The organism is Micrococcus sp. PSi08 (assembly GCF_054960655.1).
This window is the reverse complement of record NZ_JBHNYP010000002.1, coordinates 1-54,861: the sequence shown is the minus strand read 5'-3', so window position 1 is coordinate 54,861 and position 54,861 is coordinate 1. Positions and strand designations below refer to the sequence as shown.

Genomic DNA, 54,861 nt, shown 5'->3' with positions numbered 1-54,861 from the left:
CCGTCGACGGGCTCGTGGCGGACCGCGACACCCTGGCCACGCTGCCCGAGCGCACCCTCGTGCTGGACAGCCTGCGCGACCACGGCCTGGCGGAGCTGCTCGAGGACCTGCGCGACCGCGAGGTGCCCACCGAGGCCCTGACCGCCGAGCTCGAGTTGGCGTGGTGGCAGTCCGCGCTCGAGGCGATGATCTCCGGGGACGACTTCCTGGCCATGATGAGCGGCACGGACCTGGCGGAGGTCGAGCGCGGGTTCCGCGACCTGGACCGCGCCCATCTCGAGCGCGGCGGCGCCCGGCTCTCCGCCGCGCTGGCCGCGCGTTGGCGGGAGGCGCTGCGCACCTATCGCGCGGACGCGGCCGTGCTGCGCACCCTGCTCAAGCAGGGCAGCCCCACGGTCGAGTCCCTGGCCACGATCACCCCCGAGCTCCTGCAGCCGCTCGTGCCGGTGGTCACCACCTCGCCCATGGCCCTGTCCGAGTTCCCCCCGGAGTGGCGCGCCGACGTCGTCGTGCTGCTGGAGGCCGACGCGACCGCCCTGGCCACCGCGATGGGCGCGCTCACCCGCGCCCCCCAGGTGGTGGCCCTCGGCGACCCGGTCATCGGGCGCCCGCAGTCGTTCCAGGTGTCCGTGGACCCGACGGCGACCGCCGGGCCCCTGCGCCCGCTGCGCTCGGCCCACGACGCGCTGGACGAGGTGCTGCCCACCCTGCCGCTGCGCACCGTGCACCGCCCCCTCGAGCGGCGCCTCGTGCGCCTGCTCTCCGCGCTCGCCTATGACGGCGCCCTGGACGCGCTGCCCACCGCGGGCGAGGCCACCGGCCGGGATCGTGCCGTCACGGCCGAGTACCTGCCCGAGGGCACCGGCATCCCGATGACCGGCGGCGACGTGGTCGAGTCCACGAACGCCGAGGTCGCCCGCACCGTGGAGCGCGTGTTCGAGCACATCCGCGACCGGCCCGAGCAGTCCCTGGCCGTGGTCACGGTGTCCGAGCAGCACGCCCGCAGGGTGGCCGCCGCCGTGCAGGCCACGGCCGCGCAGGCGCCGTGGGCCCACGAGTTCCTCGCCCGCGGCCGCGGCGAGGACGCCGCCGACGCCGAGCCGTTCGTGATCGTGCCGGTCGTGCGCGCCGCCTCCGTGGTGCGTGACGCCGTGATCCTCACCCCCGGCTACGGCCGCACCCCGCACGGCCGCGTGGTGCACCACTTCGGCGCCTTCTCCGACCCGGACGGCGAGCGCATGGTCACGGTCGCGCTCACCCGGGCACGCCGCCGCCTGCACCTCATCTCCGCGCTGCGCGCCGCGGACCTGGACGAGGACCGGCTCGACGGCGGCGCCCTCTGGTTCCTGCGGCTGCTCGAGGCCTACCTCGGCGAGGACGCCGCGGATCCGGTGGGCATGGTGGGCGACCCGCTGCTGGCCGATCTGCGCGACCGTCTCGAGGAGCACGGCGCCCGCGTCCTGCCCCGCTACGCCGGCGTCATGGACCTGGCCGTGCTCGATCCGCGCGCGGACCGGGACGAGGCGCCCCGTCCGCTGGCCCTGGCCGGCGACGGCGGCGAGGTGTACCGCGCCCTCACGGTGCGGCAGCGCTCGCGGACCCTGCCCGAGGGGCTCGAGGCCCGCGGCTGGGAGCCCCGGACCCTGTGGGCGATCGACGTGTTCGCGGACCCGGAGTCCGTGGCCCGGGAGCTGGCCGACCGGCTGGGCGTGGAGCCGGCGGACGAGACGGACGAGACCGACGACGATGTCCGCTGACGGCGCGCCGCGCCGCCGCGGCCCGCGCCGGGCGGACGCCCCGGGCACCGGCCCGGCAGCCGCCGACGGCCGCGAGCCGCGCCTGCCGGGGATGCCCCGGCTGACCGGGCAGGCCGGGACGTCGCCGGCGACCGCGCCGACCGGACATGAGGCCGGGGTCGAGATCGGCGCGGCCGAGGCCGAGCACGACCGCTGGCTGCGCGAGCAGCGCCCGCCCCACTGGGGCTGAGCCGGCCCGATCCGGCCGGGTCAGTCCGCGGGGGCGGAGGACGAGGACGACGTCGAGGACGTCGAGGACCCGGCGGCCGAGTCCGAGGTCGATCCGCCGGCCGAGCCGGTGCCCCCGGTGCCGGAGCGCGAGTCGGTCCGGTAGAACCCGGAGCCCTTGAAGCTCACGCCGACCGAGCCGTACTGCTTGCGCAGGACGCCGCCGCACGCGGGGCACTCGGTGAGGGCGTCGTCGGTGAAGGCCTGGACGACGTCGAAGGCGTGGCCGCAGTCCTTGCAGCGGTAGGCGTAGGTGGGCATGCTCAGCTCCAGCTCGCTCGGGGCGCGCCGGGGCGCGCGGTTCTGGGGGGATCCGACCCCCGATGCTACTCCGCGCCGCGGGCCGGGCTCAGACCCAGCGCAGCCCGGCCGCGGTGACGACGCCGTCCACGGGCCGGTCCGTGGGCTCGGCAGGGATGGCGCCCGCCGGCAGCAGCTCGTCCTCGAACACGAGGGCCACGGTCGGCACGCTCCGCGGCAGCTCGGCGAGGAAGCGGTCGTAGTAGCCCCCGCCCTGGCCCAGGCGCATCCCGTCCTCGGCCACCGCGAGCGCCGGCATGACCACCGCGGTCGCCGCCGCCAGCGCGTCGGTCCCGAGCCGTTCGCCCACGGGCTCGTCCACGGGGGCGTTCGCCGCGCGCGCCGTCGCGACGCCCGGGTGCCAGGAGGCCCAGCTCAGGCGTCGTTCCGGCTCGATCACGGGGACGAGCACCCGCGCCCCCGCGACCAGCAGGCGGGCGCGCAGCCCACCGGTGTCCGGCTCGGTGGCCATCGGCAGCACGGTGGCCACCACCGGGGCGGTCCCGTCCGCGGTCGCCGCGGCCACGCGCGGACCCAGCCACGCCCACAGGTGCTCGACGGCGGCCGCGGACTCGGCGGCGCGGCGCGCGGGGGAGCGGTCGCGGCGGGCGGTGCGCAGGCGCGCACGCAGGGCGGCCTTGGCGTCCACGACGTCGTCGACGCCGGCGACGGGGCCCGTGGCGGCGGGCTCGGGCACGGGAGGGGGAGTGCGCATGTCCCCATGATGCCCGCCGCACCGGTGCCGCGCCCGGCCGCGCATAGGATCGACGCCATGTCCTGGCAGCGTTCCCCCTGGCCCGTGACCCTGCGGCACAGCACCCTCGCCCTGCGGCCGCTGCGGCGGCGGGACCGGGAGGCGTGGGAGGAGCAGCGGGCGCACAACCGGGAGTGGCTGACGCCGTGGGACGCCACGAGCCCCGTGCCGGGCGCGGGCCCGGCGTCGTTCGGGCAGATGGTCCGCTGGCACGGCCGCCAGGGCCGGGACGGCAGCGCCTACACGTGGGGCATGGCCCTCGACGACGACCGCCCGGACCGGGACCGCCTGGTGGGGCTGCTGTCCCTGGGCGGGATCCAGTACGGCTCGGTGCTCTCCGGCTCGATCGGCTACTGGATCGACCGTCGCGAGGCGGGTCGGGGGCTGACGCCGACGGCCGTGGCCATGGCGACGGACTGGGCGTTCCGCAGCGCCGGTCTGCACCGGGTCGAGGTCAACATCCGCCCGGAGAACGCGGCCAGCCTGCGGGTCGTGGCGAAGCTCGGCCTGCGCGACGAGGGCCTGCGGCGCGCGTACCTGCACGTGGACGGCGCCTGGCGGGACCACCGGACGTTCGCGGTGACCGCCGAGGAGGTCCCCGACGGCCTGCTGGCCCGGTGGCTGGCCTCGCGGCCGCGCCCCTGAGGGGCCGACGGGACACGCCGCGTGCGGACACGCCGCGATGGCCGGACCGGTCCGCCCCCGGCGCTAGGCTGACCGCATGGACGAGACCACCGCGCCGACGAGGGCCGTGCAGGCCGCGCTCGACGCGCTGGCCGACGCCCGGGTGAGCGCGTCGCTGGTCATCGTGGCCCTCGTGGCCTTCTTGGCCTGGCGGCTCGTGCTGCGCCGCCATCGTCTCGCGTCCGCCCCCGCCCGCCCGTCGATGCCGAGGTCCTTCATGCACCGCCTGCAGAGCTCGCCCGCCGTCCGTGCCCTGACCGCCCGGTTCTCGGGCCGCCTGAGCGCCGCCGCCGACGCGGCGCGCGCCGCCCGCGGCCGGACCGGCCTGCACATCCGGTGGGGGCGCACGGCGCTGTTCCTCGCCGCCCTCGTGGCCCTGCTCGTGTTCCTCGTGGCCGGTCTCGCCGCGGCGTTCGGCGCGGGCACGCTCGCCCTGGCCGGCTGGTCGCTCCTGTTCGCCGTGGCCGGGCTGGCCGGCCTGCGGGCCCTCGCGGTCCGCGACCGCACCCGTCGTGCCCGGCCCGCCGCCGTCGTCGTCCCGGAGCGCCCCGCCGCCCCGGCGGCCGAGGAGCGGCAGGCCCCGCCCGCGGACCCCGAGCGGGACCGCCGCGTGCTGGAGACCGTGCTGGCCTTCGAGACCGAGGCGCCGCGCCCGGCCGCCGCGCCCGCCGCACCCCGGGTCGAGCCCGTGGTGGTGACCGCCTCCGCCGCCGCCCCCGCAGCGGACCGCGCCGTGACCATCCCCGCGGTGCCGCGCCCCACCTACCTGGACGCCCCGGAGATGGCCCGCCCCCTGCCGGCGCCGCTCGAGACCCCCGCCCCCACCGGCGCGGACACCCGGCCCCAGGACGCCGCGCGCACGGCGGACGATCAGATCAGCGCCGCCGCCGAGCAGGACATCGCCGCCCTGGACCTGGACAACGTCCTGGCGCGGCGCCGGGCCTGCTGAGCCCCGCCGGGCGGCCGCGCCCGTGAGCATCGACCGAGCCGCCGCGCGCCAGGCCGTCCGCGCGTCGGGCGAGCGCTGGCTGCGCACCCGAGCCGACGCCCTGCACCTGCAGCGGGGGGGTCGGCTCGCGCGCGTCCTGGACCTGGACGTGATGACCGGACGCGCGGGCGACGCCCGCGTCCGCTCCCGCACCCTCGTCCTCGCCCGCGACCCCCGGCACCCCGCCGCCCCCGCCACGGCGTGCCCACCCGTCCCGGACGAGCGCGGGATCCTGGAGGACGGTACCCTGTGGTGGTGGGCCCCCGCCGACCCCGTCCTGCCGGGCCTCACGCTGACCGCCGACCCGGACGCGCTCGCGGCCCTGCTCGGCACGGCGCCGGGCCGGGCCCGCCTCACGTGGCGCGGCTACCGGCCGCGGGACCGGGCGGTCCTGGCCGTCGAGGCGACCGGCGACGACGGCGTCCTGGCCCGCACGTTCCTGAAGGTGCTCCCGCCCGCGCGCGCCGCACGGGTCGCCCGGCGGCAGGCCGCCGCGGGGGCGGCCGGGGTGCCGGTGCCCGCCGTCCGCGCGGCGCCGGAGCGCGGGGTGCTCCTGCTCGCGAGCGTGCCGGGCCTGCCCTGGCGGGCGCTGCTGGCCGGGCCCGAGGCCGCCGCGCTCGACCCCGCGCGGGTCGCCGCGCTGCTGGACCGGCTGCCGCCGGTGCCCGAGGAGCCTCCCGGCCCGGCGGGCCCCACGGCCGGGGCGGCCGGGGGCGCCGACGCGGACGACGGCGGACCCGCCGTCCTGCTCGAGCACGCCACGTGGGCCGCCGTCGTGCTGGACCCCGAGGCCCAGGACGAGGCCGCCGCCCGGGCGGACCGGATCCGCGCGGCGCTCGCGGCCGGGGACCCCGGCCCGCGCGTGCCCGTGCACGGCGACCTGCACCCGGGGAACCTGCACGTGGACGCCGCGGGGGAGCGGATCACCGGCGTGCTGGACGCCGACGACCTGGGCATGGGGCACCGCGTGGACGACTGGGCCGTCCTGATCGCCCATCTCGAGGCGGGCGCCGTGGACCTCGGTGCCGGCGGCGCCGCGCTGCGCGCCGTGGCCGCACGGTTCCGGCGCCACGCCCGCAGCGAGGTCGACGAGGTGGCGCTGGCGGCCCGCGTCGCGACCGTGCTCGCCGCCCTCGCGGCGCAGCCGACCGCGCCCCGCGCCGTGCGGTCCGCCCGCCGGGCCGCCGCCGACGCCGCCCTGGCCCGCGTCGGCCTCTGACCCGCGACGGCGGCCACCCCCTCGAGCGGCGGTCAGTCCGCGCCGAGCCCCTCCCGGAGCGCGTCGAGCTCGTCCCGGACGCGCGCGGCGCCGTCGTGGTCCCCGAGGGCGGACAGGCACTGGTGCAGGCCCGTGAGCGCCCCGAGGCGCACGAGCGTGGACTCGGTGGACTCGCACACCAGGCGGAAGAGCGTCGCGGCCTGCTCGGGGCTGCCGTCCTCGGCCACCACGTAGGCGGCGAAGAGCTCGGCCTGCGCGGCGCCCTCGCGGTCCCCGGCGGCGGTGAACAGGTCGGCGGCCTGCAGCGCGGTGGCGATCGCCTCCGGCCCCCGCTCGAGCGACCACAGGGCACGGGCGCGGGTGTCCGTGTAGTCGGCCACCTGCCAGTCGGCGCCGGCGTCCCGCACGAGGGCGAGCGCCTCCTCGAGGAGGTCGAGGCCCTCCGCCTGGCCGGACTCGCACAGCAGGTACCCGTGCGCGTGCAGCGCGGCCGGCAGCACCGCCGGGTCCTCGTCCACCGCCTGGCGCGCGGCCGCGACCGCCCGCTCGAACAGGTCGAGGGCGGAGGGCCGGGTGCGTTCGTCGCGCTCGCGGTTCACGAGGGCGCCGGCGGCCAGGAGCGTGCGCGCGGCGTCCTCCCACTGGCCGTGGGCCTCGAACAGGCCGGCCGCCTCCCGCCACAGGGGCAGCGCGTTCTCGGCGCGGTCCTGGTCGTGGTGGGCGTGACCGAGGTCCACGAGGGCACGGGCCTGCTCGACGTCCCGGCCGTGGGTGGCCTCGCGGCGCACCAGCCGGGCGAGCAGGGGCTCGGCCTCGTCGGCGCGGCCGGCGAGCACGAGCTGGTGCGCCCACCAGTAGCTCAGGCTCGAGGCCTCCGGCGCCTCGGCCTTCTCCGCGTGCACGGAGGCCAGCTCCCACGCGGCCACGGCGACCTCCTCGTACCCGTCGAGGTCGCCGGCCACGCGCCCGGCCAGGGCCGCCGCGGAGGCGGCGCCGCGCCGCAGCCCGACCGAGGCCATCCGCTCCGCCGCCTCGAGCGCCAGGTCGAGGGCCGCCGTCGGACGGTCCAGCTCGTGGGCGGCGATCGCCCGCACCGTGGTGGCGGAGGCGAGGACGGCCCGGGCGGCGGGCAGCGCGGTGACGACGGCGGCCGCCGCGTCCGCCTCGGCGTGCTCGCCCCGCCACAGGTGCAGGCGGGCGAGCAGCAGATGCGCGCTGGACCACGAGCCGGTGGGCAGCAGGGCACCGGCCGCGCGCAGCCCGCCCAGGACGGCGATGACGCGGCGGGCCAGCTCGAGCGCGGCGTCCAGGTCCCCGGTGTGCACGCGGTGCACGGCCAGGGCCAGGGCGGCCTCGGGCAGGACGGTGTCCCCGGGGTCCTCGCCGGGAGCGCCCGGCTCGTCCTCCACGACGCCGGCCAGCACCGCCGCCTCGACCGTGTCCGGATCACGCACGAGGGCGGCACCGAGCTGGGATTCGAGCCCGGCCTGCCGGGGCCGGCCGAGGTGGCGCAGCAGCGCCGCCCGGGCCTCCACCCAGCGGGTCAGGGCGGCCTCGTCCCCGACCTGGCCCGCGGCGACCGCGAGCGCCCGCAGCAGGGCGAGGCGGACGTCGTCCTGGCCGGGCACGAGCGCGGCGAGGCCGGAGTCGGCGAGGCGGGCGGACTCCCGGGGCTCGTCGCGCAGCGCGGCCTCGAGGGAGAGCTCCCACCAGCCGCGGGCGTCCAGGGCGGTCGGGGCGTCGGGCGCCGCGGTGACGCGGGCCTGCCGGAGCAGGGCGTGCACCCGGTCCAGGGCGGCGTCGACGGCTGGCTCCACGGGGCCGCCGGAGGGGTCGTCCCGGCGGGGCGGGTCCTGCGGGGTGTCCACGGGCGCTGCTCCTTCCGGGGGTGGGACGGGTGGTCCTCCAGCCTAGGGCGCGGGTCGGTGGACCGTGCCGCTGTTCGCGGTGGGCGGTGCTCGTAGACTGGCCGGGCCCCGGCGTCGCCCGCCGCGGGCCGTCCCACCGCCGCCAGGAGCCCGCAGCCATGAGCACCACCCCCGCCGCCCCGGACGCCGCCGGAGCGCACCCCGCCGGCCCGTTCCAGACCCGCGCCGGCGCCTACGCCCTGATCGTGGACGGCGGCCGCGTCCTGCTCAGCTCGTGGCAGGGGCCCGAGTTCCTGCAGTGGACGCTGCCCGGCGGCGGCATCGAACTCGGCGAGAGCCCGGAGGAGGCGTGCCTGCGCGAGGTCTGGGAGGAGACCGGCCACACCGCCGAGCTCACGGGCCTGCTGGGCGTCACGACCGGGACGATCCCGGTGGAGAAGCGCCTGCGGGGCGAGCCGCTGCCCCTGCTCACCGTGCAGGTCCTCTACACCGCCCGCATCACGGGCGGCGTCCTGCGCCCTGAGGTCGGCGGATCCTCGACGGACGCACGCTGGTTCGACCTCGCGGAGCTCAGCGAGCTGCGCACCGCCTCCTGGGTCACCGAGGCGCTCGCCCGTGCCGGGGTGGACACGTGAGCCGCCCCGCCCACCGCCGCCCGACGGCCCTCGCCGCCTCCGCCCTCGTGCTGTCGCTGGCCCTGGGGGCGTGCGCGCGGCAGGCGGACGCCCCGCCGACGCCCTCCGCGTCAGGCACCCCGATCACGGTCGTGCACGGCGGCGAGGGCCTGGAGGGCGCCGTCGCGGCGGTCCTGGCCCGTCACCTGCGCCTGCACGGCCACGCCGTGGCGGACGAGGACGGCGTCGCCGTGGAGCAGTCGGCGTGGTCCGCCGCCGGCGGGGACACGGTCGCCGTCGTGGACACCCTGGCCCTGGCCACCGCCGCCGACCCCGCAGCGGCGCTGCCGTCCCCGCCGTCGCCGGCGTCGACGCCGACCGGGATGGAGGCCGGCCCGTCCACGGACGCCGTGCCCACTGCCTCGGCCACCGCCTCGACCGCCGCCCCGAGCCCCACCGCGCTGCCCGTCGGCGACCCCGCGGCCGACGCCCCGGCGGCCGGGCGCGTCCTGGAGACGCTGCTCGCCGGGCAGACGTCCGCGGCGGGGACACCGCAGGACGAGGCCCCGGCGGTGCTGTCCTCGTCGGCGGGCGTGCTGCGCCTGGCCGCGGTCGTCACCCAGACCACCGCGGCCCGGCTCGAGCTCGAGTCGATCACGGACCTCAACGGCCGGTGCGAGTCGCTCACCGCCGTCGCGCCCCCGCCCCTGACCGCCGCGGCGGATCCGGACGCGGCCACGGCCCTGCGCGCCCGCCTGGACCGGCTCGCCGGCTGTCGACCCGAGACCTGGCTGGCCGACACCGAGGACCCGAGCGCCGCCGTCGTCGCGGATGAGGCCCAGGTCGCGCTGCTGACCCGCACGGATCCGGAGATCGACGCGAACTCGCTCGTCCCGCTCGAGGACGACGGCCGCGTGCTCCCCGAGGGGCGGCTGACCGCCGTCGGCTCCGCCGCGACGCTGGACGACGACGCCGAACGGCGCATCGCCGAGGTGATGTCCGCCCTCGACGGCGACGGCCTGCGGGAGCTCGAACGGCTCACCACGGGCGACGACCCGCTTCCGGCCGCCGAGGCCGCGCAGTACTGGCTGGTGGACCATGGCCTGGAGGACGCGCCCGAGGACTGGTTCGTGCCCCGCGGCTCCTGGTTCTGAGCTCGCACGGGGGAGGGGTGCCGGCCCGCGTCGCACGAGCGCGACTGTGATGCACACCGCCCGGGGGTGCCATGATGGGGGCATGCCGACCCCGCATCCCCGCCAGATCCGCCAGTCCGCCAAGCTGCTGAACGTCCGCTACGACGTGCGCGGCCCCATCCTGGAGGAGGCGCAGCGGATGGAGGCCGCGGGCCACCGGATCATGAAGCTGAACATCGGCAACCCGGCCCCGTTCGGCTTCGAGGCGCCGGACGCCGTCCTGGCGGCGATGCACCAGCACCTGCCGCACGCGCAGGGCTACTCGGACTCCAAGGGCATCTACTCGGCGCGCATCGCCGTCTCGCAGTACTACGAGTCCCGGGGCATCCGGGACATCGGCGTGGACGACGTGTTCATCGGCAACGGCGTGTCCGAGATGATCACCATGGTCTTGCAGGCCCTGGTCGACGACGGCGACGAGATCCTCGTCCCCTCGCCCGACTACCCGCTGTGGACCGGCGCCACCACCCTGGCCGGGGGCCGAGCGGTGCACTACCGCTGCGTCGAGGAGGAGGGCTGGGAGCCCGACCTCGAGCACATCGAGTCCCTCGTCACGGAGCGCACCAAGGGCATCGTCCTGATCAACCCGAACAACCCCACTGGCGCGGTCTACTCCCGCGCCGTGCTGCAGGGCATCGTGGACGTCGCCCGCCGCCACAACCTCGTCCTCATGGCGGACGAGATCTACGAGAAGATCACCTACGACGGCGCCCGCCACATCAACGCCGCCGGCCTGTCCGACGACGTGCTCACCCTGACGTTCTCCGGCCTGTCCAAGGCATACCGGGTGGCGGGCTACCGCTCCGGCTGGGTGGCCGTGTCCGGGCCGAAGCACCGGGCCGCCGACTTCCTCGAGGGCCTGACCCTGCTGGCCAACATGCGGATGTGCGCCAACGTGCCCGCGCAGCACGCCATCCAGGTGGCACTGGGCGGCTACCAGTCCATCGACGACCTCGTCCTGCCCGGCGGTCGGCTGCTCGAGCAGCGCAACCTCGCCCAGGACCGCCTGAACGCCATCCCCGGCGTGTCCGTGCAGCCGGCCCACGGCGCCCTCTACCTGTTCCCGCGGCTGGACCCGGAGGTCTACGCGATCGACGACGACGAGGCGTTCGTCATCGAGCTGCTGCGGGCGAAGAAGATCCTCGTCTCGCACGGCGGGGCATTCAACTACCCGTACACCGACCACTTCCGGCTCGTCACGCTGCCCAGCGTGAAGGACCTGGACGTGGCCCTGGACCGCCTCGAGGACTTCCTCGAGGACTGGAGGGAGCGCCATGGCTGACACCCCGGCCGCCGAGGCGGGCGGACCCGCCCGCCCCACCGACGACGGCGTCTTCGGCGCCCCCGCCCGGGAGCTGTTCGCCGCCCGCCGCGGGGACGAGGTCCGGGGCCCGGCCGACGTCGACGCCGCCGCGACGCCCGGCTACGGCGGGGACAAGGCGAAGGGCAAGAAGGACCTGGCCGCGCGCGGCCGGGCGCTCGCCGACCTGCAGGAGCTGCTGTTCGCCCAGTCGGTGCGCGACGCGCCCGTGGGGGAGGTGCCGTCCCTGCTGGTGGTCCTGCAGGGCATGGACACCGCCGGCAAGGGCGGGATCATACGCCACGTGATCGGGGCGATGGATCCGCTGGGCGTCCACGTGCACGCGTTCAAGGCGCCGACCCCGGAGGAGCGCGCCCACGACTTCCTGTGGCGCATCCGACCGCACCTCCCGCGGCCCGGCCTGGTCTCCGTGTTCGACCGGTCGCACTACGAGGATGTGCTCGTGCACCGCGTGCGCGGGCTCTCCCCTCTGGCCGAGGTGGAGGAGCGCTACGGGGCCATCCGCGAGTTCGAGGCGGCCGTGCGCGCCGCGGGGACACGGATCGTCAAGGTGATGCTGCGGATCTCGCCGGAGGAGCAGGCCAAGCGCCTGCTGGCCCGCCTGGACGACCCCACGAAGCACTGGAAGTTCAGCGAGAGCGATCTCGATGACCGCGCGTACTGGGACCAGTACATGGACGCGTACCGGATCGCGATCGAGCGGACGGACACCGAGGACGCGCCGTGGTTCATCGTGCCGGCGGACCGCAAGTGGTTCGCGCGGCTGGCGGTGCAGCAGCTGATCATCGAGACCCTGCAGGGGATGGGGCTGGACTGGCCGAAGGCCGACTTCGACGTCGCGGCCGCCCGCCGTCGCCTGCTGGCGGGCTGAGCGCCGCCGTCGTCGCGATGGGCGGGCAGTGGTGGCCGGACCTTGCCGAGCACGGGGCCGCGGTGAGTCGATGTACGGACACCGGGCGCCGCAGAGGCGCTCCGGATCCGATCCGAAAGGTGGACCCATGACTGAGAACGCCAACCAGAATGCCCCGCTGACCGGCAAGACCGTCGCGTTCCTCGCGACCAACGGCGTCGAGCAGGTCGAGCTGACCTCCCCGTGGGAGGCCGTGATCGCCGCCGGCGCGACCCCCGTGCTCGTCTCGCCGGAGTCCGGCACCATCACCGCGATGCAGTCCGACTGGGATCACGGCGAGTCCTTCGACGTGAACACGACGGTGAAGGACGCCAAGGCCGAGGACTTCGACGGCCTCGTGATGCCGGGCGGCACCCTGAACGCGGACGCCATGCGCATCGACAAGGACGCCCAGGCGTTCGTGCGTGCCTTCTTCGAGCAGCACAAGCCGGTGGCGGCCATCTGCCACGCCCCGTGGACCCTGATCGAGGCCGGCGTCGTGGAGGGCCGCCGCCTGACCAGCTACCCGTCCCTGAAGACTGACCTGAAGAACGCGGGCGCCCAGTGGGTGGACGATGAGGTCGTCGTGGACAACGGGCTGACCACCTCGCGCTCCCCGGACGACCTCGACGCCTTCAACGCCAAGGTCGTGGAGGAGATGAGCGAGGGCAAGCACGAGGACCAGACCGCCTGACCGACGTCGGGCGCGAGTCGCGTGGGGGCGGGGGCCGATGGCCCCCGCCCCCGCCGTTTCCCGAACGAAAGCGGGGCGGAGGCCGCCGTTTCCCGAACGAAAGCGGGGCGGGGGCGTGGTCAGCCGGCGTCGGGGGCGGCCTCGCCGCGCACCTGGTCGAGGCGGGCGCGGGCGCCGTCGAGCCAGGCCTGGCAGCGGTCGGCCAGCGCCTCCCCGCGTTCCCACAGGGCCAGGGACTCCTCGAGGCCGGCGCCACCGGCCTCCAGCCTCCCCACGGTCTCCATCAGCTCGGCGCGCGCCTGCTCGTAGCTCATCCGGGCCACGTCCGAGACGTCCGCGGAGGTGAAGCCCTCCACGCCGCTGGGGCGGCCCGGGTCCTGCGTCTGCTCCATGCCCTGTTCACTCATGCCTGTCGTGTCCTCTCGTGGGATGGGGTCGGGGTGGGCCGATGCGTCGCGACGACGTCCGCGGTGATCCGTCCGACCGCCACGAGGATGTCGAGCCGGTCGTCCGGGGCGACCTGGTCCGCGTCGCGCACGACCTGTCCGGCGTGCTGGACCACGGCGTAGCCGCGGTCCAGGGTGCGCTGCGGGGACAGGGCGCGGACGCGGGCGCGCAGCTGCGTGAGTGCGTCCTCCTCGCGGACGAGCCGGTGGCCCAGGGCGGACCGGCCGCGCTCGCGCCACCGGTCCGTCTCCTCCTGCCGGGTGTCCACCATCACGTGCGGACGGGCCAGTACGGGCCGGGAGCGCAGGGCCGCGAGCCCCTCGGCCTCGGCGCGCACGCGGCGCTCGACGGCCGCGGCCAGCCGCAGGCGCGCGTCGGCGAGTCCCGCGGCCTCCTGGGCCGCGTCCGGGACGATCCGCTTGGCCGCGTCCGTGGGCGTGGAGGCGCGCAGGTCGGCGACGTCGTCGAGGACCGGGCGGTCCGCTTCGTGGCCGATCGCCGAGACGACGGGCGTGCGCGCCGCCGCCACGGCACGCACCAGCGCCTCGTCCGAGAAGGGGAGCACGACCTCCTCGAGCGCCCCGCCGCCGCGGGCGATGACGATGACGTCCACGGTCGGGTCGGCGTCGAGCTCGGCGAGCGCGGCGGCCACCTGCCGAGGGGCCTCGGCGCCCTGCACGGCGACCTCACGGATCTCGAACTCGGCCGCGGGCCAGCGCAGCAGCGTGTTGCGCAGCACGTCCTTCTTCGCGTCCGAGTCGCGGCCGGTGATGAGCCCGATCCGGTGGGGGAGCAGGGGCAGGGGTCGTTTGCGCGCGGGGGAGGTCAGCCCCTCCTCGGCGAGGGCCCGGCGCAGCAGCTCCACGCGGGCCAGCAGATCGCCGAGGCCGACCGGGCGCATCTCCTGTACGTTCATGGACAGGCGCCCGGCCTTGAGCCAGAAGTTCGGCTTCACGCGCGCCACCACGCGGGAGCCCTGCTGGACGGTCCCGTCCAGGGTCATGGCGACGTTCCGCCAGGCGGTGAGCGGCAGGGAGATTTCCTCCTCGAGGTCCCGCATGGTCATGTAGACGTTGCCGCGGTTGTTCTTGAACTCGATCAGCTGGCCCTCGATCCACGTGGCGGGGGCGCGCTCGATGTGGGCCTTGAGGTTCTCGGAGAGCCGCCGCAGGGGCCACGGCCGCTCGGCGGAGGTCTCGCCCGCGCGGGCGGGCGCCGAGCCGGGCACGTCCGACGCCGCCGGGGCGCCCTCGGTCACGGGCTGGTCCATCCGGGTCCCTCCTGTCCGCGCCCGGTCCGCCCGGGCACGGGCCCACCGTACCGCCCTCGCCGGACGCGCAAGACGGCGCCCGGGCGTCCCCCGGGGCCGCCGCCGGACCGGTCGGGTGCTCAGACCGGGGAACATCCGGCCGGGATCAGTACGCTCGACGGGGTCGGAACGGAACGGAAAGGACCTCATGCGCACCACCCTCAGCTTCCTCGTCGCGGCCCTGGCGGGCCTGCTGGCGGTGCTCGCGACGGCCGGTGCCCTCGTCGACGAGGCGACGCACCGCCCGGAGCTGCTGCGCGGGGTGACGGAGCAGGTCGCGGTGGACCCCGAGGTCCGCGCCGCCGTGCCGGGGGTGATCGACGACGTCGTGCACGACGCCATCCCCGAGCAGGTGCCCGGCCCGCTGGCCCAGGTGGCCGAGGACCTGCTGCGCCCGCTGGCCCAGCGCGTGGCGGACGACCCGCAGGTGGTGCAGGGCTGGTCCGACACCGCTGACGAGGCCCGGCGCGCCTGGCTCGCCCAGCTCGAGGACCCGCAGGGCGCGGACGAGCCCGGCTCGGGCGCGGACGTGACCATCCCGTTCGGTCCCGTCGCACAGTCCGGGATCACCGCCGCCCTGGGCGACATCGAACGTGACCTGCGCGAGGACCGGTTCGACCTGCCCGGGCAGGCGCTGCTGGAGACGATCGCGGGCGCGGACGTCGGCGACTGGGCCGCGGACACGCTGCTGGCACCCCTGTACGACCGCGCCGCGGACCTGCGGGACAGCACCGCGCTGCGCATGGACGCGCGCATCGACGCCCTGGCCGGCACGGATCGGGCCACCGTGCACCGCTGGGTGGACGCCTCCGCGCACTGGCGTTGGGCTGCCGCCGCCTCCGTGCTGGCGCTCGTGGGCGCCCTGCTGCTCGCCCCCCGAGGGCGGCGGGGCCTCGCCGTGGCCGTGGCGGGTGCGGTCGCCCTGGCCGGCGGACTGATCGGCGGCGCCCGCCTGGGTCCGGACGCGGTCCACCTCACGGCACCCGAGGGGGCCTCCCCCGGGGTGGCCGCGTTCGTCCAGCAGATGGAGGAGGCCGCCCGCCCGGCGTTCGCGGCCGCCGTCGCCCCCTACCCCCAGACCCTGACCACCCTGGGCTGGATCGTGCTGGCCGCGGGCCTGCTGCTGGCCCTGGCCGAGCTGTGGGTCGCTCGGCGTGGCCGGGTCCGTGCCGCCCGGGCGGACGGTCCCCCCGCGGTGGGCCGCTCCCACACCGCCGCCGACGTCACGTCGCGCTGAGCCCGCGGCGAAGCCCGGGCCCGGTCTGCGTCCCGGCCGATAGCATGGAGGGCATGTCCGCTCCCTCCGTCTCCGCCCGTCCGTCCGCCGTCGGCCTCGGGATGCCGCAGGTCCCGCGCGTTCGTCGTTCCCGTGAGGAGGTGGAGGCGGCCGCGCCCGTGTCCGGTGAGAAGCGCGTGCTGCTGGCCGCCCCCCGTGGCTACTGCGCCGGCGTGGACCGTGCCGTCGTCGCCGTCGAGAAGGCCCTCGAGCACCACGGCGCCCCCGTGTACGTGCGCAAGGAGATCGTCCACAACCGGCACGTCGTGGACACCCTGACCGAGCGCGGCGTGGTGTTCGTTGACGAGCTGGACGAGGTGCCCGAGGGCGCCCTGACCGTGTTCTCCGCGCACGGCGTGTCCCCGGCCGTCGTCGAGGAGGCCGCCCAGCGCAACCTGCGCACCATCGACGCCACGTGCCCGCTCGTGACCAAGGTGCACCGCGAGGCCGTGCGCTTCGCCAAGCAGGACAAGCGGATCCTGTTGATCGGCCACGACGGCCACGAGGAGGTCGAGGGCACGTTCGGCGAGGCGCCCGAGCACACCACGGTGATCAACGACGTCGCCGAGGCCCGCACCGTCCAGGTGGAGGACCCGGACAACCTGATCTGGCTCTCCCAGACCACGCTCTCCGTGGACGAGACCCTCGAGATCGTCTCCGTGCTGCGCGAGCGGTTCCCGAACCTGCAGGACCCGCCCTCGGACGACATCTGCTACGCCACCTCCAACCGGCAGGCGGCCATCAAGTCGATCTCGCCGGAGTGCGACCTGGTGATCATCGTGGGCTCGGCGAACTCCTCGAACTCGGTGCGCCTCAAGGAGGTGGCCGCGGAGTACGGGGCCTCCCGCGCCGAGCGCGTGGACTTCGCCAACCAGGTGGACGAGTCCTGGTTCGAGGGCGTGGCCACCGTGGGCCTGTCCTCGGGCGCGTCCGTGCCCGAGGTGCTGGTCCAGGAGGTGCTCGCGCTGCTGGCCGAGTACGGCTACGGGCAGGTGGACGAGGTGGTGACCGCCGAGGAAGACATCATCTTCTCCCTGCCCAAGGAGCTGCGCGCCGAGATGAAGCGCGTGGGCGACGACGGGCGCGCCCTCGGCGGACGCCGCCGCGCCGCCGAGGCCTGAGCGCGCCCCTCGTCTCCTCGCTGAGGCCCGCAGACTCGCCGTCACGACGCCGGCGAAGCGGCGAGTCTGCGGGCCTCGGCGTGCCCGGGCCTCAGCGTGCCGGGCCGGCGGGTGGTCAGGACTCAGAGTCCGAAGACCCAGACGAGCAGGGTCATCGACGCGATGGAGATGAGCACGGCGGCGATGATGTTCAGCCACACGCCGCCCTTCACCATCTGGCCGATGGTCACATAGCCGGAGCCGTACGCGATGGCGTTCGGCGGGGTGGCCACGGGCAGCATGAACGCGCAGGTCGCGGCGAGGGCGACGGGCGCGGCCAGCATGAGCGGGGCGACGCCGGTGCCCAGGGCCACGCCGGAGGCGACCGGCAGGAACGTGGCCGCGGTGGCCGTGTTCGAGGTCATCTCGGTCAGTAGCAGGATGCCGACGGAGGCGATCACCACGAGCACCCACACGGGGATGTCACCGAAGCCCTTGACCTGCTCACCGAGCCACGTGGACAGGCCCGACTTGGAGAACTGACCGGACAGGGCCAGGCCGCCGCCGAACAGCAGGAGCACGCCCCACGGCAGGTCCTTCGCGGCCTCCCAGTCGAGGAGGCGCACGCCGCGCCCGGCCCCGCCACCGGCCGGCAGGAGGAACAGGATGAGTCCGACGACGATGGCGATGGCCGCGTCCGAGAGCAGCGGGGACTCCAGGTCCAGGACGTATTCGGAGATCAGCGGCACGGTGATCCAGGCCAGCGCGGCGAGGACGAAGACGGCGAGGACCTTGGCCTCGGGGGCGCTCATGCGGCCGAGGCGGGCCAGCTCGGTGGCGATCAGGTCGCGGCCGCCGGGGACCTCGTCGATCTCCGGGCGGAACAGCACGCGGGTGAGCAGGAACCAGCACGCGAAGAGCAGCACGACGGCGATCGGCACGCCGACCAGCATCCACTGGCCGAAGCCGATCTGCACGCCGTGCTCGGCGGCCATGTGGCCCGCGAGCAGGGTGTTGGGCGGGGTGCCGATGATGGTGCCGAGCGAGCCGATGGACGCGGCGTACGCGATGCCGAGCATGAGCGCGGTGCCGAAGTTCGACTTCGTGAGGGAGCGGATCTCGGCCTGCGTGGGGGCCTCGCCGGCCGCGGATGCGGGCGCGGCGGGGCGGTCGACCTGGTCCGCTCCCTCGTCCGCAGTCAGGGCGCCGTCCGTGCCGTAGCGCTGGACGAGCACGAGGATGGACACGCCGATGGGGAGCATCATCACGGCGGTGGCGGTGTTGGACACCCACATGGAGATGAACCCGGTGGCGATCATGAAGCCCAGGATGAGATTCACGGTCCTGGCGCCCATGAACTTCAGGACGCCGAGCGCGATGCGCCGGTGCAGGTTCCAGCGCTGCATGGCCAGGGCGAGCATGAAGCCGCCCATGAACAGGAAGATGATGTTGTTGCCGTAGCTCGCGCCGACGGCGTCGAAGGTGATGCCGCCGTCGGACTCCTCGGCGGGCACGCCGAGCGGGAAGACGACGAGCGGCAGCAGGGCGGTGGCGGGGATGGGCAGGGCCTCGGTCATCCACCACACGGCCATGAGCACCGCGGTGGCGGCGACGAGGCGGGGCCAGACGCCGAGGTCGCCCGGCATCAGCAGGAACAGGGCGACGGCGAGCAGGGGGCCGACCACGAGGCCGATGATGCGCTTGACGTTCTCGCCGCCGGGCAGCGGCTCGTCACGCATGCCCGGGGAGAGCTCGTGTTCGAACTCCTGGGCGGCCGCTCGGGGGTCGAAGCGGGAGACGTGCTCGTTGACGTTGCTCGGCGGGGGGAGTGGGCGGGACTCCATGGGGCCTCCTCTTCAGGTCAGGCCCTTGGCGCGGCCTGGCAATTCTCTGTGAGTTTCACGGTAGCAAGTGGCCCGGGACACGGAAAGACGACGTCGGGGCCGCGACGGCCCACCCGCCCGGCCCCCGTGCGGCCCCGCTCACGCCTCCCGCGCCGACTCCGCCCGACGACGGCGCAGCTCGTCCTCCTCCACGCCCGCGACCAGTTCCGGGGCGGCCAGGGGCCGGGGCGCGGACTCGAGCGTGCGGATGTCCGGCGTGGGGGCCAGGCCCGGGTCGGCGTCGCGGAGGCGCCGGGCGGCGGGGAGCACGCGCGACTCGACGCTGCCGACGAGCTGGTTGTAGCGGTCCACGGCGGTCTTGAGGGAGCCGCCCATGCGGTCCAGGTGAGTGCCGAGCGTGCCGAGACGCTCGTAGAGGTCCTTCGCGCTGGCCACCACGGTGTGGGCGTTCTCGGCCAGGGTGTCCTGCCGCCACGCGTAGGCCACGGACTTCAGGGCGGTCAGGAGGGAGACGGGGGCGACGAGCGCGACGTTCCGGGAGAACGCGTGGTCCAGCAGCCCGGGGTCCGCGTCCAGCGCCGCGGCCAGGAGCGACTCGGCGGGCAGGAAGCACAGGACCAGCTCGGGGGAGTGCTCGAGGCCGTCCCAGTAGGACTTCGCGGAGAGCTGGTCCACGTGGCGGCGCACGGCCGCGGCGTGCTGGGCGGCCAGCGCCTGGCGCCGCTCGTACGCCTCCTCGCCGGGCTCGTCCGCGAGGGCCTCGGCGGCCAGCGCGTCCCCGATGGGGGCCTTGGCGTCCACGGCCATGGCCTTGCCGCCGGGCAGGGACACCACGAGGTCCGGGCGGAGGCGCTCGCCGTCCCTGCCGGACAGCGTGGCCTGCTCCGTGAAGTCCACGTGGTGGAGCATGCCCGCCGCCTCGACGACCCGCCGCAGCTGCGCCTCGCCCCAGTGGCCCCGCGCGGAAGTGGACTTGAGCGTGGCCATGAGCGACGTGGTCTGGTTCAGCAGGTCCCGGTCGGTGGCTGCGGCGGCGCGGAGCTGCTCCCCGAGCCGGCCGAACTGGGACGCCCGATCCCGTTCCAGCACGCTCACCTGCTCCTGGAGCGCCGCCAGCCGCTGGCCCAGCGGCGCGAGCGTGGACATCACCTGGGACTCCGCGCGTTGGCGTTCGGCGTCCTCGGCGCGCGCGGCCGTGAGCGCACGCTGCTCCGCCCGGGCGGCCGCGAGCGCCTCTCGCGCCCCCTGGTGCTCGGTGCGCAGCGCGGCCAGCTCGGCCTGGGCCCGGCGGGCCTCCTCACCGCCGTCGGCCGCCCGGCGCCACATGAGCCACGCGCCCAGCAGGGCGCCCAGCACGAGTCCGAGGGTGAGGGCGAGCAGCAGGCTGAGGATCTCCATGACCCCACCCTCGCAGGCTGCACGGACACGGTAGGCCGCGGCGCGCCGTCGTCGTGGCGGGCGGCTCAGCCGAAGAGCGGGTTGGGGCCGTTGGCCACGACCTGCGGGTCGCCGTCGACGCGGGCGGCGATGCCCGCCGCGGCCACGCCGGGCAGGTACGGGAAGACCATGCGGGTCGAGGCCAGGGCGGCGGCGTCGAAGGCCTCCACCGCGACGGCCGGGCGGGGTCCGTCCGCCGTCTCGATCTCGCCGTCGAACACGGCCACCGCCCGCGTGGGGCGAGGGCTGATCTTCGCGACCGTGGCGGCCGCCTGCTCGGGCTGGAGGTCCGGGTGCTCCCACATGCCGCGCTGGCCGTCGGCCGTGACGGCGAGGATTGTGGGGGCGAACACGGGCTGCCGGCCGAGCGTGTTGAACACGTGCTCCACCGCGAGGCTGATCAGCGGCAGCAGCTCGCCGCCGGGAGGCGTGGGGGTCGGTCCGGTGGGCGTCGGGGTGCTCATGGGGCCGAGGCTACCGGCCCTGTCCGACGGCGCCCACCCGCGCCTAGCGTGAACCCATGCAGCTCACCATCGCCCCCGGGGACATCACGGCCACGCACGCGGACGCCGTCGTCAACGCCGCCAACTCCACCCTGCTCGGCGGCGGAGGCGTGGACGGCGCCATCCACCGGCGTGGCGGTCCCGAGATCCTGGCCGAGTGCCGCCGCCTGCGCGAGACCGACCTGCCGGAGGGGCTGCCCGCCGGCCAGGCCGTGGCGACGACGGCGGGGCGCCTGCCCGCGCGCTGGGTCATCCACACGGTGGGCCCGGTGTGGGCCAAGACGATCGACAAGTCCGACACCCTCGCCTCGTGCTACCGCGAGTCCCTGAAGGTGGCGGCCGGGCTCGGCGCCCGGACGGTCGCGTTCCCGGCGATCTCCGCGGGGATCTACGGCTGGCCCATGGAGGACGCGGCGCGGATCGCCGTCGAGACCTGCCACGCGATGGCGGACGAGGTGGGCGGCACCGTGGACGAGGTGCTGTTCGTGCCCTACGGCGACACGGCGGAGGCCGCGTTCCGTGCGGCGCTCGGGCACCTCGAGGCCCCCCAGACCACCGATGACGAAGGAGACACCGGACGATGACCATGCGTTTCTGGACCAGGACCGTCGCCGTGACTGCGGCGAGTCTGCTCGCGCTCACCGGCTGCGCGACGGGAGGGGAAGAGGCGGCGACGTCGTCCTCCCACGGCGGGCACGCGGGCCACGCGATGGACGGCGGCCCCGCCCCCGAGGGCATCGAGCCCGCCGCGGACCCGGCCCACCCCGTGGACACCGAGGTCACCCTCATGGCGGACCACATGCCCGGGATGGAGGGGGCCGCCGCCACCGTCGTGGGCGCGTACGAGACCACCGCCTACTCCGTGGACTACCGGCCGACGACGGGCGGGCCCGAGGTGACGGACCACAAGTGGGTCGTCCAGGAGGAGCTGGAGGACGCGGGCGCCGAACGCCTGCCCGACGGCGCGGCGGTCACCCTCGCGGCTGACCACATGCCGGGCATGCAGGGTGCGGAGGGCACGGTGCACTCCTCGACGGATGAGACCGTCTACATGGTGGACTACGAGTCCGACGGCATGCGGATGAGGAACCACAAGTGGGTGGTGGAGAGCGAGATCGCCTCGGCGGGCTGACCCCGGGCCGGGAGGGTCCTGACCGCCCGCCTGGAAGTTGATCGAACTTCACGTAGATTTCTGGAATAGGCTCGCCGGGCGTGCTGTTGTAGTGGTCAGACGCCGCGGTGTCAGCGGCGCCCACCCGAATACCGAGGAGAGTGAACCGACATGGCCCGTCCTATCGATCCGTTCCGTGAGATGGAGCGCCTGGTGAACGGTCTGACGCCCCGCGCGACCGGCACCGTGTCCATGCCCATGAACCTGTACCGCGAGGGCGACGTCTTCGTCGCCGAGGTCGAGCTGCCCGGCGTCGACCCGGCCTCCATCGACGTGGACGTGGAGGAGCGCACCCTCACCGTCCGCGCCGAGCGCAAGGAGGACCCGGCCCGCGAGGACCGACGCTGGCTCACCCGTGAGCGTTCCGCCGGCACCTTCGCCCGCCAGCTCACCCTGGGCGAGGGCCTCGCCCTCGACCGCATCCAGGCCGACTACAGCGACGGCGTCCTGACCCTCACCATCCCGGTGGCGGAGCAGGCCAAGCCCCGCAAGATCTCCGTCACCCACGGCGGTGCTGCCCCCGTGGCCGGGCAGACCGTGGAGGGCGAGACCGCCGAGACCACCGGCGAGTGACCGGCCTCTGACGGAGCCGCGCGCGGCCGGCGTGACCAGCGCGCGGTCCGTCCCCCGAACGCAGATGCGGCGGGCCCCCCCACCGGGGGCCCGCCGCATCTGCGTGGCGGTCACGCGCAGCCCCGTCACGCCCTTGACGCGCAGACGGGCGTCGAGCGGGCTCATGGCGTCGTCCTCGGCGCCCATGCGCACCGAGCCCACCGGGTGGTACACGGTGTTGTGGGTGCGGCGCACGTAGTCGGCGATCTCCTCGTCCGTCTGCGCCTGCTCGCCCGGGGCCAGCTCGCGCCCCGCCCACGCCGCCATGGCCGGCTGGGAGACGATCTCCCGGGCCAGCCGGATGCCGGCCACCGCGACGGCCATGTCGTGGCCCTCCGGGTCGGTGAAGTAGCGCGGGTCCACGGCCGGCTTGTCCCGGTAGTCGTTGGAGCGCAGGCGCAGGGTGCCGCGGGACTTGGCGAGGGGTGGACCCGGTGGCCCAGCGGTCTCGGCTGTCGCCCTCTGGTCGGCAGACACAGGTGTGCGTCCTCTCGTCGGGGTCTGGGCGGCCCGTCCACCCTACGGATCGGTCATCTGGGCGGGGATGCGTGCTGGGTGCTGCGGGTCTCTGGGTTCCGTGGGCGCGTGGGGGCGGGGGGCTGGGGCTGCCGGGCCCCGTGGCCGCCGGGCCTCTGGGTTCCGTGGGCAGGAGAGCGAAGGTTTCTGCCCCCGGAAGCGAAAACCCTGCCGGTTCTGCCCCCGGAACAGGGGAGAGCGCGCTTTCTGCCCACGGAGCGGGCGGGGCTGCCGGTTCTGCCCACGGAACGGGGCCGGTGCGGGACGCCTCCGCCGCGGTGGGCCCGCCGGTAGACTGCCGGACTGTGGCTTTGACTATCGGATTCGTGGGACTGCCCAACGTGGGCAAGTCGACCCTGTTCAACGCGCTGACGCGCCAGACCGTGCTCGCGGCGAACTACCCGTTCGCGACGATCGAGCCGAACGTGGGCGTGGTGAACCTGCCGGACGAGCGGCTGCCCCAGCTGGCCGAGATCTTCGGCTCCGAGCGCATCCTGCCGGCCACGGTGTCCTTCGTGGACATCGCCGGCATCGTGAAGGGCGCCTCCGAGGGGGAGGGCCTGGGCAACCAGTTCCTGGCGAACATCCGTGAGGCCCACGCGATCGCCCAGGTGGTGCGCGCGTTCGACGACGGCGACGTCGTCCACGTGGACGGCAAGGTGGACCCGGCCTCGGACATGGAGACCATCAACACCGAGCTGATCATCGCGGACATGCAGACCGTGGAGAAGGCGATCCCGCGCGTCGAGAAGGAGGTCAAGGGCAAGAAGAAGGAGCCCGCCGACCTCGAGGCGCTCAAGGCCGCGCTCGCGGTGCTGGAGCGGGGCGAGACCATCTTCGCCGCGAAGGACAAGGACAAGCTGGACATGGACCGGCTGCGCGAGCTGAGCCTGCTCACCGCCAAGCCGTTCATCTACGTGTTCAACTCCGACGAGGGCGTGCTGGGGGACGAGGCCAGGCAGCAGGAGCTGCGCGATCTGGTGGCCCCCGCCGACGCCGTGTTCCTGGACGCCAAGCTCGAGTCCGACCTCGTGGAGCTCTCCGATGAGGAGGCCGCCGAGATGCTGGAGATGGCCGGGCAGGACGAGTCCGGGCTGGACCAGCTGGCCCGCGTCGGCTTCTCCACCCTCGGCCTGCAGACGTACCTGACGGCGGGGCCGAAGGAGACGCGCGCCTGGACCATCCCGGTCGGCGCGACGGCGCCCGAGGCCGCCGGCGTGATCCACACAGACTTCCAGCGCGGCTTCATCAAGGCGGAGATCGTGAGTTTCGACGATCTGATCGCTGCCGGGTCCATGGCCGACGCCAAGGCCGCTGGCAAGGTGCGCATGGAGGGTAAGGACTACGTCATGAAGGACGGCGACGTGGTGGAGTTCAGGTTTAATGTGTAAATACCCCGTATTTCCAGGGGCTTAGGCGCATCTGCTCTCACCTAAGATCAAGACTCGCGTTCCGATCTAACGTTTTAGTGCGGTCAGGAGCGGCTGTAGCCCAGGCTGCGGTTGTTCTTGGGCACGTGGCGGCTCGGTCCCATCCATGAAACTCGACCGGATGGATGTCGCGACTGTGCTACACGATCGGTGCGCTTGGACGCCCTGACACTCCTCGAGGTGTGACTTGTATTCACGGGAAGCTGTACTGCCGGACCGACTTGCTGACTCAAAAATCGGCCTGTCTCAATATTCGGATCCCGACACCCGAGGAGCTCACGGCGTTGTGTCGGCGCTGAACTAACCGTCTCCCTTCACCCCGTGAGAGCAGTCGGAGGATCTCGTCCCGGCTTCCGTCTGCCATTCACTGGCGGTGCCGCCTGGCTTCTGTGTTCCACGATCCGAATGTGGATGGTAGCTCGCGCCAGCGCCAGGGAACTAGCGCCAGGATCCGCCGTTCGGCATAGTAGGACATCGCCGTGGCTATAGCATTAGCTCGTGATTAGGACCATCCTCGCGCAACTCTCAGCGGTTGCCTCGATCGTGCTGACAGTGCTGTTGGCTGGCTCTTTGCGAGAACTGCTCATGACACCCTGGAAGGTCATCCTGGTCGTGGTTGTCGTGGCGGTCGCCATCTCGCTAGCTCTGTGGGAAGTGATCACTGCCGTGCGGTCGCGGCCCATTGCGTACAAGGGAAAGAAACGCAACGAACGCATCCAGAAGTACATGGCGAATCTCACGAGGTTCGATGGGCAGTGCGTCGTTTCATCCAACGATCTGAGCTGGGTGTCAGGCGAAGCGTACGAGATGCTCATGAAGAAGGCGGCAGAGCGATCCCTGGTGCTGGTGATGCCGAGAGAAAACGAGATGAGCCGTGAGCTCGTGGCGGCCGGCGCGGAGGCGCGCTATTACGGTGACGAAACGTTCCGGCTTCGGAGTAGATTCACAGTCGTTAACTCGAACAGGGCTGACGCATGGGTGGCTGTCGGATATGGGCGCAAAGGCGCGCACATGATCCGGGAATTCCACTCCAGTGACGACCCGACGCTGAACATGGCAAAGGACTTGATTGACATGGCCCGCCGTCTTGCAGAGAAGGGGGCAAGGTGACTGAGCCCGTGAAGTTCTACGATCACAAGGACGAGGCTGACATCGTTCGCGAATGGGATTCAATCGCCCCGATCCGTGACCGTCAGGTCGCACTGCATCAGGACACGTCGTACGAGCGCGTCCTCGAACCGTGGATTCTCGGGCGGGTCGATCGTTCAACTGCGAAGCGCATAGTCGACGTCGGGTGTGGGACGGGGCGGCTCACATCGAAGCTGGCGATCAGGTCTAGTGAAACGCTGGGGATCGATCCGAGCGCCGTGAGCATTGGACTGGCTCGCGCTCACGATGATGTGACGCGATTCGAGGTCGCGACCGCTGAAGAATGGGTGCGCCGAAGCTCCGATGCACGGTTCGACTTGGCTGTGGCGAACATGGTCCTCATGGACGCGCTTGATCTGGATGGGATCGTCGGTGCCCTTGCGGCGCTCGCGCGCGGTGGAGTAGTGCTCTCGACTATTGCTCACCCGGCCTTCTGGCCAATTTACTGGGAGTATGCCGGCAGTGACGGGTTCAGTTACCTCGATGAGAAGGTGGTTGAAACCCCATTCAGGACGAGCTCGCAGTCCTACGGGCTGGTGGCAACTCACGTGCACCGGCCAATCGAGATGTACCTGCGTTCATTCCGTCAGCACGGGCTAACAGTGACCGCGTTCGAAGAGCTGCGGGGACCGGAAAGCATCGAGAAGTTCCCCTATCCGCGGTTCATTGGCATCGAAGCCTCGGTGCTGCCGTGACATGGCTCCCGTAATGGAGCGGGCACGAGGGGTTGTGATCGCGCCGTGGCACTCATTACGGTGAGCCTTGCCAACGGTTGCACGGCGACTAATAAACCGCCATGTCTCAAAACTCTGATGCCGGCAGCTGAGGAGCTCACGGCGTTGAGTCAGCGCTGGACATGCTGTCGCCGTCACTCTGTGAAAGCAGCCGGCTGACCTCGTTCCAGCTCCCGTCTGCCAGCCACTGAGCGTACCGCCGAGCTGCCGACTGGCCCGCGCGGGCTGCTCAGAGGAAGATGTCGCCAGCGTTTCGTGATGTTCTCCAGCCGTGGCGATGTGGTGGAGTGGAGGTTCGCGCTCTAACGTGTGCCAGCAGTCGAGATGTCAGCAGTCCGGGGCACTGACTTGCCAGGCAGTGCTCGTCGCTCGATGGTGGCTGTGGGCCGCGTCTGCTACACTGAGGCCAATCGACCCCCTCCCAAGCCTCTCGCAGAAGCTCAAATGGGAGGGGCCTCTTTCTTTCCGGGGTCCTGCATGAAGCCATCGCTGTCCTGGGACGAGCAGGTAACCCTCATGATTAGCCGGGGCCTGGCCGTCCCTGATGCCGCCGAGTGCGCACTTTTCCTCGCAGCGGCGAACTACTATCGCTTCTCCGGCTACGCCCGGTACTTCCAGAAGGCCCCTCACCTCGGCGACGACGGCTTCCGGCCAGGCTGCATGTTCGAGGAGATCCGTGCCGTCTACGACGCCGACGAGGCGCTGCGCATCGCGCTCGTCCGGCCGCTGGCCCGCGTCGAGCTCATGCTCCGATCGCACACCGCCCGGGTCATCGCCGACGAGCACGGTCCCTACGGCCGGTACCTCGAGCAGGACTTCTACACCGACGTCGGCGACCGGGAGCCGACCGTCGAGGCGTGCCTACGCGACATCGAGCGCAGCCGGGACCGCCACATCCTGCGCTACCGGGGCGCTTGCGGCGACCGCGCTGACTTCAGCGAACTGCCCGTGTGGTCGGCCGTCGAGGCCTGGTCGTTCGGCACCCTGTCGAAGGTGATCGAGCGAGGAGCCGGCGGCACGCTGGCCGACTCCGTTGCCACGAGCATCGGCGTCGCCAAGGCTGGCTTCGCCTACCGGGTGAAGGCCCTGGTCTACCTGCGCAACCGGTGCGCCCACCACAGCAGGCTGTGGCACCACTCCGTGATCGACGCCGGCCCGACCCCGAACAACGTGAGAAAGAAGGCCAAGAGGGAAGCCGGGCAGTTCGAGCCTAGGTCCGTGCTCGACGTCATCGCCTCTCTCGACGACATGGCTGCCCGCGGCGGTGTCGCCAACCCTCTGCTCCCGAAGCTCGCGGCTGAGCACGACCGGGCCTCGGAGTTCATGCAGGGCCTGGCCAGGCCCCAGAGTCCTCGCGACCACGCACGGGACACGCCGAGGTGATCTGCTGAAGCGCTCGTGCGTGAATCGTGTGCCATACTGAAGTTGCTGTCCTTGCCGAATCCGCGGCTCTGGACGCGGATTCAGGAGGTACACGATGGTTCCGCACTCGCCTGCCGAGGCACTTGGCAGTCACGCGTCCGGCGTCCGTGATTTGCTCGTCGAGGTCGTTCGCTCTGTGCACGGCAGGTTTGCCGAGGCACACCTGGTGTCGGAGTCGCGATACGCGATCGACTTCGGCAGCCAGTGGCGCGATCTGCTCGCCGATGCCAATGAGGCGCTCGTTGACAAGGGCTTCCAGTCGCACAAGCTTCGACCGGCGGGATACAAGCTCCCCGTCGTCAACGACAGCTTGATCTACGTCTGGCGCATCCCGGACTCGGCTGACCCCGGTGACTTCGCGTCGAGTCTGACGAAGAAGAACGGCTTCTCTGCTCAGCCGCCCGACCCGACCTTGTTCGATCCCGTCATCGGAGACGCGCCCGATGAGTCCGGCCAGCCCGGGCTCGAGCGCGTGGTGCGAGCCGCCGGCGAAGTGATGCCGGTGGTGCTCGTCATCGTCCACTCCTCTCCCCGGCAGCTGCAGTCGATCGAATGGGCCGTCGCCGAACTCGACGAGAAGACCGGCAAGGTCAAGCGCCACGGCCAGGAAGCCATGTGGGAGCCGGAGCTCGTCGAGGCAGACGCGGCATCGGCTGGCGAGTCGTTCGACAGCGGCACCCCGGTGCCGCCTGGTATCGAGCCGCGAGAGCAGGAAGGCGTAGACCCGGATGCGTAATGACACTCCCAGCCTGTTCGACGTCTCGGGCTCCGGGCAGACGCACGGACGCTTCGAGCCGGCGAGGCTGACCCAGGCTCGCGTCCGCCGCTCTGTGACCAAGACCGATCTGGCCGCTGAGGTGGGCGTGTCCGCCGCTGCAATCGGTCAGTACGAGGCCGGCGTCAACTCGCCGCGACCCGATGTCCTCGACCGCCTGGCGAAGGCGCTCGACGTCCGTCCTGGATTCTTCGGCGTCGGACGTCCCCTGGCGCGCATCGACACCATTAACGCGCACTTCCGGAGCCTGCGGGCGGCCAAGGTGAGCGACCGTCAGAAGGCGCTGGCCACGGCGACGCTGGTGTGGGAGCTGACGTTCGCGCTGGAACGGCACGTGAAGCTCCCGGAGGTCGACCTCCCGGCCGCCCCTGCCGGTACCACGCCTGCTGAAGCTGCTGCCATCTTGCGCCGGCATTGGGGTCTGCCCGATGGTCCGGTTAAGCACCTGGTCGCCACGGCCGAGTCCCGAGGCATCGTGGTCGCCGTGCGACCCCTCGCCGAGATCGACACCGTCGATGCCTTCTCCGTCGTCATCGTCGACCGGCCGATCATCATCACCACCCCGCGTCGGACTGAGAACGTGTTCAGGCATCGGTTTTCGATCGCGCACGAGATCGGGCACCTGCTGCTGCATGTCGACATCGGCGAGCACAGCGCTGCCATGGAGAAGGAGGCGGACGAGTTCGCTGCCGCGTTCCTCACTCCGGCTGCGTCCATGGACGCAGCCCTGCCGCAGCGGCTCGATCTCGCTGCCCTCGACCGCCTCGGCAGGACATGGGGGGTCTCAACGACCTCTTTGATACGTCGGATGGTCGAGCGCGGGCGCACCACCGAGTCCTCGGCACGGCGTGCCTACCAGCGGCTGTCGGCTGTCTACGACTCCAAGGCCGACCCGACCAGCGCCTATCCCGGCGAGGTGCCAACGCTGCTGAGAAAGGCCGCTGACCTCGCCGGTGACCACGGAGCGCCCGTGCCGGCGCTTGCCGAAGCGTTGAAGATCAGCCCCTACCTGGTGCGCGACCTGCTGGGCGATGCCGACGAGCGCCCAGTGCTCCGCCTCGTCGGCAGTGACTGACCCTCCGGTCCCGCCGGGTGGGGGCTGACCTGCCCAGGCACGGCTTTGTCTCTCATCACCAACCAACGAAGGACCTTCATCGATGGCCTATCCCACCCTTGCGCTCCACCTGCTCATCTCGGCACCGGGAGACGTGCCCGTCCAGGACATGGCGGCCATCCGCAAGACGATCAGCCAGTGGAACCTCAACCTCGGCCGCGTCGTCGGCCTCACCGTGCTACCCGTGTCCTGGACCGAGCACGCGGTCGCCGAGTTCGGGGACCGCCCTCAGGCCATCCTCAACGACCAGATCGTTGAGGAGGCGGACTTTGCTGTCGCTCTCTTCTACGACCGCCTGGGCACTCCGACCGGTGAGGCAGATTCGGGTACGGCTGAAGAGATCAAGGTCCTCGTTCAGGCTGGCAAGTCGGTGGCGGTACTGGTGAATGCGTCCGCCAGACCGCCTCTCGGTGGTTCAGCCCTTGAAGAGCGGAAGCGCCTGACCGCGTACCTGACTGACCTGCGTAAGACAGCCCTCGTCTTCGAGTATGCCAACGAGGGCGACCTCATTAGCCACCTCAACAACTTCTTGAGCAGGGCTACTGCGCAGTTCCAACAGTCCGTCGACGCCTCTAAGGATGAGGAACCGGCAGGGCCGGACCCCTCGGAAGGCGTGTGGCCGCGAGCCGAGGTTCGCGAGAGCGTGAAGACGGACAACAAGGGTCGGCTGAAGACCCAGCGGCACTGGTCGCTCGTGCTTCACAACACCTCGCGGGGACCGGCGTCCGACGTGGACTTCCAGTTCCTGGACCTGCCGGAGAATGCGATGTTCCACGTGTATCGTGAGGAAGGTCCGCTCGGTACCATCCCGCCAGGTCAGGAAGCACGGTTCCCTCTGCTGCTCGCCATGGGGTCGCCAGACGCAGTCGATTGCCTGGTCACGTGGACCGACGCCTCGGGAAACGCCAGGGAGACGAGGGCAACAGTCCGAACCTGACGTTCCTAACCGTGGTGACGTGGTGGAGTTCCGGTTCAACGAGTGATGCATTGTCTCACTCCAGGTTCACGCAGTAAACTTGGGGTATGCCCACCGAACTGTCTCTCGAGAAGATGCAGTGAAGCCGAAGAATCCGGGTCCACTCCTGTCAATGTCAATACTGGAATCGACGAGATTGGGCCTGGGCTGATGAGCGACACGTAAGCCGGCAAAATGCTTAGCGTTTCTTGACGAAAGCAGGGTGACGCTCGCCTCATCCAATGGATTGGATAATTCGACTAAGGCTGAAGTTTTTAAAGAGATATCTATGTTGCTCTCGTCTGCCCCGAGGGTGATCATCCATCGTGACCGAGACTTTTTAACTGATATTGAGGTTGACCAATGGGGCCAGCCGCATACTTCGCGTGGAATCGAGGTTTTCAGTCCCCCGCTCTGCGATACGGAGTCATATTTCGCCACGTCCGCGCATGTGTCAAAGGTAACGGGCGTGACCGCGGAGGAAGCCACTTCCCTGATTGACTCGACTATCGAGGAGCGTGTAGACGAACTGCGCGATAAGTTTCGCAGAAAGCGTCAGGTTGCAAGCAGGACATTGAACGCCGATGGTGGGGGGCCTATTACGGACGATCTCTGGCCGGAGGGGAGTGGCCCGAAGCCGGAGCAGGTGTATGGCAAAGACCTTGTAAAGTGGCTCAATGCGAAACTTCAGCAGAGGGGTCTTCTGGCTCCCAAGAAGTCGCTTCTGGACGTCTTGAGCGATGAGTTAGGTCGCCACCTGGAGACACTTCTGTCGCGCCCGGAGGGTTAAAGATGAATATAAACCCAATGGTCCTTGTGAAAGTTTAAGCCTCTAGTGCAAGCGGTCAATAGGCGGAAACGCGGCATGCTCTGGTGTGCCTACGGTATGGGCGTTGTGATCGTGGAAAATGCCTCGGTGCAGCAGGGGTCGAGGCTTGTCCTGATCGCGTTTCATGGGCTCAAACTTAGAGGGAGAAAGTCGTCGGACTTGTGCATAAGGTGGGGGGTGACCGGGGACGTACCTGCGGGATCGCCTACCTCGGGCGGGGTGGGGAGGTATTACGTTGTCTCGCTGGGCCGGACCGGCGCCGAAGGTGGCCTGTCAAAACAGCGGCCAGGGCACGGCCGGCGTCAGCCCGCCCGGGGCGGGGAAGATCCCGTCGTCGAGCAACCGGGTGCAGTGCTCGGTGAGGGCCGCGATCTCCGAGGCGCTCAGCAGCCCGGCGAGCTGACGCCCCGGCTCGCCGTCGAGCCCGTCGAGGACCCGGGCGACGCCGTCGCGCTTCTCCTCGGTCAGCTTCTCGGCCAGCCATCCCCACAGGACCATGCGCAACTTGCCCTCCACATGGAAGGCCAGACCGTGGTCCACGCCGTAGCGGTGACCATCGGGCATGGCGAGGATGTGGGCGCCCTTGCGGTCAGCATTGTTGACGAGCACGTCGAACACCGCCATCCGGCGCAGCGCCGCCGAGTCCCCGTGGGCCAGGACGAGCCGATTCCCGTCCCCGTCCTCACCCTCCTCAACGTGTGAGCCCGGTGGGGGAGCAGGCCATCACCAGCCGCCCGACGTCGCGGGCGGTCGCGGTCAGGTCCTCTGCCGTACGGCGGATCGCTGTCGCCAAGTCCTGGGGCCCGCGGCCAATGGGCACGATCGCGGTGATGCCCTCGTCGTAGAGGGCGTCCGCGTCCTGTCCCACGGATCCGGCGAGGACGATCACCGGGATCGCACGGTCGGCTGCGCGCACGGCCTGAGCCACACCGATCGGCACTTTCCCGGCCAAGGACTGGCCGTCAATGCGCCCCTCCCCGGTGATGACGAGGTCAGTTGTCTTCACGAGGTCGTGGAAACCCGCCGTCTCGAGGACGACATCGATACCTGGCTTCAAGGTGGCTCCGATGAAGGCGTGCAAGCCACCGGCGAGACCCCCCCGCCGCTCCCGAACCGGGGAGCGCATCGATCGCGACCCCGAGGTCCCGCTCGACGACACCCGCGAGATGGACCAGTCCGGTGTCCAGGCTCGCCACTGATGCAGGATCCGCCCCCTTCTGGGGGCCGAACACGTGGGCTGCACCCTGCGGTCCCGTGAGGGGGTTGCTGATGTCGCACATCACCTCCACGTCGACGTCGCGGAGCCGGTCTCGTGCCGGGGTGGAGTCGATCCGCGCAATCCGGGTGAGGGTGTCGCCGGCCGGGACGAACTCCTCACCTGCGGCGTCGAGGAACCGGACGCCGAGGGCCGCGGCAGCGCCCGTGCCGCCGTCCGTCATGGCGCTCCCGCCGGCCCCGACGATGACTCTGCGCGCGCCAGCGGACACCGCGTCGAGGATCTGCTCGCCGACCCCGAACGTCGTGGCCCGCCCCGTGTCCTCGCGTCCGGAGGCGAGCGGGAGCCCGGCACATGAGGCGGTCTCCACCACCGCCACGTCCGGGTCGATCAGTCCGTAGTGGACAGGCACGCGTTCGCCGTAGAACACCCCGCAGACGGTCGCGGATCGCAAGGCGCCCCCTGCGGCAGCCACGAAGGCCTCGACGGTGCCCTCCCCGCCGTCGGCGATGGGCACCACGAGGACCTCGGCGTCGGTGACCGACGCGAGACCCGTCGCGATCGCGGAGCCCGCCTCCCGCGACGACAGGGCCCCCTTGAACGAGTCTGGGATGACGATGATGCGCTGCACGCGTGGATCTCCTAAGTCAGGTGACGGGGTCAGACGAGGACGAGGCCGAGGAGCCAGATGAACACGATGGAGGTGAGTCCCAGCAGGAGCGTGACCATCGTCTGGGTACGGTAACCCTGCGAGGGCGTCATGCCGCTGAAGTTGGTGACCACCCAGAAGTACGAGTCGTTGGCGTGGGAGACGGTCATGGCGCCGGCCGCAATGGCCATGACCACGAGCGCGCTGGCCACCGGGGTCTCGAAACCCAATGCAGGCATCATCGGGAAGACCATGGCCGACGTGGTCGTGAGTGCCACGGTGGAGGAGCCCTGCGCGGTCTTCAGGACGGCGGAGACGAGGAAGGGGAAGAACAGTCCGATGACCGACAACTGTGCAGCGTTGCTCTCGATGAAGGTGACGAGGTCGGTGGCGGCGATGACGCGCCCCAGCACACCGCCGGCCGCCGTGATGAACAGAATGGGGCCGACGACCCGGAGGGTCTCCTCTGTCAGGTCGTAGAACGTCTCGCCACGGCGCACGCTGAACAGCAGGCCGACTGCGCAGAGGGTTCCGACGGCGAGCGCGATCATCGGCGTGCCGAGGAATCGGGCGAAGTCACCCGCGGGGCCGGTCCACTTCAGGACGGATGCGAGCGAGCCGAGAGCCATGAGCAGGATGGGGGCGATGATGGGCGCGAAGGACGCAGCGGTCCCAGGCATCCGCCCGTAGGACCGGCGAAGCGCGTCGTAGGCCGCCTCGAGCTCATCCGCGTCCTCCGTGCCGGTCTCCTCAAGGGAGCTCACCCTCTTGCCGATGTAGAGGGCGTACAGGTACGCGACGAGGAGTGCGGGGATCGAGACGAGGACGCCGAGGCCGATCACCAACAGAAGGTAGTCGCCGATGCCGAGGTTCTGGGCGGCTGCGATGGGCCCCGGGGTCGGTGGGATGAAGACGTGCGAGGTGTACAGGCCTGCCGCCAGGGCCACGGTCATCGCCACGGGTGACACCCCGGTGCGACGGGCCAGGGCCTTACGGATGGGGTTGAGAATGACGAATCCGGAGTCGCAGAACACGGGGATGGAGACCACCCAGCCCATGAGCTGCATCGCCAGGACGGGGTAGCGCTTACCGACGACCCGTACGAGCGCGTCGGCGATCCTGAAGGCACCGCCGGTGCGCTCCAAGATGAGTCCGATGAGCGTGCCCAGGATGATGACGATGCCGATCGATGTGAAGATCCCGGAGAATCCCTCCCCGATCACGTCGGCGATGCCCTTGACGGGCGCTTCCCCTTCGGCGCCGGTCGACTTCACCAGCGGGATCCCACCGATGATCCCCAGGGCGAAGGCGACGACCATGATCGAGAGGAAGGGGTGGATCTTCCATTTGGAGATCATGACGATCATCAGGGCGACGGCGAGGATAAAGACGAGCAGAAACGGTATTCCAGTCATCGGAAGTCCTTTGTGCGGCAGGGGATTCCAGCCGGAGTAGGACCGATGGGACTTCAGCGGCGATGTTCTGACGAACAGGGTTCGGCCGTCTCAATGGCCCTCTGCATCCCGCAGGGTGCCTCCTGAGTTCCACCTCACCGACTGGTACCATAAGCAAGTACCACATCGCACCCGAGGAGGCCAGCATGTCCATCAGCGCCAGTGAAGCCCGCAAGACCCTGTTCCCGCTCATCGAGCGAGTGAATGCGGACCGCGACGCCGTAGAGATCGTCTCCCGCAAGGGGAATGCCGTCCTCATGCCCGCGGACGAGTACGCCGCCTGGCAGGAGACCGCCTACCTGTTCCGCTCCCCGGCCAACGCCCGCCGGCTGCTGGACGCCTACGAGCGCGCCCGCGCAGGGAGCGTCGAGGAGCACGCTCTGGACCGCATGGACGGGGACGCCTGAGTGCGCCTCGTGTGGGACCGCTCGGCCTGGGAGGACTACACGCACTGGCAGACCACGGACCGCAAGGTCCTCAAGCGGATCAACACCCTCATCGACGCCGCCCTGCGTGATCCCTTCGACGGGATCGGCAAGCCCGAGCAGCTGAAGTACGGCGCGCCCGGGGCATGGTCCCGACGCATCACGGAGGAGCACAGGCTCGTCTACCTCGTCGACGGCGAGGACCTGATCATCCTCCAGGCGAGGTATCACTACTGACATGCGCTTCACCCAGGCCGAGCTCCAGCAGTTCCGCGACCGCACCGTCCCCGACCTGCTGCCGGACCCGCTGCGGCTGCTGTTCATCGGCATCAACCCCGGCCTGTGGAGCGCCGCCACCGGTGCGCACTTCGCCCGCCGCGGCAACCGCTTCTACCCGGCCCTGCACCGCGCCGGGCTCACCCGACACCTGGTCGACGCCTCCGACGGCTACAAGGCCGAGGACCTCGCCGAGCTGCACGCCCGCGGCATCGGGATCTCCAACCTCGTCCCGCGTGCCACCGCCCGCGCCGACGAGCTCACCGCGGAGGATCTCGCCGCCGCCCCCGCCCGCCTGGACGCGCTCGTGGCAGCGCATGCGCCGGCCGTCGTCGCCGTGTTGGGGGTGACGGCCTACCGGCAGGCCTTCGGACGTCCGAAGGCGGCGCTGGGGGAGCAGCAGACGCCGTGGCCGGGCACGCGGCTGTTCGTGGCGCCGAACCCCAGCGGGCTCAACGCTCACGCCACCCTGGACTCGCTCGCCGCGGATTACCGCGCGGCCGGTGCCGCGGCGGGGCTCGTGGACTGAGTGCACCCGCCGTCCCTGCGGCCGCGCTGGACGCCCGCTGGGATCTCCGATCGGGTGGGCGCCGTGCGCACACGAGTCACCATCTCGCTCGTGGGCCTCGGCCTGAGCGCCGCGGCCCTCGGGCGCTGCCAGACGTAGACGTGGACCTCGACGTGCTCCACAGATACCACCGTGCGCAGCTGCGGGATCTCCGTGTCAGGCAACGCGTTCCAGGACCTGCCCTTCCCCGTCTCCGGGCCGATCCTCGGCAGCGTCGGCGAGCGATTCCGGCTCGAGACGGCGAGCGATGAGGGGACGGCCACCTTCTCCGCCGGCGGCACCGAGGGGGGCACCTACTCCTGCGGAGCGGGGCAGACGCTCCTGATCGGCGACAGCGCGCTGCTGTGCCGCGCCGTCGGCGAGAACTCGCTGGACTTCACGATCAGCCGGCCGCGCTGACGCCTCAGGCCCGTCAGAACAGCGGCCAGGGCACGGCCGGCGTCAGCCCGCTCGGGGCAGGGAAGATCCCGTCGTCGAGCAACTGGGCACAGCGTGCGGCAAGGGCTTCGACTTCCTCGGCACCCAGCAGCTCCGCCAGCCCCTGCCCCAGCTCACCGTCGAGCCCGTCGAGAACCCGGGCGACGCCGTCGCGCTCCTCCTCGCTCAGCGCCTCGCCCAGCCACCCCCAGAGCACGGTCCGCAGCTTGTCCTGCACATGGAACGTCAGCCCGTGGTCCACGCCGTGGCGGTGGCCGCCGGGCATGGCGAGGATGTGGGCGCCCTTGCGGTCGGCGTTGTTGACGAGCACGTCGAACACCGCCATGCGGCGCAGCGCCGCCGAGTCCTCGTGGGCCAGGACCAGCCGATTCCCGCCCTCGTCCTCACCCTCCAGGACCGTGAGCCATCCCGAGGCCGGCACTTCGTCCGCCGGGAACAGGTCCACGGCGTCCTGCTCAGGATCCTGCTCCTGCCAGAGCTGCACCATGCCCTTACCGAACGGGCCGTCGCGCAGCCAGGTGCGCGGCACAATGTCCCACCCCAGCGCCTCGGACACCAGGGACGCGGCCACCTCCCGGCGGGCCAGGGTTGCGGCGGGGAAGTCCCAGAGCGGGGCCTCGCCGGCCACCGGCTTGTAGACCACCGGGGTGTCACCGATCGCGCCGAGGAACGTGGCGTTGGACGCCGTCGTGATGCGGCCGGTGAGCGTCAGCTCCCCGGACATCAGCTCGCCGGCGGGCACGTCCGCGGCGCTCATCAGGAGTCGGGGAGAGTGCAGTCGTGGCCGTCGGGGTCGATGGGCTGGCCGCAGTCCGAGCAGATCGGGCGCCCGGCGTCCACGACCTCCCGGGTGCGGCGGGCGAACGCCCGGGCGGCACCGACGGGCATCCGCACGCGCACGGCCTCGGCGTCCGCCTCGAGCGCCGGGGCGGCGTCGTCGTCGGTCAGCGGGTGCGCGTCGATGAGCACCTGCGCGGTGGTGGGGTCCCAGCCCAGGCCGATGGCCCCCACCCGGAACCACTCCTGCACCGGGTCCAGCGGATCGTTGTCCACGAGTTCCACGGGCGTGCTGGCCGGGACGCTGTGCGGATTGCCCTCCAACGCCATCAGATCGTCGAGGATCTCGTCGAGCATCTCCGCCATCAGGGCCGACTGCTGCTTCTCCAGGGCCAGGCTCACCAGCCGGGGCCCGGTGCGCACCTGCAGGTAGAACGTGCGGGCTCCGGGACGCCCGAGCGTCCCGATCACGACCCGATCCGGCCAGTCGAACTCATGGGCGGGGGCAGGTGCATCACTCATGCCACGATCCTAGGCGTCCGCTCGTCCACCGCGCCGGGGCCGGTGCCCGCGCCGCCGCCCACCGGGGCGTCGTCGGACGGGCCGAGGGCCGAGAGCCAGGACAGGTCCCCGGCGTCGGTGTTGGTCGCCCAGACCCGCGGGCGGCTCGGCCCGTAGCTCACGATGGACACGGAGGCGGGTCCCACCTCGATCCGCTGGAACAGATCCAGGTGCGTGCCGAGCGCGTCGGCCAGGATCGACTTGATGACGTCCCCGTGGCTCACCGCCACCCACACCGCCCCGGGCCCGTGCTCGGCCTCGACGGCGGCGTCGTGCCGGCGGATCGCCGCCACCGCGCGGGCCTGCATGCCCGCCATGGACTCCCCGCCGGGGAAGACGACGGCGGACGGCTGGGTCTGCACCGTCGCCCACAGGGGCTCGGTGGCCAGGTCGCTGAGCGCGCGTCCCTGCCACTGGCCGTAGTCGCACTCGGTGAGGTCGTCGTCGACCAGCGAGGGCACCGTCTCCGGCTGGCGATCGAGGAGGGCGTGGGCCGTCTGCGCGCACCGCTCCAGGGGGCTGGCCACCACTGCGGCCACGGGCACGGCCGCGATCCGATCCCCGGTGCGGGCCACCTGCTCCCGTCCATGATCGTCCAGGCTGACCCCGGGGGTGCGGCCCGCCAACAGTCCGGTCGCGTTGGCCGTGGTGCGGCCGTGCCGCACGAGAAGTACCGTCGCCATGGCCTCAGCGTAGCGAGGGGATGCCCGCCTCTCGCGGACAAAGCCTCGCGGCCATGACGCAAAGGGTCAGTGACGCAACGCGAGCACGCCTATGCCCGGCAAGGCTGACGCCCGTCTGCAGGCCTCGAACGCCCGGAGCAGGCCCTCGAGGCCTAGGACGGCGCCCTGCTGCTGGTCACCCACGACCGCCGCATGCTCGAGGCCGTCCGACTCGACCGCCGCTGATACCCTCCCCCGGTAGTCAACCTCCTGCTCTCGGTGACGTTCGCGTGCGGCGTGGCGATCGCCGGGCTCCACGTGGTGAACCGGCGGTTCATCGCGCCGATGTACGACGTCGTCCTCAACCTGGCCGCGTTCCTCGCCGCCGTCGCCTCCTCCGTGCTCCTGGGGCACGTGCTGCCCGCGGTGTTCGCCGCGCTGGCCGTGCTCGCCTGGCTGATCCTGGCCGTCCGCACGGTGCGCGCCCGCCGCGCGGGGCACGAGCCCGCCGGCCAGCGCCCCGCCGGCGCCCGCCTCTAGGCTGGCGCCATGTCCTTCCTGATTCCTTCCGTCCCCGTCTCCTGCGGCTGCCTCCTCTTCGACGAGGCCGGCCGCCTGCTCGTGCTCAAGCCCACCTACAAGAAGGGGTGGACCATCCCCGGCGGGATCATGGAGGACGACGGCGAGACCCCCTGGGACGGCTGCCGCCGCGAGGTCCGGGAGGAGACGGGCCTGGAGGTGACCGCCGGGCGGCTCGTCGCCGTCGACACGCGGCCCAGCAAAGCCGACGGCCGGACCGGCCTGCGCTTCCTCTTCCGCGCCGTCCACCCGCTCACTGCCGCGGACGTCGCCGCCATCGGCCTGCAGGAGGACGAGGCCTCCGAGCATCGCTTCGTGACGCGCCAGGAGGCCCGGAAGCTCCTGCGCCCGGCGATCGCCCGCCGCGTCGACGCCGCCTGGGACGCCGCGCACTGCGTCTACCTGGAGGACGGGCGTCCCGCCGCGGGGGTGGATCAGCCGGCGGGCTGAGGCCCGGCCCCCGGCCGGACGAGCGGTGCCCGGCGGCGTCCCCGTCCTGGATGAGGGCCGCCGTCTGATCTGCGGAGGTGATCGTGGCGGCCCGGCCAGGAGAGTGGACGCGGGACGAGACGGTGCGCCCAGGCAACGGCGGGACGGTCCCACGGACGGCGCTGCCGTGGCAGCGGAAGAGGTCGAGGACCCTCCGGGGAGGATGCCCCGGCTCGGGTACCGTAGCGAAAGGATCCCACCCCCCAGACCTTCTGACAGGACCACCATGAACGACTCCCCGCTCGTCTCCAAGCTCTCCGCCGAGCTCCTCGGCACCTTCGTGCTCGTCTTCGGCGGCGCCGGTGCGGCCGTGTTCTCCGCCTCCGTGATCGACGACGCCACAGGCGTCAACATGGGCATCGGCTTCCTCGGCGTCGCCCTCGCCTTCGGCCTGACCGTGGTGGCCATGGCCTACGCCGTAGGCCACATCTCCGGCGGTCACTTCAACCCGGCCGTCACGCTGGGTGCGGCGCTCGCGGGTCGTCTGCCGTGGAAGCTCACTGTGCCGTACTGGATCGCCCAGCTCGTGGGCGGCGTGGCGGCCGGCGGCGTGCTGCTGGCGATCGCCTCCGGTCGTCCGGGCTACTCGCTTGCGGAGAACGGCCTGGCCACCAACGGCTATGGCGAACTCTCGCCCGCGGGCTACTCGATGGGCGCGGTGTTCCTGACCGAGGTGCTGCTGACCGCCGTGTTCCTCTACGTCATCCTCGGCGCCACGGACCGCCGTGCTCCGTCCGGCTTCGCGCCGCTGGCCATCGGCCTGACCCTCACGCTGATCCACCTGATCTCCATCCCCGTGTCGAACACCTCCGTGAACCCCGCTCGCTCCTTCGGCGTGGCCCTGTTCGCGGGCGGGGACGCCCTCGGCCAGGTCTGGCTGTTCTTCGTGGCCCCGTTGTTGGGCGCCGCGGTCGCCGGTCTCAGCTACCGCTTCGTCTTCCCCAACACCTCCCGGGTGACCGAGGAGCTGCCCGAGCCCGCCGCCGACGGGACGCGGGACGCCGTCTGATCCCTGTCATTCGGGCCCTGCCCTCACCGCCCCGTCTCTTCCCGCACCTCCTTGGAACGCAGCAGGCGCGGCGCCGTCGTCAGCGCCAGCCCGCCGAGGATGTTCAGGGGGATCACCCACCACACCCAACTGAGCCACTCGAGCCACCCCACGCCGTGCGCTCCGGACAGGATGGCTCCGATGATGAGGATCGAGTCCATCACCGAATGGAAGAGCGAACCGCCGGCGAGGACGATGGCTCCGGCGACGGACGCGACGATCATCGCCGTCGGGCTGTCCGTCCCGGCCTGCATCCGCGTCACGAGGGTGATCGCCACCCCGGCCAGGACCGCCAGGGCGGCGCCCTGCCAGCTGAAGCCGATGTCCAGGAAGTGGTGGGCGCTCTCGGCCAGGGTGCCGTGCAGGTCGGGGAACCCCGCCACCACGAGGGCGATCATCACGGTGCCGCCGAGGAGGTTCATCACGAGGGTCACCGCCCACAGACGCAGCAGCTCCATCCACGTGCCCCGGCCGGCGGCGATCGCGGTGATCGGGTAGTAGAACCCCTCCGTGAAGAGCTCGGAGTGGGCGAGGAACAGGCTGACCAGGCCGATGGAGAACGCGAGTCCGGCCAGAAGGTGGCTGCCCGTCTCGTGGAGCGTGAGCAGGTACGCGAGCAGGCCGATCGTGATCTCGACGCCGCCCAGGAACCCGGTGGTCGTCAGGACGGTGAGGGACCGATGCAGGCGTTCCGCGCCCTCGTCTGCCGCCGCCCTGTGGGCCGCCGGCCTGCCGGAGACGGACTGACCGGCATCGCTCCCTTCACGGTCATGTCCGTGGCACACTGGGCCGATGATGCATGACGAACGGCCCACGGGTCGGCTGGGCCTCGCCCTGGGCGGCGGAGGAGCGCGCGGGCTGTGCCACATCGGGGTCTGGCGGGTGCTCGAGGAGCTCGACATCCGCCCGGACGTGCTCGCGGGAACGAGCATGGGCGGCCTCCTCGGCGCGCTCATAGCCGCCGGTCATGACGCCGCCTCGCTCGAGAAGATCGAGCGGAGCGTGGACTGGCCGCGGCTCATCAACTGGGGCCTGACCGGCGGCATCCTCTCCAGCGAGAGGCTGCGGGCCTGGCTCCGCGAGCTGCTCCCGGACACCTTCGAGGAGCTGCAGATTCCCCTGGTGCTCACCGCGGCCGACGTCGTCGAGGGCCAGACCCGCTACCTGCACACCGGGGACCTCATCACCGCGATCCAGGCGACCACCGCCTACCCCGGCGCGCTGGAGCCGGTGACCGTGGGGGACTCCGTGCTGGTGGACGGCGGCATCCTCAACCAGATCCCGGTGGACGGGGTGCGCTTCCTGGGCGCGCAGCGGGTGATCGCCGTCGATGCCACCACGCTCGAGCCCCTGGAGCGGCCGGAGCCCGGGGCGCGCACCCGCACCCGCCGTTCGCCCGCCACGTCGCTGCGCCAGGCCATGCGGGCGATCGACGTCATGCAGGCCCAGCTCACCACCGTCCGGCTCTCGCTCTACCGGCCGGACGTGCTCATCAGCCCGCCGATCGAGGGGATGACGGTCGCGGACTTCCGCAGCTCCGGCGTCGCCATCGCGGCGGGAGAGGAGGCGACGCGCGCCCGGGCCGAGAAGCTCGTGGAGCTCAGTCGCGGCAGAATGGCCTGACGCCCGCCGCACTTCCGTCAGGAGCACCATGACCGCCACCCTTGTCGCCTCCGGCCTCGCCGGCGGCCACGGCCACCGCACGCTCTTCGAGGATCTGGACCTCACGGTCGCGCCCGGGGACGTCGTCGGCGTCGTGGGGGCCAACGGCGCGGGCAAGTCCACCCTGCTGCGCATCCTCGGCGGGGACCTCGCGCCGCAGGCCGGCACGGTCAGCCTGGCCCCGGCCGACGCGTTCGTGGGCTGGCTGCCGCAGGAGCGCGAGCGGGTGCCGGGGGAGACGGTCGCCGGGTACATCGCCCGCCGCACCGGCTGCGCCGAGGCCACTCGAGAGATGGACGCCTCCGCTTCGGGCCTGGCGGACCCGGACGTCACGGACGCCGCCGCAGACCGCTACAACACCGCCCTCACCCGCTGGCTGGCCTCCGGCGCCGCGGACCTGGAGGAGCGCATCCCCGCCGTCCTGGCCGACCTCGGCCTCGACCTCTCCGCCTCCCCGGAACAGGTCCTCATGACCTCCCTCTCCGGTGGGCAGGCCGCCCGCGTCGGCCTCGCCGCGCTGTTGCTCTCCCGCTTCGACGTCGTGCTCCTGGACGAGCCCACCAACGACCTGGACCTCGACGGTCTGACCCGCCTGGAGGCCTTCGTGCAGGAGCTGCGCGGCGGCGTCGTGCTGGTGAGCCACGACCGCGAGTTCCTGGCCCGCTGCGTCACCCGCGTCCTGGAGCTCGACCTCGCCCAGCGCACCAACCGCGTCTACGGCGGCGGCTACGAGGCCTACCTCGAGGAGCGGGCCACCCTGCGCCGCCAGGCCCGGGAGAAGTACGAGGAGTTCGCCGAGCAGAAGCAGGACCTCGTCTCCCGCGCCCGCATCCAGCGGGAGTGGTCCAGCCAGGGCGTGCGCAACGCGATGAAGAAGTCCCCGGACAACGACAAGCTGCGCCGCAGGGCCAACAGTGAGTCGAGCGAGAAGCAGGCCCAGAAGGTCCGGCAGATGGAGAGCCGCATCGCGCGCCTGGAGGAGGTGGAGGAGCCGCGCAAGGAGTGGAGGCTGGAGTTCACCATCGGTGCGGCGCCGCGCTCCAGCTCGGTGGTCGCCACCCTCAACGACGCCGTCTTCCGGCAGGGAGGCTTCACGCTCGGCCCGGTGTCCCTCCAGGTGAACGCGGGGGAGCGGATCGGCATCACCGGGCCCAACGGGGCCGGCAAGTCCACCCTGCTGCGCGCGCTGCTGGGCCGCCAGGCCCCGGACGAGGGCACGGCCGCCCTGGGGTCCAGCGTGCAGATCGGGGAGATCGACCAGGCGCGCTCGCTGCTGGCCGGGACCGTCCCGCTCGCCGCGGCCGTCGAGGCGCTCGTGCCCGAGATGGCCTCCGGGGAGGTGCGCACCCTGCTGGCCAAGTTCGGCCTCAAGGCCGACCACGTGAACCGCCCCGTGGACGAGCTCTCGCCCGGCGAGCGCACCCGGGCATCCCTGGCCCTGCTCCAGGCCCGCGGGGTGAACGTCCTGGTGCTCGACGAGCCCACCAACCACCTGGACCTGGAGGCCATCGAGCAGCTCGAACAGGCCCTGGAGACCTATGAGGGCGCCCTGCTGCTCGTCACCCACGACCGCCGCATGCTGGACACCGTCCGCACCGACCGTCGCTGGCAGGTCCAGGACGGGCGGGTGACGGAGCGCTGACGACCCGGGCACCGTCACCCTTGCCCGAGATTCGGTTGTGTACGACCATGAGAGTTCAGTCCCCACCGACGAAAGGGCCCCAGACATGTCCCGCATCCTGATGATCCTCACCTCGCACGACCAGCTGGGCGACACCGGCCGCAAGACCGGGTTCTGGCTCGAGGAGTTCGCCTCGCCCTACTATGTCTTCACGGACGCCGGCCACGAGGTCACCCTCGCCTCGCCCCGCGGCGGCCAGCCGCCCATCGACCCGACGAGCTCGAAGCCGGAGATGCAGACCGAGGCCACCCGCCGGTTCGACCAGGACGAGGAGGCCAAGGCCGCCCTGGCCCACACCACGCCCCTGGCGCAGGTGGACGTGGACGGGTTCGACGCCGTCTTCTACCCGGGCGGTCACGGCCCGCTGTGGGACCTGGTGTCCGACGCCGACTCCACGCGGATCATCCTCGACAGCGACGCGGCCGGGCGCCCGCTCGGCCTCGTCTGCCACGCGCCCGGGATCCTGCACCCGATCACCGCCGCCGACGGCACCCCGTTCGTGCGCGGCCGTCAGGTCACCGGGTTCACCAACGGCGAGGAGGAGGCCGCCCAGCTGACGGACGTCGTCCCGTTCCTCGTCGAGGACTCGCTGATCGCCGCCGGCGCGGACTACCGCAAGGGCCCGGACGGGGAGAGCTTCGTGGTCACGGACGGCACCCTGGTGACCGGCCAGAACCCGGCCTCCTCCGCCGACGCCGCCCGCCGCCTCCTGGACCTGCTCGCGCGCTGACCCTCCACCGAGCCCGCCGCCCCGACCCCGAGGAGACCACCATGAGCACCCCCACCCGCACGCGCGAGATCCACCTCGCCTCCCGCCCCCACGGCGCCCCGACGCCGGAGAACTTCCGCCTCACGGAGGTCGAGCTCCCCGAGCTCGCCGAGGGCCAGGTCCTCGTGCGCAACACCGTGATGTCCGTGGACCCGTACATGCGCGGCCGCATGAACGACGTCGAGTCCTACGTGCCTCCGTTCCAACTCGACGCCCCCCTCGACGGCGGCGCGGTGGGCACCGTGATCGCCTCGCGCCACGCGGACGTGCCGGAGGGCACGTCCGTGCTCCACGGCCGCGGCTGGCGCGAGCACGCCGTCCTCGACGGCGACACCGTCCAGGTCGTGGACACCTCCCAGTTCTCGGACAGCACCTACCTGGGCGTGCTGGGCATGACGGGTCTGACCGCCTACACCGGCCTCGTGCACGTGGCCGAGATGCAGGAGGGCGACGCCGTCTTCATCTCGGGCGCCGCGGGGGCCGTCGGCTCGGTCGCCGGCCAGATCGCCCGCCTGCTGGGCGCCTCGCGCGTGGTCGGCTCGGCGGGCACGCCCGAGAAGGTGGCGCGGGTGAAGGAGCTGGGCTTCGACGCCGCGTTCGACTACCACGACGGCTCGCCCACCGATCTGCTGGCCGAGGCGGCGCCGGAGGGCATCGACGTCTACTTCGACAACGTGGGCGGCGACCACCTCGAGGCCGCCATCGCCGCGATGCGGGTCGACGGCCGCGTGGCGATGTGCGGCGCGATCGCCCAGTACAACTCGACGGAGCCGCCGGCCGCCCCGCGCAACCTCGCCCTGGCGATCGGCAAGTGCCTGACCCTGCGCGGCTTCGTCCTGCAGAAGTACGCAGCGCAGGTCCGCCCCGAGTTCCTGGAGCGCGTGGGCCCGTGGGTCGCCGCCGGGAAGATCCAGTGGGACGAGACCGTCCGGGAGGGGCTGGAGAACGCACCCCAGGCGTTCATCGACCTGCTCGAGGGTGCCAACACGGGGAAGATGCTCGTCCGGCTGTGACGGGCGACGGCGCACTCGGGGGCGGCATGGACACCTTCCGGCATCAGGGCCTGACCTTCGACGTCCGCGACGGCGGGCCGGCCGAGGGGGAGGTGGTCCTGCTGCTGCACGGCTTCCCGCAGGACGCCACGTCCTGGAGGCATGTCGAACCGCTGCTGCACGCCGCGGGGCTGCGCACGCTCGCCCCGGATCAGCGCGGCTACTCCCCGGGGGCCGCTCCGCGGGCGACGGCGGCCTATCGCCTCCCGGCGCTCGTGGGGGACGCCGTCGCGCTGGCGGACGCGGCGGGGGCGCGGCGCGTCCACGTCGTCGGCCATGACTGGGGTGGCGCCGTCGCCTGGGCGCTGGCCACCGCCCACCCCGAGCGCGTCGCGTCCCTGACGGTCCTGTCCACGCCGCACCCGGCCGCCCTGGCCCGCGCCCTGCGCGGCCCGGACCAGCTGCGCCGCAGCTGGTACATCGCCGCCTTCCAGGCGCCGGCCCTCCCCGAACGAATCCTCGCCCGACGGCTGGGCTCCCTGCTGCAACGGGGGCAGGTCCCCGGGGCGGAGCACTACGCCCGCCGGTTCTCCACCCCGCAGAGCCTGCGCGGCCCGGTGAACTGGTATCGGGCGAACCCGGATCTGGTGACCACCACGCGCAGCGCGCCCGTGACGGTCCCCACCACGTACGTGTGGGGCACCCGGGACGCGGCCCTGGGGCCGCGGGCCGCCGAGCTCACGGCCGGGCAGGTGGCGGGGGAGTACCGGTTCGTGAAGCTCGACGCGGACCACTGGCTGCCCGAGCGTGAGGCGGATGCCGTCGCTCGGGCGATCCTGGACCGGGTGCGCTGACCCGCGCTCCGCGCGGGCCGCTCCCGCCGTCTCAGCGCGGCCCGGCGGCCTCGGTGATCCGGTTCAGCAGGTCCATGAGGACCTGGCGCTCGGTGGTGTCGAGGGGGATCCGGGTGAGGGCGTCCACCGGGACCGTCCGGGCGGACGCCCGCAGCGCTCGCCCCTCGTCCGTCAGCCGGACCAGCACGCGTCGCTCGTCGTGGACGTCGCGCTCCCGCGTGACGAGCCCCATGCCGGCCAGGCGCCGCACCAGGGGTGTGATCGTCCCGTTGTCCATGCCGAGCCGGTCCCGCAGCGCGCCGACTCCCAGCGCCCCGGCGTCCGGTGTCGACGCCTCCGTCTCGGCCGAGGCGTCACCCTCCGCCTGCCACAGGGTGAGCATCACGAGGTACTGAGGGTAGGTGAGGCCGAGGCGGGACAGCAGGGGGCCGTAGCCGCGCGTGACGGCGCGCGCCGCCCGGTGCAGGGCGAAGCAGAGCTGGTCCTCGAGGGCGAGGCTGGGGGTCGGCGCGGCATCCATGGAAGCGATTCTAGTGGTCGCTGGGGAGCGACTTGGTTGCGCGCGACCTAACAGGGTGGCAGGCTGGAGCCGACTCGTCCCGCACGGGGCGGGCGGATGAAAGGACCTCCTATGGAGACCATCTACACCGCCGAGGCGCTCAGCACCGGCGCCGGCCGCGACGGCCATGTCCGCACCACCGACGGGCGGGTCGACCTCGACCTCGCCGTGCCCACCGAAATGGGCGGCTCCGGCCAGGGCACCAACCCCGAGCAGCTGTTCGCCGCCGGCTACGCCGCGTGCTTCCACTCGGCCCTGCAGATGGTCGCCCGTGCCTCCCGTGCCGACATCACCGACTCCTCCGTCGGCGCGCGCGTGGGCATCGGCCGCCAGGGTGAGGGCTTCGGCCTGGAGGTCACCCTCGAGGTCGTGCTCCCCAATGTCCCCGCGGATCAGGCCCGCGCCCTCATGGAGCAGGCGCATCAGGTGTGCCCCTATTCGAACGCCACCCGGGGCAACATCGACGTCGTCCTCGAGCTCGGGGAGGCGTGATGACGAAGCACCGGCAGCCTGTCCCCCTCTCCCAGACCGCCGCCCGCCTCGGCCTCGGCGGGTTCATGACCGCCGCGGGGCTGTCCCACCTCACCGTGGCACGCCGTGAGTTCCGCGCCCAGGTGCCCTCGTGGGTCCCGCTCCCGGCGGACCTCGTGGTGCTCGGATCCGGCGTGGCCGAGATCGGCCTCGGGGCCGCTCTGCTGGCGCTCCCCGGGCAGCGCCGCCTGACCGGCACCGCCCTGGCGGCCTTCTACACCGCGATCTACCCCGGGAACATCGGGCAGTACGCCGAGCGCAAGGACGGCTTCGGGCTGGACACGGACGGTCGCCGCCTGGCGCGGCTCTTCGGCCAGCCCGCCCTCATCGCGGCCGCCCTGTGGGCCGCGGGAATCCCCGAGCGGGAGCAGGGCGGGCGCGGCTGACGCCGTCGCCGGTCCTGCGGCCCTGGGCCGGCTCCGGGCACGTGCCCGGAGCCGGCGTGATCTCACCCTGCCGCGAGGCGCGGCCCACTGTAGGGTGCCCCGTCGCAGGTGTCCCGCAGGTGTCCGGTCCGGCGGGCCGTCAGCCTTGACGCATCGTCCCGGTCTCGAGGAAGCGCTGGTGCCAGGACAGGGACTCGCCCAACAGGTGCGGGGTGTGCAGGCCGTCCGACCCGCGCATCGCGCGGTCGAAGTAGTCCCGCAGCTGCTCCCTGTAGTCCGGGTGCGCGCACGTGTCGATGATCGTGCGGGCGCGCTGCTTGGGGGAGAGGCCGCGCAGGTCGGCCAGCCCCTGCTCGGTGACCACCACGTGCACGTCGTGCTCGGTGTGGTCCACGTGCGAGACCATCGGCACGATGCAGGAGATGTCCCCGCCCTTGGCCGTGGAGGGGGTGAGGAAGAACGAGGTGAACGCGTTGCGGGCGAAGTCGCCGGAGCCGCCGAGGCCGTTCATCATCTTCGTGCCCATCAGGTGCGTGGAGTTCACGTTGCCGTACAGGTCGGCCTCGAGCATGCCGTTCATGGCGAGGATGCCGAGGCGACGCACGAGCTCGGGGTGGTTGGAGATCTCCTGGGTGCGCAGGATCAGCTTGTCCCGATACTTCGCGGCGTTGTCGTTGAACCGTTCGGCGGCCTCGGTGGACAGGGAGAACGCGGTCGCGGACGCGGTCGCCAGGGTGCCGGAGTCCAGGGCGTCGAGCATGCCGTCCTGCACCACCTCGGTGAACGCGGACAGGCCCGTGAACCGGGACTTCACCAGCTCGGACATCACCGCGTTCGCGATGTTGCCCACGCCCGACTGCAGCGGCAGCAGTCGCTCGTCGTACCGGCCCTGGGCCACCTCGTGCTCGAAGAACTCCACGAGGTGCTGGGCGATCGCGATCGAGTCCGCGTCGGCGGGCTTGAAGGGGGAGTTGCGGTCCGGGGCGTGGGTCTCGACGACGGCCACCACCTTGGCCGGATCGCACCGCAGGTACGTCTCACCGATGCGGTCCGCGGGGTGGGTGAGCATGATCGGCGTGCGGTGCGGGGGCAGCGCGGTGCCGTAGTAGACGTCATGCAGACCCTCGAGGTCCTCGCTCTGCCACGAGTTGACCTCGAGGATCACCTGATCCGCCAGGTCGATCCAGGACTTGTTGTTGCCCACGGAGGAGCTGGGGACGAGACGGCCGTCCTCGCGGATCCCGGACACCTCGATCACCGCGGTGGTCATGGGCCCGTAGAAGCCGTTCCACACGGTCTGCGCCAGGTGGGACAGGTGTGTGTCGATGTACTCGATCGCGCCCGCGTTGATCTTGGCGCGCATCGTCGGGTCCGACTGGAACGGGGTGCGCAGCGCGACGGCGTCCGCCTCGGCCAGCGCACCGTCCATCTCCGCGGAGGTGGACGCCCCCGTGTGGAGGTTGATGCGGAACTCCTCGCCGCGCGCGTGCAGCTCCTTGGCCCGCTCGGCCAGCGCCGTCGGCACGGCCTTCGGGTAGCCGGACCCCGTGAACCCGCTCATGCCCACGGTGGTGCCGTGCTGGATGAACGCCGCCGCCTCCGCGGCGGACATCACCTTCGACCGGAGGCCGGGGTGGTGGATGCGGGACGACATGGGTGAGGCCTCCGTGCGGGTGAGACGAGTCGAGCGAGAGCGCTGTGACGTGGAACAGCGATCAGCGTACCCGCGTCACGGGTGGCCGTGGGGATGATCACGCCGGAAGTCGCCGAGCCCGACCTGCGTGATCGACGACGGCGAACAGGGCTCGGCACTCCGGGTCGGCGCGCCTAGGCTCGGCGGCATGCGAGCACTCGTCCTCCAGTCCTACGGTGGCCGTGAGGCCATGGCCCTCACCGACGTCCCCGCCCCCACGGCCGGCGCCGGCGAGGTGCTGATCCGCACCCGCGCGGTCGGCCTCAACCCCGTCGACGCGATGCATCGCGAAGGCGACTTCAAGGCCATCGCCCCCGACGACTTCCCCACGGTCGCCGGCAACGAGCTCAGCGGCATCGTCGAGACCGTGGGCGCCGGGGTGACCGCGTTCGCCCCGGGTGACGCGGTGATCACCCGCGTGGACCCCTCCGGCCACGGGGCGTTCGCCGAGCTGGCCGCGGTGCGCGCGGACTGGGTGGCCGCCGCGCCCGCCCGCGTGCCCCTGACGGACGCGGCCGGCCTGCCGCTCGCCGGCCTGACCGCCCAGCAGGCACTCGGCCCGGAGCACCTGGACCTGCAGCCCGGGGAGCGGTTGCTGATCACCGGGGCCGCCGGCGGCGTCGGGCTGATCGCCACGCGCTTGGCACACCTGCGCGGCGCGCACGTGACCGTGACCGCCTCCGCGGCGGGTGAGCCGTACGTCCGCGAGGCCGGCGCCGACGCGGTGATCGACTATCGCGCCCGCACCGTCGCAGAGGGGGGCGAACGCTTCGACAAGGTGTTCGACCTCATCGGCGGTGATCAGATGGCCGAGCTGCTCGGCTCGATCGAGCCCGGCGGCCGGCTGGTGACCATCGCGGGCCCGCCGAGCCCCGGCAGCCTTCGTGAGACCGCGCGCCCGTCGCGTCGGCCGCTGGCCGCCGTCGTCTCCCGGGTGGCCAGTGCGAAGGTGCGCCGGGCCGCGAAGAAGGCCGGGGTGACCTACGAGTTCTTCCTCATGCATCCGGACGGGGCGGGCCTGGCCGAGCTCGTTCGGCTCGTGGACGCCGGCGAGCTGGCCGTGACCGTGGACAGCCGCTACCCCCTGGCCGACTGGGAGCAGGCGTTCGAGCGTCTCGAATCCCACCATGCCAAGGGCAAGGTGCTGCTCGAGTTCTGACCGGCGGGCGCGTCGGCGCCGGCCTGCCCGGGCCGGCACCGCCTCGTATCCTGGCCTCGTGCACCCGTCTGTGAGCGAGCCCCTCACCCGACTGCCGGACGGCACCGTCAAGCAGCGCAACCCCTTCACCGGTACCGAGGTCTGGACCGTGCCCGGCCGCGGCCACCGCCCGCTCGGCCTCGTCCGGCCCGCCCCGCAGCCGCTCGACCCCGCCCAGCACGGCCGGCACTGCGCCTTCTGCGAGCACCGGATGCTGGAGACGCCGCCGGAGAAGTCACGCATCGTCTCCACGAGGGCCGACGACGGCGCCCCGGCCTGGCAGATCCTGCGGCATCCGGCCGCGGAGCGGCTCGAGGAGACGATCCCGGCCTTCCGCCGGGTCCCCAACCTCTTCGAGATCCTCAGCTACGACTACTGGCGTCTCAACCACGGCTACGAGCTCCCCCCGGACGCGTGCCGCCGCCGTGACGAGTACCTGGCCACCGAGGCCGGCCGCGCCCACGTGCGCGCCGTCGTCACCGCGAAGCTGCGCGCCTCCGGCCGCTCCGCCGAGGAGGCGGCGGCGATGTCCGAGGCGGAGCTGATCGGGGCGTCGGCCGCATTCTTCGGCGGCACGCACGACGTCGTGATCGCTCGGCGGCACTTCGTCGACGGCGCCGTGGACGACCACCAGCTGGCCTCCTCGGGCACCCTCACCCCGGATGAGCACCACGCGTTCATGGCCCTGACCGCCGACGCGATGCGGGACCTCTACGCGACCACGCCCGCCGTGCGGTACGTCTCCGTGTTCCAGAACTGGCTCAAGCCCGCCGGCGCCTCCTTCGACCACCTGCACAAGCAGCTCGTGGCCATCGACGAGGTCGGCGCGCAGAACGTCGCCGCCCTGGACCGGCTGCGCGAGGACCCGCAGGTGTTCAACCAGGCCGCGCTGGACGTGGCCGTGGCGCACGACCTGATGATCGCCGCGAACGAGCACGCCGTGATGTTCGCCGGCTTCGGTCACCGGTATCCGACGGTCGAGGTCTACTCCACGAGCCCGGTGGGGCAGCCGTGGCGGCAGACCGCGGCCGAGCTGCGCGCCGTCTCCGACCTGCTGCACGCCGCCCACGCGGCCACCGGCCCGGACGTCCCCTCCAACGAGGAGTGGCACACCCGCCCGCCCGGCGTCGCGGACCCGATGCCGTGGCGCGTGATGCTCAAGTGGCGCGTCTCCACACTCGCCGGCTTCGAGGGCGCCACCAAGATCAACGTCAACACCCTCAGCCCGTGGGACGTGCGGGACCGGGTGCTGGCGAGGCTGCGGGAGCTGTGGGCGGCGGGCGCGCTCGCGGACGGGATGCGGATCGGGGCCGACGCGCGGGTCCGGCCGGGCATGCTCCGGTACGCGGACTGAGCGGCGGGGCCCGTCCCTCCGCGCGGTCGGTAGCGTGGGCGTCATGGCCCTCCACCTGCAGCGCTACCGCGAGATCGCCCACGTCATGGCCCGCAACGGCCTCATGGCCACGGCCGTGCAGGCCGGGCTCTCCCGGTGGCTGCCCCTCGAGGAGGGGGAGCCGCACCTGGGCATCGACGCCGAGGCCCGCCCCGAGCTGTTCGTGCGCACGTTCGAGGAGCTGGGCGTCACCTTCGTGAAGCTCGGGCAGCTGATCTCGGCGCGCCCGGACGTGTTCCCCGAGGCCTACTGCGCGGCGTTCGCCCGCCTCACGGACAGCACGTCGGCGGTGCCCTTCGAGGCCGTCGCCCGGACGGTCGAGGAGGACCTCGGCGCCGACGTCGACACCCTGTTCGCCTGGTTCGACCGGGCGCCCCTGGCCACCGCCTCCATCGGTCAGGCCCACCGCGCGCGCCTGCATGACGGGCGCGCCGTCGTCGTGAAGGTCCGCAAGCCCGGTGTGGTGGAGCAGGTCCAGGCGGACCTGGAGATCCTGCGGACGCTGGCGGCCACGTGGTCGCGGGCCTCACGGACCTTCGCCGACCTGGACGTGCCGGCCATGGTGGACGAGTTCGACCGCTCGCTGCGCGCCGAGCTCGACTACGTGGTGGAGGCGCGGGCCTGCGAGGAGATCGCCGCCGGCTTCCGGGACACCCCGGGCGTGCGGTTCCCGTGGATCGAGTGGGACCTGACCACCTCGCGCGTGCTGACCATGCAGGAGCTCTCCGGGCTGCGCGTGGACGACCTGGCCGGACTCGACGCCGCCGGCATCGACCGGGAGGAGCTGGCGTACCGGGCCGCCGACGTGCTGCTGGCCATGGTGTTCGAGCACGGCGTGTTCCATGCGGACCCGCACCCGGGCAACCTGTTCATCGAGCCGGACGGGACCGTCGGGTTCATCGACTTCGGCTCCGTGGGGCGGATCTCCCCGTCCCTTCGACGCCGGTTCGCGGGCCTGGCCATGGCGCTGGCCCGGCAGGACACCGACGGGCTGGTGCGGGCCCTGCTGGACATCGCCCCGCCGCGCGGCCCGGTGGACCGCCGTCGGCTCCGGCTGGAGGTGGCCCGGATCGTCGGCCGCCTCGAGGGGCGCGAGCTCGAGGACATCCGCGTGGCGCAGCTGATCTCGGAGATCTTCGCCCTGGTGCGGCGCCACCGGCTGTCCCTGCCGCCCGAGCTCGTGCAGCTGCTGCGGATGCTGATCATCGTGGACGGCATCGGCCGCCGCCTGCACCCCGGCTTCGACTACACCCGCGTGCTCGACCCGTTCGCCCTGCGCCTCGTGGGGGAGCACCTCGACCCCCGGCGGGTGGCGGGCCGGATCGGCCGGGCCACGATCGCGGCGGCCGAGCTCGGCATCGACCTGCCGGAGTACGCCCGCAAGGTGATGGAACGCATCGACGACGGCGGGATCGACGTCACCGTCCGCGCGAGCGAGCTCGAGCCGCTCGTGACGCGCCTCGAGCGGACGGGCGACCGGGTGGTGGCCGCCATGGTGGTGGCCGCGATGATCACCGGCGGCACGAACGTGCTCGTGGCGTACAAGGACCGGCTCGGCCGCTTCGCCGGGCCGGTGGTGGCCGCCGGCGGCGCCGCCCTGACCGGCGGCAGCGCCTATCTGGCCTGGATCAGCCGCCCGCGGCGTCGCCCCCGCTGAGGGCCACGGGCGGGGTCAGTCGTCGGGATCATGCCCGCACCAGGCCGACCGCGGCGCAGGCCGTCTCGAAGTCGTCGAGGCCGAACGCCTGGATCGGGCTGACGACGCCGGCCTCGAGGGCCCGGCCTGCGGCGAGCTGCCGGGCGCCCCAGGCCATGAGGTCCCCGGTCAACGTGTAGGCGTTGGGGCCGCGCAGGTGCACGTCCGCGACGACGCGGCCGGCGGCGTCGCGCGCGATCGCCCCGACCCGGGAGCCCGTGCGGGCCCGGTCTGCGGCGTCGGGGCCACCCGGGTCCCCGGCCAAGGGCCGCAGCAGGGCCTGCACGCCGCGGGCGACGCCGGGGAGCCACCCCACCGCGCCGAGGGCGGCGGCGCCGATCTGCGTGGGCCGGGCCGGGAACCAGCCGTTGAAGACCTCGACCTCATCCAGGCCGGGCTGCATCCGCGGCAGGAACAGGGACTCCGTGCCGCCGAACAGCACGCCGCGGCGGTCCTGCCCGTCGACCCGGAAGACGGCCGACCGGCTGGCCGGGCCCGTCGTCGCCAGCCGCCCGCCGCGCCACGTGATCGTCCGCTCGGTGAGGGCGTCCACCATCGTCTGGCGCGTCCCGTGGCTGAGGTCGACGCGCGGGTCCAGCTCGCCGTCGGCGAAGTAGCCGATCTGCAGGGACCGTGCGCGTCCACCGGCCTGCGCCAGCGCGAGCCCGCCCGCGAGCATGCCCGGCGCGTAGTCGAAGCCGAGGGCGGGCAGCAGGGTGGCGCCCGTGCGTCGGGCGGTGGCGTCCAGGTCCGCCTTGAGGTCCTTCACGAAGCCGACCTCACCGGTCGAGTCCACGTAGTGCGCGCCCCGCTCCGCGGCGGCGCGGGCGACCGGTCGGCCGTAGCGTTCGAAGGGGCCGACCGTGGAGACCAGCACATCGCCCTCCGTGACCAGGGCCCTCAGCGAGGCGGGGTCCCCGGCGTCGGCGACGGCGACCTCCAGCCCGTCGTGCCGCCTCGCCGCGTGCTGGAGCGAGTCCCGGTTTCGGCCCGCCAGCACGGGCCGTGCGCCCTGGGCCACGAGGGCGTCCACGACGAGGGATCCGGCGTAGCCCGTCGCGCCGAGCACGATGATGCGGGGGGCGTCGGGGTGGTCGAGGTGCAGGGGAGAATCCGTCATGGCCCCACGCTAGG

At 72.5% G+C, this 54,861-nt stretch carries 57 protein-coding genes and 3 pseudogenes (1 of these 60 only partly in view); 40 read left to right on the top strand and 20 right to left on the bottom strand.

What is annotated here, in order from left to right:
- Positions 1–1,757: the end of a DUF4011 domain-containing protein gene (locus ACFI33_RS01045; protein WP_101965832.1), read on the top strand. 2,008 nt of this gene lie to the left of the window's left edge; the window shows 1,757 of its 3,765 coding nt (coding positions 2,009–3,765); the start codon falls outside the window, past its left edge; its stop codon occupies positions 1,755–1,757.
- Positions 1,747–1,986, top strand: coding sequence for a hypothetical protein (locus tag ACFI33_RS01040; RefSeq protein ID WP_101965831.1), 240 nt, complete (start codon positions 1,747–1,749; stop codon positions 1,984–1,986). Before ACFI33_RS01045 ends, ACFI33_RS01040 begins: the two co-directional genes overlap by 11 nt.
- A 20-nt stretch (positions 1,987–2,006) precedes the next feature.
- Here the strand turns inward: ACFI33_RS01040 and ACFI33_RS01035 are convergent, their stop codons facing one another.
- Positions 2,007–2,285: an FmdB family zinc ribbon protein gene (locus ACFI33_RS01035; RefSeq protein WP_041104378.1), complete on the bottom strand. Its 279-nt coding sequence runs from the start codon at positions 2,283–2,285 to the stop codon at positions 2,007–2,009.
- An 88-nt stretch (positions 2,286–2,373) separates the two neighbouring features.
- Entirely contained in the window at positions 2,374–3,039 is a 666-nt protein-coding gene (locus tag ACFI33_RS01030; RefSeq protein WP_462623649.1) for a 5-formyltetrahydrofolate cyclo-ligase, read from the bottom strand.
- A 57-nt stretch (positions 3,040–3,096) separates the two neighbouring features.
- Here ACFI33_RS01030 and ACFI33_RS01025 point away from each other — a divergent pair, with 57 nt between their 5' ends.
- The 3 genes from ACFI33_RS01025 to ACFI33_RS01015 all read left to right on the top strand — a co-directional run bounded on the left by ACFI33_RS01025 (position 3,097) and on the right by ACFI33_RS01015 (position 5,969).
- The gene (locus ACFI33_RS01025; RefSeq protein WP_036317850.1) at positions 3,097–3,723 is read left to right on the top strand and encodes a GNAT family N-acetyltransferase; all 627 of its coding nucleotides are present in this window, start codon (positions 3,097–3,099) and stop codon (positions 3,721–3,723) included.
- A gap of 76 nt (positions 3,724–3,799) precedes the next feature.
- Positions 3,800–4,711: a hypothetical protein gene (locus ACFI33_RS01020; RefSeq protein WP_101965829.1), complete on the top strand. Its 912-nt coding sequence runs from the start codon at positions 3,800–3,802 to the stop codon at positions 4,709–4,711.
- A gap of 22 nt (positions 4,712–4,733) precedes the next feature.
- A complete protein-coding gene (locus ACFI33_RS01015; protein WP_462623648.1) occupies positions 4,734–5,969 on the top strand; it encodes a phosphotransferase in 1,236 nt (411 codons plus the stop codon).
- 32 nt (positions 5,970–6,001) lie between these two features.
- On the opposite strand, the gene ACFI33_RS01010 is transcribed toward ACFI33_RS01015, so the two are convergent.
- Entirely contained in the window at positions 6,002–7,837 is a 1,836-nt protein-coding gene (locus ACFI33_RS01010; RefSeq protein ID WP_462623647.1) for a hypothetical protein, read from the bottom strand.
- 158 nt (positions 7,838–7,995) lie between these two features.
- Here ACFI33_RS01010 and ACFI33_RS01005 point away from each other — a divergent pair, with 158 nt between their 5' ends.
- The 5 genes from ACFI33_RS01005 (at position 7,996) to ACFI33_RS00985 (ending at position 12,548) form a co-directional block, all read left to right on the top strand.
- Positions 7,996–8,472, top strand: a complete 477-nt coding sequence (locus ACFI33_RS01005; protein WP_036316610.1) for an NUDIX hydrolase — start codon at positions 7,996–7,998, stop codon at positions 8,470–8,472.
- Entirely contained in the window at positions 8,469–9,605 is a 1,137-nt protein-coding gene (locus ACFI33_RS01000) for a glycine betaine ABC transporter substrate-binding protein (protein WP_462623646.1), read from the top strand. The genes ACFI33_RS01005 and ACFI33_RS01000 overlap by 4 nt, the downstream gene beginning before the upstream one ends.
- 82 nt (positions 9,606–9,687) lie before the next feature.
- Positions 9,688–10,926, top strand: a complete 1,239-nt coding sequence (locus ACFI33_RS00995; RefSeq protein ID WP_127435411.1) for a pyridoxal phosphate-dependent aminotransferase — start codon at positions 9,688–9,690, stop codon at positions 10,924–10,926.
- The gene (locus ACFI33_RS00990) at positions 10,919–11,836 is read left to right on the top strand and encodes a PPK2 family polyphosphate kinase (RefSeq protein WP_127435410.1); all 918 of its coding nucleotides are present in this window, start codon (positions 10,919–10,921) and stop codon (positions 11,834–11,836) included. The genes ACFI33_RS00995 and ACFI33_RS00990 overlap by 8 nt, the downstream gene beginning before the upstream one ends.
- Positions 11,837–11,963: 127 nt before the next feature.
- Positions 11,964–12,548, top strand: coding sequence for a type 1 glutamine amidotransferase domain-containing protein (locus tag ACFI33_RS00985; RefSeq protein WP_127435409.1), 585 nt, complete (start codon positions 11,964–11,966; stop codon positions 12,546–12,548).
- 119 nt (positions 12,549–12,667) lie between these two features.
- Here the strand turns inward: ACFI33_RS00985 and ACFI33_RS00980 are convergent, their stop codons facing one another.
- On the bottom strand, positions 12,668–12,955 hold the full coding sequence (locus ACFI33_RS00980; RefSeq protein ID WP_127435408.1) for an exodeoxyribonuclease VII small subunit: 288 nt from the start codon (positions 12,953–12,955) through the stop codon (positions 12,668–12,670).
- Positions 12,952–14,265 carry an exodeoxyribonuclease VII large subunit gene (xseA, locus tag ACFI33_RS00975; RefSeq protein WP_462623645.1) on the bottom strand — a complete coding sequence of 438 codons (1,314 nt, stop codon included), beginning with the start codon at positions 14,263–14,265 and terminating at the stop codon, positions 12,952–12,954. Before xseA ends, ACFI33_RS00980 begins: the two co-directional genes overlap by 4 nt.
- A 187-nt stretch (positions 14,266–14,452) precedes the next feature.
- On the opposite strand from xseA, the gene ACFI33_RS00970 reads away from it, so the two are divergent.
- Positions 14,453–15,541, top strand: a complete 1,089-nt coding sequence (locus ACFI33_RS00970) for a hypothetical protein (RefSeq protein WP_036340353.1) — start codon at positions 14,453–14,455, stop codon at positions 15,539–15,541.
- A gap of 53 nt (positions 15,542–15,594) precedes the next feature.
- Positions 15,595–16,701, top strand: a complete 1,107-nt coding sequence (locus ACFI33_RS00965; protein ID WP_036340356.1) for a 4-hydroxy-3-methylbut-2-enyl diphosphate reductase — start codon at positions 15,595–15,597, stop codon at positions 16,699–16,701.
- Positions 16,702–16,823: 122 nt separating this feature from the next.
- Here ACFI33_RS00965 and ACFI33_RS00960 read toward each other — a convergent pair whose 3' ends face one another.
- The 3 genes from ACFI33_RS00960 to ACFI33_RS00950 form a co-directional block, all read right to left on the bottom strand.
- Positions 16,824–18,524, bottom strand: a complete 1,701-nt coding sequence (locus ACFI33_RS00960; RefSeq protein WP_036317039.1) for an SLC13 family permease — start codon at positions 18,522–18,524, stop codon at positions 16,824–16,826.
- Between the two features lie 138 nt (positions 18,525–18,662).
- A complete protein-coding gene (locus ACFI33_RS00955; protein WP_078025886.1) occupies positions 18,663–19,922 on the bottom strand; it encodes a DNA recombination protein RmuC in 1,260 nt (419 codons plus the stop codon).
- A 65-nt stretch (positions 19,923–19,987) separates the two neighbouring features.
- The gene (locus ACFI33_RS00950) at positions 19,988–20,425 is read right to left on the bottom strand and encodes a hypothetical protein (RefSeq protein WP_052001240.1); all 438 of its coding nucleotides are present in this window, start codon (positions 20,423–20,425) and stop codon (positions 19,988–19,990) included.
- A gap of 56 nt (positions 20,426–20,481) precedes the next feature.
- Here ACFI33_RS00950 and ACFI33_RS00945 point away from each other — a divergent pair, with 56 nt between their 5' ends.
- The 3 genes from ACFI33_RS00945 (at position 20,482) to ACFI33_RS00935 (ending at position 22,208) form a co-directional block, all read left to right on the top strand.
- Positions 20,482–21,048 (top strand): O-acetyl-ADP-ribose deacetylase, encoded by a 567-nt coding sequence (locus ACFI33_RS00945; protein WP_036317043.1) that lies wholly within the window; start codon positions 20,482–20,484, stop codon positions 21,046–21,048.
- Positions 21,045–21,596: a YdhK family protein gene (locus ACFI33_RS00940; RefSeq protein ID WP_370450139.1), complete on the top strand. Its 552-nt coding sequence runs from the start codon at positions 21,045–21,047 to the stop codon at positions 21,594–21,596. Before ACFI33_RS00945 ends, ACFI33_RS00940 begins: the two co-directional genes overlap by 4 nt.
- A 150-nt stretch (positions 21,597–21,746) precedes the next feature.
- The gene (locus ACFI33_RS00935) at positions 21,747–22,208 is read left to right on the top strand and encodes an Hsp20/alpha crystallin family protein (RefSeq protein WP_036317045.1); all 462 of its coding nucleotides are present in this window, start codon (positions 21,747–21,749) and stop codon (positions 22,206–22,208) included.
- A gap of 111 nt (positions 22,209–22,319) precedes the next feature.
- Here the strand turns inward: ACFI33_RS00935 and ACFI33_RS00930 are convergent.
- Positions 22,320–22,667: pseudogene (locus ACFI33_RS00930) on the bottom strand (GMC oxidoreductase); the annotation flags it as partial.
- Positions 22,668–23,068: 401 nt separating this feature from the next.
- On the opposite strand from ACFI33_RS00930, the gene ychF reads away from it, so the two are divergent.
- The 7 genes from ychF (at position 23,069) to ACFI33_RS00895 (ending at position 30,324) form a co-directional block, all read left to right on the top strand.
- Complete coding sequence (gene ychF, locus ACFI33_RS00925) at positions 23,069–24,154, top strand: redox-regulated ATPase YchF (RefSeq protein ID WP_127434975.1); 1,086 nt, start codon at positions 23,069–23,071, stop codon at positions 24,152–24,154.
- Between the two features lie 537 nt (positions 24,155–24,691).
- Complete coding sequence (locus ACFI33_RS00920; protein WP_127434976.1) at positions 24,692–25,303, top strand: hypothetical protein; 612 nt, start codon at positions 24,692–24,694, stop codon at positions 25,301–25,303.
- Entirely contained in the window at positions 25,300–26,037 is a 738-nt protein-coding gene (locus ACFI33_RS00915; RefSeq protein ID WP_127434977.1) for a class I SAM-dependent methyltransferase, read from the top strand. Before ACFI33_RS00920 ends, ACFI33_RS00915 begins: the two co-directional genes overlap by 4 nt.
- Before the next feature lie 516 nt (positions 26,038–26,553).
- Positions 26,554–27,459 (top strand): Abi family protein, encoded by a 906-nt coding sequence (locus ACFI33_RS00910; protein ID WP_127434978.1) that lies wholly within the window; start codon positions 26,554–26,556, stop codon positions 27,457–27,459.
- Positions 27,460–27,553: 94 nt separating this feature from the next.
- Complete coding sequence (locus tag ACFI33_RS00905; RefSeq protein ID WP_127434979.1) at positions 27,554–28,234, top strand: hypothetical protein; 681 nt, start codon at positions 27,554–27,556, stop codon at positions 28,232–28,234.
- Positions 28,227–29,348, top strand: a complete 1,122-nt coding sequence (locus ACFI33_RS00900) for a helix-turn-helix domain-containing protein (RefSeq protein ID WP_127434980.1) — start codon at positions 28,227–28,229, stop codon at positions 29,346–29,348. The genes ACFI33_RS00905 and ACFI33_RS00900 overlap by 8 nt, the downstream gene beginning before the upstream one ends.
- Before the next feature lie 82 nt (positions 29,349–29,430).
- On the top strand, positions 29,431–30,324 hold the full coding sequence (locus ACFI33_RS00895) for a hypothetical protein (protein ID WP_127434981.1): 894 nt from the start codon (positions 29,431–29,433) through the stop codon (positions 30,322–30,324).
- Positions 30,325–31,444: 1,120 nt separating this feature from the next.
- Here the strand turns inward: ACFI33_RS00895 and ACFI33_RS00890 are convergent.
- The 4 genes and pseudogenes from ACFI33_RS00890 to ACFI33_RS00875 form a co-directional block, all read right to left on the bottom strand.
- A pseudogene (locus tag ACFI33_RS00890) lies at positions 31,445–31,861 on the bottom strand (protein kinase family protein); the annotation flags it as partial.
- 1 nt (position 31,862) lies between these two features.
- Positions 31,863–32,228, bottom strand: a complete 366-nt coding sequence (locus ACFI33_RS00885; protein ID WP_255420484.1) for a glycerate kinase — start codon at positions 32,226–32,228, stop codon at positions 31,863–31,865.
- Positions 32,164–33,018, bottom strand: a complete 855-nt coding sequence (locus ACFI33_RS00880; RefSeq protein ID WP_236649688.1) for a glycerate kinase — start codon at positions 33,016–33,018, stop codon at positions 32,164–32,166. The genes ACFI33_RS00885 and ACFI33_RS00880 overlap by 65 nt, the downstream gene beginning before the upstream one ends.
- Positions 33,019–33,047: 29 nt before the next feature.
- Entirely contained in the window at positions 33,048–34,451 is a 1,404-nt protein-coding gene (locus tag ACFI33_RS00875) for a GntP family permease (RefSeq protein WP_127434983.1), read from the bottom strand.
- A gap of 185 nt (positions 34,452–34,636) precedes the next feature.
- Here ACFI33_RS00875 and ACFI33_RS00870 point away from each other — a divergent pair, with 185 nt between their 5' ends.
- The 4 genes from ACFI33_RS00870 (at position 34,637) to ACFI33_RS00855 (ending at position 36,158) form a co-directional block, all read left to right on the top strand.
- Positions 34,637–34,897 (top strand): type II toxin-antitoxin system Phd/YefM family antitoxin, encoded by a 261-nt coding sequence (locus tag ACFI33_RS00870; protein WP_036340860.1) that lies wholly within the window; start codon positions 34,637–34,639, stop codon positions 34,895–34,897.
- The gene (locus ACFI33_RS00865; protein ID WP_041103932.1) at positions 34,898–35,152 is read left to right on the top strand and encodes a Txe/YoeB family addiction module toxin; all 255 of its coding nucleotides are present in this window, start codon (positions 34,898–34,900) and stop codon (positions 35,150–35,152) included. It begins immediately after the preceding gene.
- A 1-nt stretch (position 35,153) separates the two neighbouring features.
- A complete protein-coding gene (locus ACFI33_RS00860) occupies positions 35,154–35,720 on the top strand; it encodes a mismatch-specific DNA-glycosylase (protein ID WP_036340854.1) in 567 nt (188 codons plus the stop codon).
- Positions 35,721–35,912: 192 nt separating this feature from the next.
- Complete coding sequence (locus ACFI33_RS00855) at positions 35,913–36,158, top strand: hypothetical protein (protein WP_078025880.1); 246 nt, start codon at positions 35,913–35,915, stop codon at positions 36,156–36,158.
- A 13-nt stretch (positions 36,159–36,171) separates the two neighbouring features.
- Here ACFI33_RS00855 and ACFI33_RS00850 read toward each other — a convergent pair whose 3' ends face one another.
- The 3 genes from ACFI33_RS00850 to ACFI33_RS00840 are packed head-to-tail and all read right to left on the bottom strand — an operon-like array spanning position 36,172 to position 38,218.
- Positions 36,172–36,954, bottom strand: a complete 783-nt coding sequence (locus ACFI33_RS00850; RefSeq protein WP_036340845.1) for an SCO1664 family protein — start codon at positions 36,952–36,954, stop codon at positions 36,172–36,174.
- Positions 36,954–37,496, bottom strand: coding sequence for a DUF3090 domain-containing protein (locus ACFI33_RS00845; protein ID WP_036340843.1), 543 nt, complete (start codon positions 37,494–37,496; stop codon positions 36,954–36,956). Before ACFI33_RS00845 ends, ACFI33_RS00850 begins: the two co-directional genes overlap by 1 nt.
- Positions 37,493–38,218: a histidine phosphatase family protein gene (locus ACFI33_RS00840; protein ID WP_152744175.1), complete on the bottom strand. Its 726-nt coding sequence runs from the start codon at positions 38,216–38,218 to the stop codon at positions 37,493–37,495. Before ACFI33_RS00840 ends, ACFI33_RS00845 begins: the two co-directional genes overlap by 4 nt.
- Before the next feature lie 123 nt (positions 38,219–38,341).
- On the opposite strand from ACFI33_RS00840, the pseudogene ACFI33_RS00835 reads away from it, so the two are divergent.
- The 4 genes and pseudogenes from ACFI33_RS00835 to aqpZ all read left to right on the top strand — a co-directional run.
- Positions 38,342–38,443: pseudogene (locus tag ACFI33_RS00835) on the top strand (ATP-binding cassette domain-containing protein); the annotation flags it as partial.
- A gap of 33 nt (positions 38,444–38,476) precedes the next feature.
- A complete protein-coding gene (locus ACFI33_RS00830) occupies positions 38,477–38,737 on the top strand; it encodes a hypothetical protein (RefSeq protein WP_052001280.1) in 261 nt (86 codons plus the stop codon).
- A gap of 9 nt (positions 38,738–38,746) precedes the next feature.
- The gene (locus ACFI33_RS00825; protein ID WP_036316396.1) at positions 38,747–39,226 is read left to right on the top strand and encodes an NUDIX domain-containing protein; all 480 of its coding nucleotides are present in this window, start codon (positions 38,747–38,749) and stop codon (positions 39,224–39,226) included.
- 265 nt (positions 39,227–39,491) lie between these two features.
- Entirely contained in the window at positions 39,492–40,274 is a 783-nt protein-coding gene (gene aqpZ / locus ACFI33_RS00820) for an aquaporin Z (RefSeq protein WP_080695007.1), read from the top strand.
- A gap of 23 nt (positions 40,275–40,297) precedes the next feature.
- Here aqpZ and ACFI33_RS00815 read toward each other — a convergent pair whose 3' ends face one another.
- Positions 40,298–41,098, bottom strand: coding sequence for a formate/nitrite transporter family protein (locus ACFI33_RS00815; protein WP_078025878.1), 801 nt, complete (start codon positions 41,096–41,098; stop codon positions 40,298–40,300).
- 7 nt (positions 41,099–41,105) lie between these two features.
- Between ACFI33_RS00815 and ACFI33_RS00810 the strand changes: the two genes are divergently transcribed.
- The 5 genes from ACFI33_RS00810 to ACFI33_RS00790 all read left to right on the top strand — a co-directional run bounded on the left by ACFI33_RS00810 (position 41,106) and on the right by ACFI33_RS00790 (position 46,271).
- The gene (locus ACFI33_RS00810; RefSeq protein ID WP_010080497.1) at positions 41,106–41,936 is read left to right on the top strand and encodes a patatin-like phospholipase family protein; all 831 of its coding nucleotides are present in this window, start codon (positions 41,106–41,108) and stop codon (positions 41,934–41,936) included.
- Between the two features lie 28 nt (positions 41,937–41,964).
- Complete coding sequence (gene abc-f, locus ACFI33_RS00805; RefSeq protein WP_036340837.1) at positions 41,965–43,617, top strand: ribosomal protection-like ABC-F family protein; 1,653 nt, start codon at positions 41,965–41,967, stop codon at positions 43,615–43,617.
- Between the two features lie 85 nt (positions 43,618–43,702).
- Positions 43,703–44,386, top strand: coding sequence for a type 1 glutamine amidotransferase domain-containing protein (locus ACFI33_RS00800; RefSeq protein ID WP_069941694.1), 684 nt, complete (start codon positions 43,703–43,705; stop codon positions 44,384–44,386).
- A gap of 41 nt (positions 44,387–44,427) precedes the next feature.
- Complete coding sequence (locus tag ACFI33_RS00795; RefSeq protein ID WP_069941693.1) at positions 44,428–45,438, top strand: NADP-dependent oxidoreductase; 1,011 nt, start codon at positions 44,428–44,430, stop codon at positions 45,436–45,438.
- Between the two features lie 26 nt (positions 45,439–45,464).
- Positions 45,465–46,271, top strand: coding sequence for an alpha/beta fold hydrolase (locus tag ACFI33_RS00790; protein ID WP_036338733.1), 807 nt, complete (start codon positions 45,465–45,467; stop codon positions 46,269–46,271).
- Between the two features lie 31 nt (positions 46,272–46,302).
- Here the strand turns inward: ACFI33_RS00790 and ACFI33_RS00785 are convergent, their stop codons facing one another.
- Complete coding sequence (locus ACFI33_RS00785) at positions 46,303–46,791, bottom strand: MarR family winged helix-turn-helix transcriptional regulator (RefSeq protein WP_036338682.1); 489 nt, start codon at positions 46,789–46,791, stop codon at positions 46,303–46,305.
- A 111-nt stretch (positions 46,792–46,902) separates the two neighbouring features.
- Between ACFI33_RS00785 and ACFI33_RS00780 the strand changes: the two genes are divergently transcribed.
- Positions 46,903–47,322, top strand: a complete 420-nt coding sequence (locus ACFI33_RS00780) for an organic hydroperoxide resistance protein (RefSeq protein WP_002855232.1) — start codon at positions 46,903–46,905, stop codon at positions 47,320–47,322.
- Complete coding sequence (locus ACFI33_RS00775) at positions 47,322–47,747, top strand: DoxX family protein (protein WP_036338685.1); 426 nt, start codon at positions 47,322–47,324, stop codon at positions 47,745–47,747. The genes ACFI33_RS00780 and ACFI33_RS00775 overlap by 1 nt, the downstream gene beginning before the upstream one ends.
- 139 nt (positions 47,748–47,886) lie before the next feature.
- On the opposite strand, the gene ACFI33_RS00770 is transcribed toward ACFI33_RS00775, so the two are convergent.
- Positions 47,887–49,401, bottom strand: coding sequence for an acetyl-CoA hydrolase/transferase family protein (locus ACFI33_RS00770; protein ID WP_036338687.1), 1,515 nt, complete (start codon positions 49,399–49,401; stop codon positions 47,887–47,889).
- Between the two features lie 187 nt (positions 49,402–49,588).
- Between ACFI33_RS00770 and ACFI33_RS00765 the strand changes: the two genes are divergently transcribed.
- From ACFI33_RS00765 to ACFI33_RS00755, 3 genes are all read left to right on the top strand, one after another.
- A complete protein-coding gene (locus ACFI33_RS00765; RefSeq protein WP_127435226.1) occupies positions 49,589–50,599 on the top strand; it encodes an NADP-dependent oxidoreductase in 1,011 nt (336 codons plus the stop codon).
- A gap of 70 nt (positions 50,600–50,669) precedes the next feature.
- Complete coding sequence (locus ACFI33_RS00760; protein WP_174233307.1) at positions 50,670–51,992, top strand: DUF4921 family protein; 1,323 nt, start codon at positions 50,670–50,672, stop codon at positions 51,990–51,992.
- A gap of 43 nt (positions 51,993–52,035) precedes the next feature.
- A complete protein-coding gene (locus ACFI33_RS00755; RefSeq protein WP_036338696.1) occupies positions 52,036–53,688 on the top strand; it encodes an ABC1 kinase family protein in 1,653 nt (550 codons plus the stop codon).
- A 28-nt stretch (positions 53,689–53,716) separates the two neighbouring features.
- Here the strand turns inward: ACFI33_RS00755 and ACFI33_RS00750 are convergent, their stop codons facing one another.
- Positions 53,717–54,847, bottom strand: a complete 1,131-nt coding sequence (locus tag ACFI33_RS00750) for a saccharopine dehydrogenase family protein (protein ID WP_127445845.1) — start codon at positions 54,845–54,847, stop codon at positions 53,717–53,719.
- Positions 54,848–54,861: the final 14 nt, after the last annotated feature.

Bases quoted from the DNA above. Each gene is read 5' to 3' on its own strand.
- ACFI33_RS01040 (WP_101965831.1), top strand. From the start codon at position 1,747: ATGTCCGCTGACGGCGCGCCGCGCCGCCGCGGCCCGCGCCGGGCGGAC.
- ACFI33_RS01035 (WP_041104378.1), bottom strand. From the start codon at position 2,285: ATGCCCACCTACGCCTACCGCTGCAAGGACTGCGGCCACGCCTTCGAC.
- ACFI33_RS01030 (WP_462623649.1), bottom strand. From the start codon at position 3,039: ATGCGCACTCCCCCTCCCGTGCCCGAGCCCGCCGCCACGGGCCCCGTC.
- ACFI33_RS01025 (WP_036317850.1), top strand. From the start codon at position 3,097: ATGTCCTGGCAGCGTTCCCCCTGGCCCGTGACCCTGCGGCACAGCACC.
- ACFI33_RS01020 (WP_101965829.1), top strand. From the start codon at position 3,800: ATGGACGAGACCACCGCGCCGACGAGGGCCGTGCAGGCCGCGCTCGAC.
- ACFI33_RS01005 (WP_036316610.1), top strand. From the start codon at position 7,996: ATGAGCACCACCCCCGCCGCCCCGGACGCCGCCGGAGCGCACCCCGCC.
- ACFI33_RS00995 (WP_127435411.1), top strand. From the start codon at position 9,688: ATGCCGACCCCGCATCCCCGCCAGATCCGCCAGTCCGCCAAGCTGCTG.
- ACFI33_RS00990 (WP_127435410.1), top strand. From the start codon at position 10,919: ATGGCTGACACCCCGGCCGCCGAGGCGGGCGGACCCGCCCGCCCCACC.
- ACFI33_RS00985 (WP_127435409.1), top strand. From the start codon at position 11,964: ATGACTGAGAACGCCAACCAGAATGCCCCGCTGACCGGCAAGACCGTC.
- ACFI33_RS00980 (WP_127435408.1), bottom strand. From the start codon at position 12,955: ATGAGTGAACAGGGCATGGAGCAGACGCAGGACCCGGGCCGCCCCAGC.
- xseA (WP_462623645.1), bottom strand. From the start codon at position 14,265: ATGGACCAGCCCGTGACCGAGGGCGCCCCGGCGGCGTCGGACGTGCCC.
- ACFI33_RS00970 (WP_036340353.1), top strand. From the start codon at position 14,453: ATGCGCACCACCCTCAGCTTCCTCGTCGCGGCCCTGGCGGGCCTGCTG.
- ACFI33_RS00965 (WP_036340356.1), top strand. From the start codon at position 15,595: ATGTCCGCTCCCTCCGTCTCCGCCCGTCCGTCCGCCGTCGGCCTCGGG.
- ACFI33_RS00960 (WP_036317039.1), bottom strand. From the start codon at position 18,524: ATGGAGTCCCGCCCACTCCCCCCGCCGAGCAACGTCAACGAGCACGTC.
- ACFI33_RS00955 (WP_078025886.1), bottom strand. From the start codon at position 19,922: ATGGAGATCCTCAGCCTGCTGCTCGCCCTCACCCTCGGACTCGTGCTG.
- ACFI33_RS00950 (WP_052001240.1), bottom strand. From the start codon at position 20,425: ATGAGCACCCCGACGCCCACCGGACCGACCCCCACGCCTCCCGGCGGC.
- ACFI33_RS00945 (WP_036317043.1), top strand. From the start codon at position 20,482: ATGCAGCTCACCATCGCCCCCGGGGACATCACGGCCACGCACGCGGAC.
- ACFI33_RS00940 (WP_370450139.1), top strand. From the start codon at position 21,045: ATGACCATGCGTTTCTGGACCAGGACCGTCGCCGTGACTGCGGCGAGT.
- ACFI33_RS00935 (WP_036317045.1), top strand. From the start codon at position 21,747: ATGGCCCGTCCTATCGATCCGTTCCGTGAGATGGAGCGCCTGGTGAAC.
- ACFI33_RS00910 (WP_127434978.1), top strand. From the start codon at position 26,554: ATGAAGCCATCGCTGTCCTGGGACGAGCAGGTAACCCTCATGATTAGC.
- ACFI33_RS00905 (WP_127434979.1), top strand. From the start codon at position 27,554: ATGGTTCCGCACTCGCCTGCCGAGGCACTTGGCAGTCACGCGTCCGGC.
- ACFI33_RS00900 (WP_127434980.1), top strand. From the start codon at position 28,227: ATGCGTAATGACACTCCCAGCCTGTTCGACGTCTCGGGCTCCGGGCAG.
- ACFI33_RS00895 (WP_127434981.1), top strand. From the start codon at position 29,431: ATGGCCTATCCCACCCTTGCGCTCCACCTGCTCATCTCGGCACCGGGA.
- ACFI33_RS00875 (WP_127434983.1), bottom strand. From the start codon at position 34,451: ATGACTGGAATACCGTTTCTGCTCGTCTTTATCCTCGCCGTCGCCCTG.
- ACFI33_RS00870 (WP_036340860.1), top strand. From the start codon at position 34,637: ATGTCCATCAGCGCCAGTGAAGCCCGCAAGACCCTGTTCCCGCTCATC.
- ACFI33_RS00860 (WP_036340854.1), top strand. From the start codon at position 35,154: ATGCGCTTCACCCAGGCCGAGCTCCAGCAGTTCCGCGACCGCACCGTC.
- ACFI33_RS00850 (WP_036340845.1), bottom strand. From the start codon at position 36,954: ATGAGCGCCGCGGACGTGCCCGCCGGCGAGCTGATGTCCGGGGAGCTG.
- ACFI33_RS00845 (WP_036340843.1), bottom strand. From the start codon at position 37,496: ATGAGTGATGCACCTGCCCCCGCCCATGAGTTCGACTGGCCGGATCGG.
- ACFI33_RS00840 (WP_152744175.1), bottom strand. From the start codon at position 38,218: ATGGCGACGGTACTTCTCGTGCGGCACGGCCGCACCACGGCCAACGCG.
- ACFI33_RS00825 (WP_036316396.1), top strand. From the start codon at position 38,747: ATGTCCTTCCTGATTCCTTCCGTCCCCGTCTCCTGCGGCTGCCTCCTC.
- aqpZ (WP_080695007.1), top strand. From the start codon at position 39,492: ATGAACGACTCCCCGCTCGTCTCCAAGCTCTCCGCCGAGCTCCTCGGC.
- ACFI33_RS00810 (WP_010080497.1), top strand. From the start codon at position 41,106: ATGATGCATGACGAACGGCCCACGGGTCGGCTGGGCCTCGCCCTGGGC.
- abc-f (WP_036340837.1), top strand. From the start codon at position 41,965: ATGACCGCCACCCTTGTCGCCTCCGGCCTCGCCGGCGGCCACGGCCAC.
- ACFI33_RS00800 (WP_069941694.1), top strand. From the start codon at position 43,703: ATGTCCCGCATCCTGATGATCCTCACCTCGCACGACCAGCTGGGCGAC.
- ACFI33_RS00795 (WP_069941693.1), top strand. From the start codon at position 44,428: ATGAGCACCCCCACCCGCACGCGCGAGATCCACCTCGCCTCCCGCCCC.
- ACFI33_RS00790 (WP_036338733.1), top strand. From the start codon at position 45,465: ATGGACACCTTCCGGCATCAGGGCCTGACCTTCGACGTCCGCGACGGC.
- ACFI33_RS00785 (WP_036338682.1), bottom strand. From the start codon at position 46,791: ATGGATGCCGCGCCGACCCCCAGCCTCGCCCTCGAGGACCAGCTCTGC.
- ACFI33_RS00780 (WP_002855232.1), top strand. From the start codon at position 46,903: ATGGAGACCATCTACACCGCCGAGGCGCTCAGCACCGGCGCCGGCCGC.
- ACFI33_RS00775 (WP_036338685.1), top strand. From the start codon at position 47,322: ATGACGAAGCACCGGCAGCCTGTCCCCCTCTCCCAGACCGCCGCCCGC.
- ACFI33_RS00770 (WP_036338687.1), bottom strand. From the start codon at position 49,401: ATGTCGTCCCGCATCCACCACCCCGGCCTCCGGTCGAAGGTGATGTCC.
- ACFI33_RS00765 (WP_127435226.1), top strand. From the start codon at position 49,589: ATGCGAGCACTCGTCCTCCAGTCCTACGGTGGCCGTGAGGCCATGGCC.
- ACFI33_RS00755 (WP_036338696.1), top strand. From the start codon at position 52,036: ATGGCCCTCCACCTGCAGCGCTACCGCGAGATCGCCCACGTCATGGCC.
- ACFI33_RS00750 (WP_127445845.1), bottom strand. From the start codon at position 54,847: ATGACGGATTCTCCCCTGCACCTCGACCACCCCGACGCCCCCCGCATC.